Origin of the sequence: Acinetobacter vivianii (assembly GCF_014635885.1) — a bacterium.
Classification (GTDB): Bacteria; Pseudomonadota; Gammaproteobacteria; order Pseudomonadales; family Moraxellaceae; genus Acinetobacter; species Acinetobacter vivianii.
On record NZ_BMDR01000004.1, the window covers coordinates 1 to 57671 of the forward strand.

A 57671-nucleotide genomic window follows, 5' to 3' on the forward strand; every position below is an offset into this window, starting at 1 on the left:
GAAAGATGCGAAGTTCGACAGCATTACCACTGGCGACAGCGTATTAAACAACAACGGCTTAACCATTAAAGATGGCCCAAGCATCACTAAAGATGGCATCAATGCGGGTAATAAAACAATTACCAACGTTGCTGATGGCGTAAATGGTAAAGATGCAGTCAATGTTGACCAGTTAACCAATGTTAAAGATGGTTTAGACGGCAAGATCACAGATACCAACAACAAGTTAGACGACGCGAAGAAAGACTTGGGTAACCAGATCACCAATACTAAAGATCAGTTAACCAATCAGATTACTGATACCAAGACTGAGTTAAACAACACGATCAACAACACCAAGACCGAGTTGGAAAACAAAGGCTTAAACTTTGCTGGTAATACAGGTGCAGATGTTCATCGTAAGTTGGGTGACAAGTTAAACATCGTCGGTGGAGCTGATGCTGCAACAGCGGAAGACAAGACCAGCGGTGAGAACGTGATCACACGTACCACAGAAGATGGTATCAAGATTGAATTGTTGAAAGATGCGAAGTTCGACAGCATCACGACTGGCGACAGCGTATTAAACAACAATGGCTTAACCATCAAAGATGGCCCAAGCATCACTAAAGATGGCATCAATGCGGGTAATAAAGTCATTACTAACGTTGCTGATGGTTCAATTGCCAATGGATCTAAAGATGCAGTGAATGGCGGTCAGGTGAAGAATATCTCTGACAGCATCAAGAACAGCATCGGTGGTAATACAACGGTTAATCCAGACGGTAGCATTACAACCAACAACATTGGTGGTACAGGCAAAAACAATATCAATGATGCGATCAAGTCAGTTGATGACAAAGTGACTAATGGTGTGAATGACCTGACTAATAAAGGTCTAAATTTTGCTGGTAATGCAGGTAAAGATGTACACCGTAAGTTAGGTGACAAGTTAAACATCATCGGTGGAGCGGATGCTGCAACAGCAGAAGACAAGACCAGCGGTGAGAACGTGATCACACGTACCACAGAAGATGGCATCAAGATTGAATTGTTGAAAGATGCGAAGTTCGACAGCATCACCACTGGTGACAGTGTATTAAATAACAATGGCTTGGTCATTAAAGATGGCCCAAGCATCATTAAAGATGGCATCAATGCAGGTAATAAAACGATTACCAACGTTGCTGATGCTGTAAATGGTAAAGATGCAGTCAATCTTGACCAACTTCATAAAGTTATCACAGGTGACAATTCGATCAATAATGGTGGAGCAATCACTAATATTGGTGGTACTGGTAAAGATAATGTTAATGATGCGATTAGCCATGTAAAAGACGCTGCAACTAAAGCGAAGACGACAGTTACTGAAGGCGATAACATTGTAGTTAAAGAAACCACCAATAAAGATGGTAGTACAAACTACAAAGTTTCGACTAAGAAAGACTTAACTTTAGACAGCGTTACGACTGGCGATAGCGTATTAAACAACAATGGCTTAACCATTAAAGATGGCCCAAGCATCACTAAAGATGGCATCAATGCGGGTAATAAAGTCATTACTAACGTTGCTGATGGTTCAATTGCCAATGGATCTAAAGATGCAGTGAATGGCGGTCAGGTGAAGAATATCTCTGACAGCATCAAGAACAGCATCGGTGGTAATACGACTGTTAATCCAGACGGTAGCATTACAACCAACAACATTGGTGGTACAGGCAAGAACAACATCAATGATGCGATCAAGTCAGTTGATGACAAAGTCACTAATGGTGTAAATGACCTGACCAATAAAGGTCTGAACTTTGCTGGTAACGCAGGTAAAGATGTACACCGTAAGTTGGGTGACAAGTTAAACATCATCGGTGGTGCGGATGCAGAAACAGCAGAAGACAAGACCAGCGGTGAGAACGTGATCACACGTACCACAGAAGATGGCATCAAGATTGAATTGTTGAAAGATGCGAAGTTCGACAGCATTACCACTGGCGATACTGTATTGAACAACAACGGCTTGGTCATTAAAAACGGCCCAAGCATTACTAAAGATGGCATCAACGCGGGTAATAAAACAATTACTAACGTTGCTGATGGCGTGAATGGTAAAGATGCAGTCAATGTTGACCAGTTGAATAAATTGAAAGATCAGATCGGTAAAGACATCGGTAATCTTTCAGATAACGCGGTTCAATATGACAAAGACAAAGATGGCAATGTTGATAAGAACTCAGTGACTTTAGGTGGTGGTGATAAGGGCACTAACTTGAAGAATGTTGCTGATGGTAAGGTTGAGAAAGATTCTAAAGATGCGGTGAATGGTGGTCAGTTGTGGGATGTCAAACAGAATGTTGACAAGAACACAAATGATATTCAGAACATCCAGAACAATATCAACAACATTAACAATGGTAAGTCTGGTCTTGTTCAGCAACAGGAGTCAAATGGCGAAATTACTGTTGGTAAAGATACTGGTGGTAAGAGCGTCAATATGGCTGGTAAAGATGGTGACCGCGTTGTTAAAGGTGTCGCAGATGGAACGATTGCAAAAGGTTCTAAAGATGCAGTGAATGGTGGTCAGATCCATAATATTTCTGACAGCATCAAGAACAGCATTGGCGGTAACACGACAGTCAATCCAGACGGTACGATCAAAACCAATAATATTGGTGGTACAGGCAAAGACACGATTCATGATGCGATTGGTACATTGAACCAGTCAAATCAGGAATTGGGTAACCGTATTACTAATCTTGGTGATCAGTTACAACAAGCGTTCTACGATACCAACCAACGTATTGATAGCGTAGAGAAAAAAGCCAATGCTGGTGTTGCAGCTGCGATGGCATTAGAAGCGGCTCCATTTGTTGCAGGTAAATATACCTATGCTGCGGGTGCTGCTTACCATGGTGGTGAAAACGCGGTCGGCGTAACTTTGCGTAAAACTTCTGATAATGGTCGCTGGTCAATTACCGGTGGTGTTGCAGCAGCATCTCAAGGTGATCCAAGCGTACGTATCGGTATCAGCGGTGTAATCAACTAAGAAACTGGCGGGGAGAGCGCATGCTCTCCTTACTCAACAAATGAAGAGAGTAATGAAATGAAAAAAACGATTCAATGCTTAGCAGTAGCAGCTCTTGCTGGTTTCTCAGTAGCGACTTATGCAGATGAAGATACAACTCCAGTTCAGCAAGAAGAAATCAAGTTTCCTGCGGTTGAAAAGAGTTATTTAAAACAGGTAAAACGTTATGAATATGACGATGTTGCCCGTTTAGATACAGGTTTAACCAAAGACCAGATTCGTCATTTATTGGGAAATCCTCAATTTAGCGAAGGCGTATTCTTTGTTAAGACCTGGAACTACGTTTTAGATATTCGCCAGCCGAATAGCCAAGACTATTTACGTTGCCAACTTCGCATCGATTTTGACAAAAAATATTTGTCAGAACGATTGTCATGGAAGGGCGAAGCATGTGAAGGCTTAATGGCTTGGGGTGCAAATAATCAGGTGCCTAACGATGCAAACGTAAATACTGCACGTTCTGGCAGCGTATTCTTTGCCTTTGACCGTTTCAATGCCAATGCAATTGAACAAGGTTCGGCTTCAGTATCAGCAATTGCACAACGTATTAAACAAAGCAATGCAACAGGCCCAATCCTTGTCGCTGGCTTTGCGGATCCATTAGGTAAATTTGCTTATAACCATCAATTATCAGCACAACGTGCCAATACAGTCGCGAAGTTGCTGGTAAATGAAGGTGTTGATGCAAACCGTATTCAGATTCAGGCAAATAGCCAGACTGATTTATATCAGCAATGTGCGGGTAATAAAGCCAACTCTAAACTTGTTGGTTGTTTGGCACCAAACCGACGCGTTAACGTAAGCTGGTAAACCAGTTCATCTTAAAAAATGGCTGCTTTAAAGTGGCCATTTTTTATGTCTTTATGAAATGAGAAATCTAAAATGCAGTTAAACCGATGCATGAAGTAAAAAAATATTTCGTATGAATTTTTACGAAAATCTAATTTTTTGTGAACTGTTAGACAAAATGTGTAATTTTGCTTAATAAATGATCTAGAATGCAGCGCGTGAGATAACAGCTTTAGATGTCAATTATATGTATCTCAACCATTAAATAAGTATTTTTTAGCAGAAATGGTCTGCTTAAATTGACCATTTGCGGGGATAGAAGTTTAGCGACTTTAGAAAATACTTCACATTGCGATGACTTTTTAGAGAGAAAACGATGTTTGAATCAAAAAATCTAATTGTTCTGGATCAAATGCTTGTCTTAAAAAAAGAAGGTAAACGTGATTTAGTCTATGAGAATGATACGCTTCTCAAGGTCAAAATGATTTCTAACCAGCATATCGTGGTAGAAGATGATGCTCAGACCAGCTTTTTATTGAAACCTCAGGATGAAAATGTGGTTTGGTCATTTATTTAATCTGAAATACCTTGGATAAGCTGCTCGTTTCCATGTCATAGAAAGCAGCTTATTCGGCATATTTCAGTTAATTCGGCCTTCCAATAAAAATATCCGATAAACGTATTACGCCTTTTCTAACACCACATCCTTTAGCAGCTCAGCATCTTTTATGGCTAAAATGGGGTGGCTTGTTTATTTTGACTCAATTGACACGCACCGACCAAATACAGTCAATTCTATTTTTATCTTTTCTCCTTAACTTGAATAAAACTGTTGGGAAATAGCTAAAAATGGATCGGTCTATGCACAATAATAAATTTATCAAATTCACAAAATCCTTTTTGACTCACTGCGTTCTGGCAAGCTCGATATTGCTGATGAATACCACTTATGCAGCGCCAGAAGGAAAGCTGGATTTAAGACTGTCGACACATTCGCAGAATAAGATTAAACAACTGTTGAATGATCCAAAAACATGGCAGCAGATTCCCAAGCAAGTCACTTTATGTGTGTTTTCACCCAATGGTGAACATAGCGAGGCTTTTGAACAGGCCACTAGTTATATCACTGAAATCCCTCGTATGGTTCGTGTCGCGAAGCAGTTTGGTGTCAATATGAATGTGACCCGACCTTCGCATTTGCAATTCAAGCTGGATTTTGATTATCCCAAATTAAAAAAAGAAGCCTCGACTCTGGTTAATCTGAAGGTCTATACCAACGAAGCGGTGCTTACGGAAGATTTCCGTAGCAAGCGCTGTGATGGGGCAGGAATCAGTAACCTCCGTGCCAAACAGTTTAATAAATTTGTAGGTAGTATCGATGCGATTGGTGCATTACAAACCTATAAGCAGCTCAGTTCTGTGATTCAGGTTTTGGCTAATCCAAAATTCGATGAAAAGATGGTGAATAAAGATTATGAGGTTGTTGGTATCGTGCCGTTGGGTGCGGCTTATATCATGGTGACTGATCGTAATATTAATACTTTGGCAAAAGCTGCTGGTAAGAAAGTAGCGGTATTCCAGTTCGATGAAACGCAAAAGAAACTGGTGCAGAATGTCGGAGCACAACCTGTATCGGTGGATCTGGTGACGGTAGGTGGAAAGTTTAATAATAAAGAAGTCGATATTATGGCTGGGCCAGCGATTTTATTTGAGCCATTGGAACTACAAAAAGGCATGACTGATAAATCAGGTAAAGCCGTTGGGGGCATCATTAAATTCCCTGTGATACAGGTCACAGGCACCCTGATTATGCATCGTAATAAATTTCCAGCAGGGATGGGCTCTATTGCACGTGAAGTGATTTCCAAACAGCTGAATCCAGCCTTTGAATTTGTCGATAAAATTGAGGCTAATATCCCTGACAAGTTTTGGTTAAAACTGAATGAAAGTGATAAGCCTGGCTATGTACGCTTGATGCGTGAAGCGCGGATTCAAATGACCAAAGAAGGCTTTTACGACAAGGATATGATGAAGTTGTTGAAGCAAGTGCGTTGTTCACAAGAGCCGAGCAATTATGAATGTGCTTTGAAAGATGAGTGATTAAGCTTAATTAAAGTGATGCGCGTATAGAATAGTGTCGAAAATATCGGCATTATTTTATCAGCTCATCGATTAAGCAACTTTTTAAATGAAAAATAATTATTCTGATCGACCAATTGTCTTTGTTGCTGGGGCAACAGGTGCAATCGGCTATAAACTTTGTCTTATTCTCAAGCAAAAGGGCTTTAATGTTTATGGTTTGACTCGCTCAGCTGACAAGGCAAAGTTTCTTCAAGCAATCGGTGTTCATCCGAGGATTGCAGATATTTTTGATGCGGAAAGGATTAAAGAAATAATAAGTGAAGTTGCGCCAGATGTGGTGATTCATCAACTCACAGATTTACCTTATGGTTTACAGCTAGATTTAATGGAACAAGCGCGCATTAGAAATGCAAAAATTAGAAAAGTGGGAACTTACAATCTTATTCAGGCTTTAACAAACAAGTCCTGTAAGTTAATTGCCCAAAGCATCGCTTTTGCTTATGTGCCAGATCAGCCTTACTATGATGAACAAACAGAATTAGACCTAGATTCAGTCAATCCTGTATTGAAGTTGAATGCTGAGAGTATTTACGCATTGGAGGAACAGGTTCTTGGCTATGGATTGAACAGTGTGATTCTGAGATATGCAAAACTGTATGGGAGTGCGACAGGATGTAGTGCTGCTCAGCTATGTAAAGTCCACGTCGATGCCGCTGCATATGCTGCTTATTTAGCGATTGAAAAGGGCGAGGGGATTTATCAAATTGTTGAAGATGAACAATTATATTTGAATGAAAAAGCCAAAAGAGAGTTGGGGTTTAATCCAGATTATCGTTTTTATATGAACATAAGTCATTGAATACTTAAAATAATGCTCCAGAGGTGCCGCTGCATGGTCGTTACCCTGAACCCGATGAGTTCAAGGTGGAGGTGACGCGTACTTAACGGGTTTCCTACTCGAGGCAGGCATACACTCAAAATACACAGAACACATCCATAAATTTAAGTATCGGCAGGGGAATAGACGTACTGGCGAACACCCTAGAGACAGTTTTAGTATAACTGATCTTTACACGATGACAATCCTTGCAAGGCAGTTATCTGTAAAGATACTTACTAATTGATGGGGCTTTGTGCAATTTTACTCAACAATTTGTTCGACATCTTCCAAAATGGTTTGGAGTAGATGTTCGCAGTGTGCATATTCCTGTAAAGACTTATTCAGGCTAAACACTTCCTGTGCCATTTGTAGCGCTACCATAATCACAAGTTTGTTGTGTTCTACACGCGGTGCATTACGACGCATATCATGAAACTTCTGATTTAATAATTCAGCGGCGCGTTCTAGCTCTTCACGTTTATCTTCAGTCGTGTTTAAACGAAAAGTCTGTTCAATTAAGCGAAGTTCGACAACGATTGATTCACTCATGATCAGGTCTCCTCGTGTGTTTCAGCATTTGGATGGGCGAGTTGCTGAATTTCTTGTGCATGTTGATCTTGGGCCGTACCTAAAATAGAAAGACGCTGGATAATGGCTTCCACTTTAGATTTTGCAAGTTCATTTTTTTGCAACAAACGATCACGATCCTGTTGTAAATCCTGAATTTCTTGTTGGCTATGACGCTGCTGTGCTTGTAATTTTTCTTTGTTCACACGCAAGTCATTACGCTCAGCCAAGATTTCCTGAAAGCGGTTTTTTAAATCAGTGGTGCTTTTCTCTAGACGGCTATAACGTTCCGCTAAAGTTGTTGCATCTTGATTCAGTTGTTTAAATTGATCTTGTAACTGAGTCAGTTGTTCAGTTAAGTTATCAACTTCTTCCTGCTTTTGCGTGATGATGCTATTTTTCTGCACAACTTGTGCATGATGGTCAGTTTCAGCTAATTGTTTAGCTTCAGTGAGCGATGTATTTTCTCGCTCAAAGTGATGTAGGCGTGTTTTTAAAACACCAATATGCGCTTGTAGACGCTGTAATTGTTCTAACATAACGAAGGTCGCACAGAGTTGCAATCAAAGGTAATATATACAGCAGTATAGAGATTGGATAAACGAATGCAAGACGATATTTCAGGTTGGACGGAATGGAATGCCCATTTTGATGGTATTGAAGAAATTTCAAGTCCAAGTGAGTTACATGGTTTACTCACTGGTATAGTTTGTGTGACACAAGCGCCAACCGCAGATGAATGGTCACAAATCTTAAACACCCTTAATGTACCTGCTTTACAGCCAGAAGCACTGGAAAGTTTGACAGATGAAGCAGAAGATGTGGCGCATGCTTTATCTGATGATGAATTAGACTATTTACCAATGCTCCCAGATGACAATCATTTGCTGGTTGATCGTGTTCAGGCATTGGCTGACTGGTGTGCAGGGGTTGTACTTGGTTTTGGTTTGGCTTCAGGTCATATTCGTGGCGAGGAGCAAGAGCTGATTGAACATTTACAAGATGTTGCAGCGGTTGAGTTTGAAGACTCGGACAATGATGAAGAAGGCGAAGAAAGTTATCAGGAATTGTATGAATTTGTACGCTTGATTCCGTTGAGCCTGTCGATTGGCCGTACCAAAATCCCTGTTGCTGAAAGTTCTTTGTTACAAAATTTTCATGCTAAAAGCAGAAATTCAGACAACCCTTCCGATCCGCAAACCGTGGTAGAAATGTTTACCCCACATCGTCCGAGTTAACTCGGGCGGTGCCTTAAACTTTTATAAATAAAGATACTTACAATTATTCATCTTCATTAGAAGGACAATATGAAATTAAGTCAGGCCGATTTTAAACTACGTCGTGATCTTCTCGCTCAACAGATAGGCAGCAATAGCATTGCAATTATTGCAACGCGGGCAGAAATGTATCGTAACCGCGATGCGGATTATAAATATCGTGCAGACAGTAGTTTTTATTATCTGACTGGATTTGCAGAGCCAGAAGCGGTTGCCGTGATCGAAACCTTTGAAGAAGGTGAGGAATATAGCTATAGCTTATTCTGCCGCGAACGTAATCGTGAAATGGAAATCTGGAATGGCTATCGTGCCGGTATTGATGGTGCGATTGAAATTTATGATGCAGATGAAGCTTATGCAATTGATCTACTTGATGAAGAAATCATCGACAAATTATTGAATAAACAACGTCTTTACTATCGTATTGGGCAGAATGCTGAGTTTGATGCGCGTGTCAGCCAGTGGATTCAGAAGACGGATGCACATCGTGGGGGTACTGCGCCAGCAGAAGTTGTTCAGCTTGATCGTATTGTTGATGAAATGCGTTTGAAAAAATCGGCACAAGAAATTGAGCTGATGCAGATTGCATCGAATATCAGTGCTGAAGCGCATACCCGTGCCATGCAAATGGTTAAACCTGAGATGATGGAATACGCGCTTGAAGCGGAACTTAATTATATCTTTGGTAAAAATGGCTGCGTGCCAGCGTATAACAGTATTGTTGGCGGCGGTGAAAATGCCTGTATCTTGCACTATGTTGAAAATAACCAGCCGTTAAAAGATGGTGATTTAGTGCTGATTGATGCGGCATGTGAATATGAGTTCTATGCATCGGACATTACCCGTACATTCCCTGTAAATGGTAAATTCAGCCCTGAACAAAAAGCGTTATATAACGTGGTTCTTGATGCTCAGTTGGCTGCGATTGATGCAACTCGTATCGGCAATCCTTATAAATATCCGCATGAAGTGGCTGTGAAGATTTTAACTCAAGGTCTGGTTGATCTTGGTTTAATGAGTGGTAATGTGGATGAGCTGGTTGAAAGCGAAGCATTCCGTCAATTCTTTATGCATGGTACAGGGCATTGGCTTGGTATGGATGTGCATGATGTCGGTACCTATAAAAATGGCGAAGACTGGCGTGTTTATGAAGCTGGTATGGTGGTCACCGTTGAGCCAGGTTTATATGTGGCACCTGATGATGAAACGGTCGATGCAAAATGGCGTGGTATCGGGATTCGTATCGAGGACGATATTGTTGTGACTGAAAATGGCCCATTGGTTCTCACCAAGAATGTCGTGAAAACTGTTGAAGAGATTGAAAGCTTGATGGCTAGTCTTTAAATCTTCATCTAGCTATTTCTTGTAACTTATTTAAATCTTTTAATGCCTCATCATAATAAAGATGGGGCGAGATTAATGTCCGTGATTAAAGTCTACATAATTCCTTTTCATGTTAAAAGAATGGATATTTCGATTATGTCTTTAGATATTGGAGGGGCATATGTAAGCTGTTATGTTGCTTCTGATAATTATATAAATGCAATAAAACTAGCTCTAAAAAAACTTAATAGTGATGGGCTTTATCCTGAAGAAATACTTCAACCCATTAATGAAATAGAAGTTTCCTCTTGGGGTGAGTATATCCATACTACTTGGCCAGATCATCTCGACTGGTTTCCAAATTGTATTGAATTTGAATTAGCGATGAAATCTAGTTGTGTTTTATATAGCCCATTTGCTTACTATGATTGAGTAATAAAATAGTGATGATAAAAGATTTAGCTACCTTTAAAGCTAGTGGATTCTATAATTTTAAACATATAAACGTGAGGTAGTCTCTCATCTTAATTTCAATCTTTGATGTCTAAAATCTATTTTAAAAACATAGACCAAACAAAGTACAAATTCCCTTCCTGATTTGAGTTAGAGTAAGATAGGTCCCGAAACATCAAGTCATGAAAAACTGATAAGGAATAATATTATGCAGCAACAAGTCATCATTGTCGGTGGAGGTATGGTTGGACTCAGCCTTGCTTTAATGTTGGCAAAATCTAATATCGCAGTAAAGCTATTAGAAGCTGTGAAATATCCGAATTACGATGACGAAAATGTTGCCCCTTATCATTCCAGTTTTGATGCGCGTAATACCGCATTGTCACGTCGTAGTGTACAGATTTATCAAAAGTTAGGTCTGTGGGATGCATTACAGCAATATGCGACTCCAATTCTGCAAGTGCATATTACTGAGCAGGGGAGTTTCGGTAAGGCTCGCCTCGTCGCTGAACAAGAAAAAGTAGAAAGCTTTGGGCAGGTCATTGAGAACGCATGGTTAGGCCGTGTATTGCTGACACAGGTTCGTCAGCAGCCGTTGATTGAGTTGATTGATGGCGTACAAGTGACTTCACTCACGCAAAATGAGGGTGAGGTACACATCGAAGCGATGCGTAATGGTGAATATATCCATTCTTTAAAATCCAAGTTGGTGATTGCTGCCGATGGTCGTAATTCTTTCTGCCGACAAGCGATTGGCGTAGGTGTGGATGAGCATGATTATGACCAAGTGGCGATTGTGACTACCGTACAAACATCTAAACCGCACCAGCACGTTGGTTTTGAGCGTTTTAGCGCATTAGGGCCATTGGCACTTTTACCTTTACCAGGTGAATATCGTCGCTCGGTGGTATGGCCTGTGAAGAAGGGCACTGAAGCAGAATGGTTAGGTGAAGAAAACGACCAGCACTTCCTTGATGCTTTACAGGAAACTTATGGTGATCGTGCTGGAAAATTTGAAAAAACGGGTAAGCGTTTTAGCTATCCATTGGCACAAGTGTTGGCGCATAAGCAGGCCGTTGGGCGTGTGGTGCTCATGGGTAATGCAGCACATACGATTCATCCTGTTGCAGGACAAGGTTTTAACCTGTGCTTGCGTGATGCGGATGTGCTGGTTCGTTTCCTGATGGAACAATTGGCGAAGTCAGATGATATTGGTGCGCCTGAAAATTTATTGGCCTATGAGCAATCCCGTTTAAAGGATCAGCAACGTGTGATCAAGTTCTGTGATTCGGTGGTGCGTGGTTTTAGTAATCAGAATCCAATTCTTAAATTATTACGCAATACGGGACTGATTGCATTTGATGTGATTCCGGGCGTTAAGCCTCTGGTTGCCAATTATGCGATGGGACTAAAAGCATGAGTGAAATGTTAGATGTTGTCATTGTTGGTGGTGGTCTGGTTGGTGGTTTAACCGCTTTATTGTTGGCCCAAGGTGGGGTACAAGCTACAGTGCTGGATGCTGCGCCTGTACTTGATCAAGACAAAACACTGGCAGTCATGAATCCTCGTGTATTGGCACTCAGTCAGGCGACGATTCACTTACTCAAAACGGTTGATGTCTGGAATGATTTAGCGCGCCAAATGCCTTATTCAGGCATGCAGGTCTGGAATAAAAATGGCTATGGCGAAATCAATTTTGGACATGCTTCTGAGCAGCCACCCCAGTCAGATCAAGCCTTAGGTTCAATGGTCGAACCGAGTGTCTTGAATGTTGCCATTCAACAGAAAATGTTGCAGCAACTTAAAGATTACCGTACTCAAGTCAAGGTGATTCGGATTGAACAGATTCCACAAGGCTGGTCGATTCAACTGGCGGATGGTACAACATTAAAAACGAAGTTGCTCATTGGTGCAGATGGTGCGAATTCTTTTGTCCGTGATCAAGCCTATATCGATTTAGATGTCTTGGATTACAAACAGGCTGCCATCAGTTGTGCGATTAAAACCACACAATCGAATCAATATGTTGCTCGCCAGATTTTCTTGCCGACAGGCCCATTGGCTTATTTACCGATGGCCAGTCTGGATGCGCAGGAAAATGGTTACTGGCAGTCGATTGTCTGGACATTGCCCGATGATTATGCCGATGAATATTCAGCGCTTACTGATCAGGAATTTATGCAATTGCTGACGCAGGAAAGTTTACAGATGCTGGGTGAGGTGGTTGAAGTGCGTTCCAGAGCACAATTCCCACTGAAAGCACGCGCAGCGCAACGTTATATTAAATCGGGGCTGGCGTTGATTGGTGATGCAGCACATGTGATCCATCCTCTAGCAGGACAAGGCGTGAATATCGGTTGTCTGGATGCCGCCGTACTTTGTGATGTCTTACTACATGATTTAAAACGTGGTGCATGGGCCAATGAGCAAACCTTGCTGCGTTACGAGCACCAGCGTAAAGGCCAGAATGATGCGATGATGCATAGCATGTCTGCGATTGGCTGGCTGGAAAGTTCAGAGCTATTCCCGTTTGTTTGGGCGCGAAATTTTGGTCTTAAACAGGTGGAACAGTTCGACTGGTTCAAAGATCGTTTTATGCAGCAGGCGAACGGATTAGGTGCGTTGAAACACACACAATATGCGTGCTAAAAAATAGTAGATATTTTTTAAACAATCATTTATAAATCAGAGTGAATTTGGTCGTAAAAAATACGATTTAATCAAGATTGTACTTTGCGAATTGACGAGAGCTTGCTAAATTTCACCAAGTTCTGATGACCAAATAGCGATGATGAGAAATTTAGTCATTGTGGGGAGATTAATATGACGGAAATGAATGATTACGACGAAAACACAGAAGATTCTGCTGTAGACGACGAAGAGGCGAAAGCCGCAGAAACTGGTGCAGATAGCGAAGAGTCGAGTGCCAATGATGCCGATCTTGCCGAAGCAGAAACGTTAACGGTGACTGCAAAGCAGAAACAACGTCAGGCTTTAGAAGATGAAGTGGCTGCGTTTCTTGCACGTGGTGGACGCATTACCGAAGTTCCGCCAGATGAACATCAAGATTAAGTCGAATAAAGACATCAAAAAAGCATCACGATTGTGGTGCTTTTTTGTGTTGATGTGATTCATGTTCACATTCGAGTGGTTGATGTAGTTCTTTTAAAATTCCACATTGTTCAATGGTACGGTGTTGAGAACATTGTTGTTTTAAATGCGTTAGATCCTGCTTGAGATGTTCTAGGTTTCGAATCTTCTGGGAAACCTCGGCAAGATATTGATCAATCAGATGGTCGACCTCCATGCAGGTTTGGTTCGGGTTCTCTGACATATCTTTGAGCTTTTGAATATCCTGTAAGGTAATGCCCAGTTCACGGCAATGTTTTAGAAACAGGAGTTCTGACAGCATCTGTTCAGAATAATGTCGATAATTGCCCGCCGTGCGTTTAGCTTTCTCAAGCAGCCCAATTTTTTCATAATAACGAATCGTATCCACAGATACGCCAGACTTTTTTGCCAATTGCCCAATTGTAAAATTTATCATGCTTGACTCTGGAGTTACTCTAGGGTTTTAAATCACTATAAAAGATTAAGTGAGAAAAGTCATGGCAGGATGTGGATGCAACACAACATGTTCACCAACACAAAAGATTAGTCCGAAGTTTCGTAGAGCTTTGTGGATCGCGCTCGTTCTAAATGCGCTGATGTTCTTTGTGGAAATTATTGGTGGTTCACATGCACGCTCTGTATCGTTATGGGCCGATGCGTTAGATTTTGCAGGTGATGCGGCTAACTATGCCATCTCATTGGCAGTGCTATCTATGAGCTTGTATTGGCGCGCGACCGCAGCTTTAGTCAAAGGTATTACCATGGCGGCATTTGGTATTTTTGTGATCGTTAAAGTGTTTTGGTCATGGTGGCTGGGTGTTACACCTGAACCAATGCTCATGGGGGCGATTGGTGTACTTGCACTGGCGGTGAATGTGGTTTCTGCACTCCTGCTTTATGCATTCCGTGATGGTGATGCCAATATGCGTTCAGTGTGGTTGTGCAGCCGTAATGATGCGATTGCCAATATCGCGATTATTATTGCAGCTGTCGGCGTTTTTGGAACAGGAACCATGTTTCCCGATTTACTGGTCGCTTTTGTGATTGCTTATCTTGGTGTGTCTTCGGGGCTGAGCGTGATTAAACAGGCGAGAGCGGAAAGAAAAATGGATCAAGCGAATATCATGACTAAGGCTTAAAATATATTGTTCTTGTTGCATATTTAAAACATAAGGGGAGATTTTTATAATCTCCCCTTATGTTTTATTCATTATTTTGGGTGAGTTCCAAAGCACGCTGATAAGCCACTTTCTTTTTAATGCCAGTCAAATCCGCAGCCAGTTGCGACGCCGCTTTGACTGATAAATCCTGTAATAAGCGTTTTAACAACTCATCCAGTTTATCCTGTTCCATGTCTTTTTCTGCGGATGCACCGCCGACCACCACCACGATTTCACCTTTTTCCTGGTTGTGGTCATTTTCAATAAAAGTGACCAGTTCTTTTAAGGTCATTTTCTTGATGGTTTCAAATGTTTTGGTAATTTCACGTGCAAAACCAACAGGACGATCTTCACCAAAGACCTGAACCATATCTTGAATACACGCCAGAATACGGTGGGGTGCTTCATAGAAAATCAGGGTCTGGGTTTCATCTTTGAGCTTTTCAAGCTGGCCAATTCGTTGAGACGCCTTGGATGGCAAGAAGCCTTCAAAGCTAAAACGGTCACTTGGTAAACCCACCGCACTTAATGCAGCAATTGCAGCACAGGCACCAGGCACAGGAATCACACGAATGCCGTGTTCTTGTGCAGCACGAACCAGTTTAAAACCGGGATCGCTAATCAGAGGCGTTCCAGCATCACTAATTAAGGCAACACTCTCACCATTTAGCATTTTTTGGAGAAGTTGATCAATTTTGTTACTTTCGTTGTGATCATGACACGCTGTTAGCGGAGTTGAGATATTATAGTGTTTGAATAATTGAGCAGATTGACGAGTGTCTTCTGCGGCAACCACCGAAACGGATTTTAATATATCAATTGCACGAAAGGTCATGTCATCTAAGTGCCCAATCGGGGTTGCTACAACAAATAATTGAGCACTCATAAAAGGTAACTCCCTAATGTATTACAAAAAATATTGGCTGCTACTCAGTTTGGCAGCAATTGTGAGTCCAGTTTATGCGGACGTACTGGTGATTCTACCTGAATCTGGTGCGATGGCGCGAGCTGGTCAGAGCATCAAACGCGGTTTCTTGAGTGCTTATACAGCATCTGGTAGCAAAGAAAAAATCATTTTTGTAGATTCTGCAAAAAATAACATCGATACGATTTTCAAAAAGCGGGTCAATAACAAAACTCGTTTGATTGTTGGTCCATTGGCTCGACCTGATATTGAAAATGTGATGCAGCGTAATCCAGCGATTCCTGTATTGGCATTGAATGATATGAACTCCCAAACCACCAATGTCTGGCAGTTCAGTCTGGCCAAGCAGCATGATGCAGTGGCACTGAATCAATTGTTGAAAAAAGACAAAATTAAAAAGCTGCTGGTGGTGCGTCAGGCGGGCACAGAGTCGGCAACAGAGCTATTTATGATGGCATTGATGTCTGAGTTTGGTTCAGATATTCATGTGGTCAATGAAGTCCCTAAAAAACTGTCACGTCGAGAAGGGCTGTTATTGCTCGGTGATCATCAATGGCTAGAACAATTAGGAACACTGCCAGAAAAGAATATTTATGCGACAGCGCTGAGTATTGAGCAGGATAAACCGATTCCTACAGGATTAAGCTTCTGTGATACGCCTGCTTTATATAATGGGCACTGGGCTGATGTTGTCAAAGCTTATAAAGAGCAACCTGAAAATATGGCTTTCCAGCGTTTATTGGCTTTCGGTGGAGATGCCTGGACCATCAGTCAGCAATTTCTCAGCAGTCCTGACCGCAAGTTTAATTTTGAAGGTCGTACTGGGGCAATTGAGGTGAAGGACGGTAAAATTTACCGACAACCATATTGTTATCAACAGCAGAAAAATGGCATTCAGGTGTTGAAATAAGTTGACCGATCTATGCAACAGACATTTCAGGATTTAGGGCAATGGGCTGAACAGACAGCGCTTGCCTTTTTACAATCACATGATTATGAATGCGTAACGCAAAATTATCATTCACGTTATGGCGAAATTGATCTTATTGTCCAGCGTCAGCAGGAGCTGGTCTTTGTTGAAGTTAAAGCCAGATCGGCTGGAAGTTATGCCGAAGCATGTGAGGTCATTTCCCCAACTCAACAGCGAAAAATTATTAAAACTGCACAGCTATTTTTACAGAAATATCCTAAATATTATGACTTTGATTGCCGTTTTGATGTGATTTGTTTTGATTTTCCACAGAAAATTGCAAAAACAGTACAACCAGATTTTTCAAAATTGCAGTATGATCAGCAATGGATTGAACATGCATTTACTTTAGATGGGTGAATGTACGGTCTAAAGCTAAATATTGAAATTGAACAAATTTGTTTGTAGTTAGGGAGTCTTGCCAAGTGTTAAAACGTTTAACGATTACGTTGCTTTGCGCTGCAAGTTTATCGGGATGTGCGAGTTTTATTTCTGGTGGTACGGGAACGTCGCCAGTTGGAACAAATAGTGGTGAACGTAGTCTAGGGCAGATTTTTATTGATTCTTCAATCAAGCGTACTGCAAATATCAATTTGTATAAATTAGACCACCGTTTTAAACAGTCACGTATCAACATTGAAAGTTTTCACAGCAATGTTTTATTGACGGGACAAGTGCCTGATCCATATTTGAAACAGCTGGCTGAAGACAACTTACGCTCAATGACGGATGTTAAAGCAGTACACAACTATATTACAGTAGGCGACAAAGTTGGCTACAACACCATCATGCAAGATGCGACGGTGACTGCAAATACTCGCGGCTTGTTAATGAAAGCACCAGTGGTATCGGACAGTAAAGTACTAGTACATACAGAAAATGGTGTGCTGTATGTGATGGGACGTTTAAATACAGCTGAATCACGAGATTTGGATGACGTCTTACAAAAAGTTGGAAATGTGACTAAAATTGTGACGCTCATTGACAATGTGGACCAGCCTTCAGGTACTGTAGCGAGTTCAACAGCAGCAGCCCCAATGGTGGGTACTGCGACGACACAGCCTTTAGTTGAGACACCTGTTGCAATTGACCCAGATCAGGCGGACCCTGCGACCATTACTCCAACTAATCCTTAATTTATGAAGCAACTCATCCAACAAGTACAAGAAAATGTCATCAAGGCGAAAACTTTATATCAGGAGTTTCGCCTTTATGATTTTGCCAGTTATTCAATTAACTATTTAACGCCTAAAGATACTTTTGAAAAAGAAGAGCATCTGGCCTATGGGCTCAAAGCAAGACAGCGTCTGGATCTGTATCGGACTAAAAATCCGAAAAAGCAAAGACCGCTGATTGTATTTGTGCATGGCGGTTCTTGGCAGCATGGCAATAAGCGTGATTATTTATTTGTTGGAGAAAGCTTTGCCAGAGAAGGCTATGATGTTGCGGTGATTAACTATCATCTTGCACCAGCGCATATCTTTCCCACCTTTATTGATGATATTGCGCAAGCGATTCATTACCTGAGTCAGAATCAGGACAAACTCAATATTTCGACAGATAACATCATATTGATGGGCCACTCAGCGGGTGCTTTTAATGTAATGTCTGTGGTGTATTCAGCTTATTCACAAAGTTTTAAATATAAAGACAAGATCCGTGCAATTGTTGGCATGGCTGGCCCTTATCATTTCGATTATAAGGGTGACCCGCTGGCAGAGCATGCCTTTGATCAGAAAGTGTCGTATCAGCAAGTCATGCCTTATTACTTTATTGAGCCGAACCAGATTAAGCACTATTTGTTGATGGCTGAACAGGATCAGCTGGTTGGTAAAGAAAATAGCTTTGATCTAGATAAAGCATTAAGAGAAAAGGGCAATCATAGTCATATCGCCGTGATTCCAAAAACAGGGCACATTACGATTGTGGCGACACTGGCAAGTTTAATGAGCCATTATTTCAAAACTAAACGGACCATCTTACATTTCTTGGATGAAGCCTTAGATCCTTAAACAATAAAAAAGCATCGTTTAAGATGCTTTTTTATTGTCGATGATTTGCATGATCATGCTATGGGCAATACTGCCTTTAAATGGAATCTCTGGAAGTTGGTTCAGCTTAAAAGTTAGACATGTTTTTTATATTTGACTTCTTTTTATATATTGCTTATTTTAATGGAATGATTATTCCGTAATTGATTTTAATGCGCCCAAAAGAATTTGATTTAGATGTCGTGACCGATGCTGCTATGCAGGTTTTCTGGCTAAAAGGATATTCAGGAACGTCCATTCAGGATTTGGTAGATGGCACAGGTCTTTCAAGAAGTAGTTTGTACGGAACTTTTGAAAATAAACATACCTTATATCAAAAGACACTGGATCGATATGATGCTGTGACAACGGCCAATATACATTGTTTAGAACAAGAACAGAGTGCCAAAGCAGCCATTAAACGCCTGTTGATGAAGATCGCTGAAGATGAGTTGGCTGATCCTTTACAGCGTGGATGTCTGATTGCCAATGCCAGTCTGGAACTTGCAGGACAAGATGCGTTGATTGCAGAAAAAGTCACCCAGAATTTACAACGTCTTCAAAAAGCAATTGTGAATGTATTGCTGAAAGCACAGCATCAAGGGGAAATCTCAAAAGAAATTGATGCTGAAGCACTCTCCTTTTTTATTGTGAATACGATACAAGGGATGAGGGTTTTAGCAAAAGGAACACCTGCTCATGAGCGTCGACAGTGTTTATTGAATATTATTGATATTGCACTTCGCGTTTTCTAATTAACCAGAAACCCACGACTTTTATTCGGCAGTGGGTTTTTATTTATTCTATTTTGGAATGATTATTCCATTATTCGAGAGCTATATGAATAGTCCGCCTAGTATCAATGTAAATAAACCCTTACAAACTTTAGTCACTCAGAAATCAGCAGAGCAATTTCCTATTTGGAAATTATTGGCTTTCTCATGGATCGGGTTTATTACGATCATGACGGAGACCATGCCTGTTGGTCTATTACTTCAGATTAGTCATGACTTGCAGATATCTAAGCTGTGGGCTGGGCAATTGGTTAGCTTTTATGCCTTAGGTTCTGTCTGTGCTGCGATACCTATTATCGCACTCACAAAACATTGGGACAGACGTCGCTTATTGTTAATCACTTTAGGCAGCTTATGTATTTTCAATGGGCTAGCAGCGATCTCATCACATTATATTTTTACTTTGTTTGTTCGCTTTTGCGCAGGGATGGCAGCAGGTGTCATTTGGGGGCTATTTGTGAGCTATGTCCGTTATTTGGTTGCTCCGCATTTACAAGGACGTGCTTTAGCTGTTGCAGGAATTGGACAGCCATTAGCATTGTGTTTTGGTGTGCCACTGGGAACTTTTCTCGGAACGTTGTTTGATTGGCGTAGTGTCTTCTGGATGATGTCGATTTTGGCATTGATCTTGTTGAGTTGGGTTCGATTGTTTATTCCCCGTTTTATGGTTGATCCTACACAGCAAAAAATAGCATTTGGGCAAACGCTTAAAATGAAAGGTGTTGGGCTAATTTTATTAATACTGTTTGTCTGGGTCTTGGCACATAATATTTTATATACTTATATTTCTTTATATTTAATCGCAGTGGGTTTGGGAGAACATATTGATGTCATGCTGTTGATTTTTGGTCTGGCAGCAATTGTCGGTATTTTCATCACTGGGCATTTTATTGATCAATATCTACGGCACTTAACCTTGGTGAGTCTTATTATATTTGCTTTTTCAGCCTTATGTTTGGGCATCTTTATGCATTCCATCTGGATGGTTTGTGCCGCAGTGATTGTATGGGGGATTTCATTTGGCGGTGCTCCCATACTGTTACAAACGGCACTGGCCGATATTGCGAAAGAACAGACGGATGCCGCTCAATCTATGTTGGTGACCATATTCAACATTGCTGTTGCGGGAGGTGGGATAGTGGGTGGTCTTCTCTTTGATCAATGGGGGATTCATTCTTTTGCGTGGAGTGCGTTGATTTTGTCATTCATTGCACTGATTTTAGTATATCGGGCTAAAGATCATGGATTTGGGGTAGGTCATCGTGTGTAGAATAGATTACTAAAAATACATGGGAATAAAAAAGCATCGTTTAAGATGCTTTTTTATTGTCGATCATTTGCATAATCATGTTATGCGCAATACTGCCTTTAAAAGGAATTTCTGGCAGCTGATCGAATTTAAAAAATTGAGCGTCACTGATTTCTTCAAGCTGAAGCTGGATCTCACCAGAGTCATATTCAGCATGAAAGGCAATCATCAGGTTACTTGGAAATGGCCAAGGCTGGCTCGACATATAGCGGATATTTTTCAGTTTCAGTCCGACTTCTTCAAATGCTTCACGTTGTACGGCTTCTTCCAAGGTTTCGCCGACTTCAACAAAACCTGCGATCAGTCCATACATATTGGTTTTATTGTGCGCTGACTTGGCCAGCAGGACTTCATCATTACCTTTGGTGATAATGGTAATGATGCACGGTTGAACACGTGGATATTGATGATAAGCACAAGCAGGGCAAATCATTGCATATTCTTTAGGATGTACTTCGGTTGCATGACCGCAGTGACTACAGAATTTGTGATTGCGTCGCCATTCCAGCAATTGAACTGCACGGCTGGCTTGCAAGAAATCACTGCTTGACCAGCTTTGAATCAGCTCCCGAATCGGAATGAGTTGGTAGCCTTCTGGGATGGCTTCATCTTCAAGAAGATCACGTGCGATGACGTGATCATTCTGATGGATGGGGAGGTCACTTGCTAACTTTTCAACCTTTGGCAGTTGAAAGTTTTCGTCTACTAAAAGTTTTTGGTGTTGAAAAATATAAGCAAGTGATAGTTGAGTCATTATGCGGCTTTAGATTGTAATTGCTGACTGTTTGATAATGCCACATCAAACATAGATTGCAAGACTGGTTGCTTGTTCTTCAAGTTATCAACCAGTAAATCCAAGCCAGCCACAACATTTAAAACACAATTAATTTCTTCCGCAGAGAATGCCTGATTTTGTGCCAGACGATGCTGAGCGAATTGTGCTGCACCGACCAACGCATTTTGTTGTGCTGAGCTACCGAGGAACAGGGCAGCGCCAGCAAGCTCTTTCAAATAGCCTGGCAAAGCCTCTAGACTATGTACATTAGGATCTTGCACGTAAAGACTTAAAGTCTGGGTTAAGGTTTCCACCAGCGTTTTTGTTTCAGTCAATAATGCCTGATGCGCTTCATCTAAACGATCCAGCGAGATCTGCATATTATTGACGCGTAACTGTAAACGGCTCGAAGTGTAATTACGTTCTAGAATGCCAATAGAGTTCATTGACGCCAGAATACTGTTCATGAGCTGCTGTACCGAAGTGGCATCAGTTAAGGTATTTGGTAAACTCAGTTTTTCAGCTTGCTGGGTTAATTCTCGTGCAGCTTCATTGAGATTCAATACCTTGAAAACATTGCAAAGTTGAGTCAGCTTTTGCTGAATTTCCTGTGTCTTTTCAGGTGACATATTTTGATGGTTATATTCAATTTCATTACGAATCTGAACCATCTCATTGGTCATTAACTGGCTAATGGTGTGCACTGTTTCATAGTCAGGGCCATATAAATGACGGCTCAGAACTTGAAGTTGGGTGTCGCTGAGTAATTCATCACCAATATTCAACTGTTCACGAATATGTTCAGAAACTTCATCTTCTTGACTGATACAGATGCATAAAATGTCTGCCAGATCAGCAATGCTATTCTTGAAAATAGTTGGCTGTGCCAGAAATTTACCGATATTGGTTTCAATTTGAATCAAAGTACGTAAACGTGCTTCGGTAATTGAAAGCTCGTCAATGTGACCTAAGCCAACGTTGACCAGTTGCCAGTACTGCTGACTTGGTTGGCCTGCCGCTAAACCAGCAAGATAAACACCCACTAATTTAATGCCTTGCAGGTCAAGCGCTGTTTCTGATTGTTTAATCAGTTTGTTTAGGCAAAGCTTATATAACTGATGAATATATTGCGATTGTTCCAGATTCGGTGCCTGAGGCAAATTAAAACTTGGCGTAATAAACTCAAGTAAGGGTTGAACTGTCTGGCCTTCTTTGGTTAGTGGACGACCTAATGCTTTTTCTAAACGGTTCAGTGTATCTAGCAAGAATTGCGGCACTTTTACTTCGCGTAAGCAGATAAACTCAATATAACGTTTCAGCATGGTCGTGCCTTCGCTTAGAGCAACCACATCACTGGTCTGAACCTGTTGAGGTTGAGCCATGATTTTGCGCATCAACTCAGCAGAGTATTGAGTAATTTGTGATAAGTGAGGCATATCAATCAGAGCAAGTACTTGCGTACATTGTTCAAACTGGTTGAGCGCATCATCAATCCCGAATGGTAAGGCTTGTTCTTCGGCAAGGGTATTGACTGCTGTTTCTACCAATTTAATCGAGTTATCGATCTCATTTTTTATTATTAATAATGCCGTTGGGTCGAAGTGAATCGAGGTTTGGTAAGACATATGACCTACACCTTTCCTGAGTTGTTATATCCATGGGCCTTCTGTTGAGAAGGCCTAAATCTTTAATAGTTAATATAACGTAAGTTTTAAAACTTGAAATACAAAAAATTACATTGAGCAGTAAATTTATTTTGCGAAAAGGCAAGGCTCTCCATGTTTTTGCTCGTATTGTTTGACCCAAGTCTCATGTTCATTTAATTCATGTTCCGAAGGTTCGATGATGGGTAAATCAACCTGCACACGTTGACGTGTTGTTTTATTCTGATTTTTTTCGCTCTGAGAGAGAGCATCCATATCAAAAGAGACTTGCCCACCTGTCATGGCAAGATAAACATCAGCCAGAATCTCGGCATCGAGTAATGCACCGTGGAAGGTACGATCTCGTGCCGGAATTTCATAACGGCGAACCAGCGCATCCAATGAGTTCTTCTGTCCCGGGTGCTTGTTCTTGGCAAGTGCTAGCGTATCGGTCACTTCACACACATCTGAGAGTGGCGGTAGGCCAACCCGTTTGAACTCGGTATCAAGGAAGTTCATATCGAAGGTTGCGTTATGTGCGATAATTTCAGCGCCTTTTAAATAGGCAAATAAAGTATCGGCAATCTCGGCGTATTTCGGTTTGTCCTTTAAAAAGTCATCGCTAATACCGTGGACATTTTCAGAGTCACCCACTGGTTTTTCTGGATTGATATAAATATGAATCGAGCTGCCCGTAAGTTTACGGTTGATCATCTCAATCGCACCGACCTCAATAATACGATCGCCATCCTGAAAGTAAAAACCTGTAGTCTCTGTATCTAGAATGAGCTGACGTGGGCCTTGCAGTTTTAATTTTGCTTCAGTCACAACAATGTGCGGATGTTGACTAGAAACAACGGGTGCTGGAGACGTTTCTTCTGTAGTCTCGATTTCATCAGCAACATTATTTTCAGTTTCTTCGATCATCTCAACATCATCCATGTCTTCATCCATATCTAAGCCAAAAGGATCATTTAAGAGCCAATCAGCTTCAGGCTTTTTTGTATCAGCGTTAGCCTGTGTTGTATTTTTTAATTGTTGAGCCGTTTGTTCTGCACCTAAATTTGCCAGGTGGTCAGCCATTTCATTACCTTCATGACCAGCATGACCTTTGATCCAGTTCCACTCAATGTTTCGGTTGGCACAGACGGCATCCAGTTTTTGCCATAAATCTGGATTTTTAACATCTTTCCAGTTTTTCTTTTTCCAGCCATGAATCCATTCGGTGATGCCTTGTTTTACATAGTTGGAATCTGTCCAGATAATGAGATGGGCATCTACAGGACAAAAGGAAACCCCTTCGATTGCTGCTTGCAGTTCCATGCGGTTATTGGTTGTTTGAGGTTCGCCGCCACAAAGTTTGTGCTCACCTTGTTCGGTAATGACGTACGCACCCCAACCACCGAGACCTGGGTTTCCTTTGCATGCGCCATCAACGTAAAGCGTGATTGTTTGTGACATATCTGAACCTGAACAATAAAATAAACAGCGTGAAAAATTTGAGTATTTAGAATCCGAAAAAGAAGGCCAATCTTCAATTACGAATTAAGCAAATCAACCAGAACCCAGATTTTTGCTTGAGTTCAGGTCATTTGAGAATTTTAGCATCCCCGTGCGCCAAGGGGTATTGTAAAGCCAAATTCTGTTTTTGAACGTTACAAAACTCATCTTTTTTAATTTCTTGTAACATTTCCATGCAAATCACGTTAAATTATTACCTTGTCTAAGTGACATGCTTTAATACAATGGCAAATCTAAAGTAAAACTAGCGTGAGTTGACTGGAAGTTTTTATGTATAAATCTGGCAAATTGGTGTGGCAAACATCTGCAACATCATTATTCAAAATCACTGTACTCACTTCTGCTCTAGCCGCGTTGGGAATTACCACGGGTTGTTCTTCAACACCTCAATCAGGAAAAACATCATCTTCTAAACAGGCGGGTTCGGGTTATCTGGATGCACGCAGTTTAGACTCACTGGAAGACTTACTTTCTGCTACCGATATGCGTGCGGTGGAAGGGGACCGTTTACTGGTGCTCAAACATGGTGATGTGTGGAAACGCATGACAGTCGGTTTCAAGATGGACTTGAATCATTGGGATTCCCGTATTGAAGCGCAACGTAGCTGGTTTATTTCACGTCAACCTTATTTAGACCGTTTGAGCGCCCGTGCCAGTCGTTATTTATATCACACAGTAAAAGAAGCAGAACGTCGCGGTATGCCGACCGAGCTGGCTTTACTTCCGATTATTGAAAGTTCTTACGATCCAGCTGCGACCAGTAGTGCTGCGGCTGCAGGTTTATGGCAGTTTATTCCAAGTACGGGACGTATTTATGGTTTGCAACAAACCAGCCTGTATGATGGTCGCCGTGATGTCGTAGAGTCAACCCGTGCCGCTTATGAGTTTTTTGGAAGCTTGTATAACCAGTTTGGTTCATGGGAACTTGCGCTTGCTGCCTATAATGCAGGCCCAGGTCGTATTCAGCAGGCGATTAACCGTAACCGTGCTGCGGGTCTACCAACTGATTACTGGTCATTAAAACTTCCACAAGAAACCATGAACTATGTGCCGCGTTTCTTGGCGGTTGCCCAAATTATTAAAAATCCAGGTGCTTATGGCGTGAGTTTACCGCCGATTGCCAACCGTCCTCACTTCCGTGAAGTAAGTTTATCGACACCACTTGAGTTAAACCAGATTGCTTCGATTACTGGTTTGAGCCGTGCTGAGCTGTATGCATTGAACCCGGGCTATCGTGGTGAAATGGTTGATCCACTCAGCCCGATGCGAATTTTAATTCCAGCGGATTTAAGTCCATCAATTGATGCCAAATTACGTTCTGGAAAATCAAGTTCAGGTGGTTTCTGGGCAAGCAACAAAACGCCACCACCAATGGCAAACAATTCGTCGAGTACATCAACCACCATTCGTACCACAACAAATACAGCGCAAACGGTGAGTCCATCGACCAAGACACCGCCGAATTTAACAGCAAGTAATACAACGCGTACCACGACACCAACGATCCCAAAGACTAAAGTGAATACGCCTAGAGGATCTGATGCGCTGGCTTCATTTGCAGCAGCGGCAGATGTTCCAAGTGCACCACGTATTCCAGTGGCAATTACACCTGCTACCAATATTAAACCTGTGAAAACAGAGCCACCTATTTCTGCGCAAGAGCGTGAGAAAATCACGGCTGCAATCAAGGAAGAAGGCAAAAAGGAAACTGTTGCTCAAGCTTTAGAGCCACAAGCAACCCAAGCTGAGCGTGATCAGGTCGTTGCAGAAATTAAGGCAATTGCACCGAAAGGTACCGAGATTGTCGATCCATTTGATGGCAAGATTAAACTGACTGCGATTCAAACCAGCCAGTCCGTGGCCGATGAGAAAGGTCAGGAAGTTAGCAAGGGCTTTGCTTATCCAAAAAATCTGGTTGAAGATAGTGCCACAGCAAATAGTGATGACGCTAAACGTAACCAAGGCAAGCCTTATATCAAGACAGATACCGATGTTGTCGTGACCGCGCCGAAGGGTAAACGCAGTACCTATGTGGTACAACCTGGAGATACCTTAGCGGTTATTGCTCAGAAAAATGGCGTGAACTGGCGCGATATCGCCCAGTGGAACCAGATTGATCCAAACGGAACTTTATTTGTTGGCGCAAGTTTGTATCTATACAATGCTAAACCACAAGCAGAAGCACCAAAAGCAGCTGAGAAACCTGAGAGCTATGTAGTGCAATCAGGTGATAGCTTAACCAATCTGGCTTCACGTTTTGATTTAAGCCTGAAGCAGCTCGCTGATTATAATAATCTGTCTGTGACCGATGGTTTATTCGTTGGGCAACGACTTACGCTGATTGAGCCTAAAAATAATTCACGTACGGCACAGCAAAGTACCCGTAATAATGAGACAAAAGCGGCCACAACATCTAAGGTTGCAACAAAATCTTATACGGTTAAACGTGGCGAATACTTGAAATTGATTGCTGATCGCTATGCATTGTCAAATCAGGAATTGGCTTCTTTAACTTCGGGCTTAACTGCGGGCAGTAGTCTATTTGTGGGACAAAAAATCAATGTTCCATTACATGAAGTTTCTCAAACAGAAGAAGCTGCTGAGCCTGCTAAAAATACCGTTAAATACGAAAATGTAACTGCATCGACCAGTTATAAAACTGAAAATTATACTGTGCAACGTGGTGATACTTTATCCAGTATTGCAACCAAGTCAAAGATCAGCTTGAGCGAGTTGGCTGAACTCAATAATTTGAAGTCAAATAGCGGTGTTCGTTTAGGTCAAAGCTTAAAAATTCCGGCAGGTTCAACAGTCCCTGATCAGTATGTGGTTCAGTCGGGTGATAGCCTGAATGCGATTGCTGCCAAGTACAATCTGCAATTGAGCTATGTTGCTGACCTGAATGGTCTGGAACGAACTGCGGGTGTACGGGTAGGTCAACGTTTGAAATTAATAGGCGATGTTCCTACAAAAACGGCGACCAGCAGCAATACAAAATCGAGAGAAGACAGCACGCCAGAAGTCTATACTGTGAAGTCAGGTGATACTTTAGGCAACATTGCAAACCGCTATAATTTACAGCTGGATTATGTGGCAGGCTTAAATGGCTTAACCCGTACCAGTAACGTGCGTATCGGTCAGCGTTTGAAATTGACAGGCGATGCACCTAAAGCTGAAACAGCAAGTGTCGATACAGCGCCTAAGGCCGCAGCACCAAGCCGTAATACCGAGCGCTATAGCGTAAAAGCAGGCGAGTCTCTGAATAGTATTGCCAATCGTTTTGGTATGTCGGGTCGTGAGTTGGCAGATTTAAATAATCTGAAAGCCAATGCCAGTTTGCAACGTGGACAAAATATCTTGGTTCCGAAAACCATTGCCGAGTATAAAGTTAAACGTGGCGATACGCTGATTGGTTTAGCAAGTCGTTATGGCATGGAAACCAATGCATTGGCAGAAATGAATGATTTAACCCCAAGCACTCAATTACGCATTGGTGATGTGATTAAAGTTCCTAGCTTGTAATTCAGCATGAATTCATTGCTTTGCACAAAAAGGCTTAGTCTATTGTATGGACTAAGCCTTTTTGCTCCGCTTTCATTTGCAGCCATGCAAACCACACCCTATTTAGCCATGCATGTGCAGCCTAAATATGCCCAGCTTAAAGCAATGCCTTATGCCAATCCCAGTGCACCCAAAGGTGGGATGTTGAGTCAATCTAGTCTGGGGACCTTCGATAATTTAAATAGCATGAATGGCAAGGGCAGTTCGACTGAAGGGGTGAATTATCTGTTTGATAGCCTGATGGATCGTTCGTTGGATGAACCGCGGGTGATGTACCCTTTACTGGCTGAACAGGTCAGTTATGATCCAGACCATTTGCAAACAGTGACCTTTCATTTAAATCCCAAAGCCCGTTTTAATAATGGTCAGCCTTTAACAGCAGAAGACGTCAAATTTACCTTTGATACCTATCAAACCAAAGCCAATCTCGGCTTTCAGATGTATTTGTCTGATCTGGCAAGAACGGAAGTGCTGTCTAGACATCAGGTTAAATTCATTTTTAAATCCAAAAATAATGTCGAGATGCCCCTGATCGTGGCGAGCTTACCGATCTATTCAAAACTGGACTGGAAAAATAAAGATTTTAGCCGTGTCACGTTGCAACCGATTGTGGGTTCTGGGCCTTATAGGGTAGAGCGTATTGATGCCGGACGCAGTATCACCTATAAACGCAGTCCGAACTATTGGGCCAAAGATTTACCTGTTAATAAGGGCCGTTATAATTTTGATCGGCTGAAATATGTATATTACCGAAATTTAGACGTTAGTTTTGAAGGCTTTAAATCACGGCAATTTAATTTATATGAAGAAAAAAATATCCGGAATTGGGTCACCTCCTATCATTTTCCAGCTGCGAAATCAGGCTTGGTCAAAAAATACAAAGCACGGTTAGCCACACCGCTTGATATTCAAAGTCTGGTATTTAATATCCGTCGCGCTCCATTAAATGACATTCGCTTACGTCAGGCATTGACCTATGCCTATGATTTTGAATGGCAGAATAAAGCTTTATTTTTTAATCAAAATCAGCGCTTACAAAGTTATTTTGATAATACCGATCTGGCTGCTAAAGGTCGCCCGAGTGCTGCTGAGTTAAACATACTCAAACCTTATTTGGCACAATTGAATCCGCTGATGCGACAAGGCGTATTGACTGATTGGCGCTATCCTGTTTCAGACGGTAGTGGCTTTAATCGAAACAATTTATTGATTGCGCAAAAGATTTTAAAAGATGCGGGTTATGTGATTCGTGATGGCAAATTATATGATCGCACAGGTAAAGCTATTCAAATCGAATTATTAATGCAGCAGGAAAATCCACAACGTGAGCTGATGCCTTTTGTGCGGAACCTGAAAAGATTGGGCATTCAGGTTAATCTTAGACAGGTCGATGTTCCTCAGTACATGGAACGGATTCGCCGTCAGGATTTTGATATGATGGTACTGAAATTGCCACAGACCTTAACACCTGGTAAAGAACAGGTCCAGTTTTGGGGAAGTGCAGCAGCAGATGAATCGGGTAACTATAACTATTCAGGTATTAAAAATCCTGTAATTGATCAAATGATCGAAAACATTGTTATGGCTAAAACACGTGAAGAAGTTGTGCTCTATACCCGTGTGCTTGATCGTCTGTTACGTGCGGGTTATTACCAGATTCTGACCTATGGAAAACCTGAACGCTGGTTTGCCTATTGGGATATTTATCAGCAGCCAGCAGTGAAGCCAAAGCTTTCTGTAGGATGGGAATATTGGTGGGTGGATGCAGATAAGGCGAAGAAACAGGAGCAGGCTATACAAAAGTATTAATTAGCATGGTTTTGACTAGCGTTTGGTGAAGTTGTTAGATTAATATTACGGAGTCTTCGAGTTCTCATCTTAATTTCAGGATAAGCTTTCAGCTGGAGTGACTTTGGTTTCGCCTAATAAGAAGCTACGCTTTGGAGGAAAGGCTTCTTGCGCTGCTATAATCGCAGCTCACCTCAAAACCTGTTTACTTATTGGACCTTTTTTATTATTTCGCAAAAACATGATCTTGTTTAAAACACGCAGGTTGTGGATGAGGTTTCCGCGTATTTTCTCTCAAGTTAGATTTTATAAAAACTTAGTAAATAAATTAATAAGGGTTCGATTTCAATGGTTCACTATATTCTAAAAAGAATGTTGTTGATGATCCCGACATTATTTTTCATTTTATTGATTAATTTCTTGATTGTGCAAATTGCTCCTGGCGGGCCAGTTGAACAGGCGATTCAGCAAATTCAAAATGCACAAGGTTTAGGCGCAGGAGCAAGCGGGCAGTCTAATCTCGCACAATATCAGGGTGCACGTGGTTTAAGCCCCGAAATGATTGAAAAAATCAAAGCCCAGTATGGTTTTGATCGGCCTGCAACAGAACGTTTCTGGCTGATGCTGAAAGGGTATATGCATCTGGATTTTGGTACCAGTTTTTTTAAAGATAAACCCGTCACGCAACTCTTATATGAAAAGCTACCTGTGACCTTGTCTTTGGGGGTGTGGAGTACTTTTCTGATCTATTTGATTGCCATTCCACTCGGCATTAAAAAAGCAAAAAATAATGGCTTGCTGTTTGATCAATCCACATCGTTATTATTGGCGGTCAGTTATGCCATTCCATCGTTTGTTTTTGCCATTTTATTGATCGTCTTTTTTGCGGGCGGCAGTTATTTGCAATGGTTTCCATTGCAAGGGCTGGTGTCTGAAAATTTCTCCCAGTTAAGCTTCTTGGCAAAAATCAAAGATTATCTGTGGCACATGTGTTTGCCGATTCTGAGTATGTTGCTTGGTAGCTTTGCCGCACGTACTTACCTGACAAAATATGCATTTGTAGAAGAGCTGAACAAGCCTTATGTATTAACAGCCCGAGCGAAAGGATTAAGTGAAAATCAGGTGCTGTATGGGCATGTATTTCGTAACGCGATTTTGATTGTGGTTGCTGCTTTGCCAGAAACGTTGGTGGGTATTTTCTTTGTCGGTAATTTATTTATCGAGATCATTTTTAATCTGGATGGGATTGGGTTATTAGGCTTTGAGGCGATTACCCAGCGTGATTATCCTGTTATTTTTGGCACCTTGTTTTTATTTACCTTGTTCGGAATGATTTTACGTTTACTGGGTGATTTGCTTTATCACCTCATTGATCCGCGGATTGATTTTGAATCAAGAGGTGAACAATGATGTCACCCTTAATGCAAGCGCGATTTGATCGTTTTCGGCAAAATAAGCTGGGTTTTCGCTGTTTAATCCTGTTCTTGATTATTTTTGTGCTGTCTTTGCTGGCGGAACTGATTGCCAATGATAAACCTTTGCTGGTGCGTTATGAGCAGTCTTTTTATTTTCCGATTCTGAAAGATTATCCAGAAACCGCATTTGGTGGGGAATTTGAAACGGCAACAGATTATCAAGACCCAGTGGTAAAGCAGTTGATACAGACGCATGGCTGGATGATTTCACCTCCTGTAGCTTTTTCTTATCAATCGCCGAATCTGTCTTTGGCTGTACCCGTTCCTTCTGCACCGAGCGCACAGAACTGGCTTGGCACGGATGATCAGGGGCGTGATGTATTTGCCCGAATCCTGTACGGTCTGCGGATTTCGCTATTATTTGGTTTTGCACTCACATTCTGTTCTGCTGTGGTCGGGATTATGGTCGGGGCGATACAAGGCTATTATGGTGGCTGGGTTGACTTGATTGGGCAGCGCATTCTGGAAGTGTGGGGTGGCTTACCGATGCTTTTCATTGTGATGATTCTGGTCAGTATGTTTAGCCCGAGTGTGTATTGGCTATTTGTGATCATGTTGCTTTTTGGCTGGACAGAACTGGTCGGCCTAGTACGTGCTGAATTTCTCCGTGCCCGTAATTTTGATTATGTTCGTGCGGCGCAAGCGTTAGGTGTAAGTCAGTATAAGATTATCTTTAAGCATATTTTACCCAATGCGATGAGTTCTAGTCTGTCGCAAATTCCTTTTATGCTGACGGCAAATATTATTGCTTTAACTGCACTTGATTTTCTGGGCTATGGCTTGCCACCTGATTCAGCTTCGCTCGGAGAGCTATTATTACAAGGGAAAAATAATCTGGATGCGCCGTGGCTGGTGTTGTCGGGCTTTTTTAGCTTGGCAATTGTTTTGTCTTTACTGATTTATATTGGGGAGGCGGCACGTGATGCATTTGATCCAAGACGATAAGTTGCCTCTAAATCAACCTTTACTCAAAGTACAGCAGCTCAGTATTTGTAATGGCGCTGAGAAGTTGCTTGAGGATGTCAGTTTTGATATTTATCCTGCCCAAACCGTTGCCATCGTGGGAGAAAGTGGTTCAGGTAAATCTATTACTGCGTTGGCATTGTTGGGGTTATTAGCTCAGACATTAAAGGTGACAGGTGCAGTTCAATTTCAAGATCAGGATGTACTGAAACTGAGTCAACTGCAGTTGCAGCAAATACGTGGCAAGAAAATTGCCATGATTTTTCAGGAACCGATGACAGCATTGAATCCTTTGCATACTGTAGAAAGAATGCTTGGGGAAAGCCTGATTTTACAAGGTTCTGCAAAAGCTGTGGTACGACAAAACACGTTGCGTTTGTTAGAAGATGTGGGCTTGCCTGAAGCAGAAAATCTTTTGAAGCGCTATCCACATGAATTGTCAGGCGGTCAACGTCAACGCGTTATGATTGCCATGACCTTGGCTTTAGAGCCAGATATTTTAATTGCTGATGAGCCGACGACTGCTTTAGATGTGGTGTTACAGGCACAGGTCTTGATGCTACTGCAAAAACTACAGCAACAACGACAGATGGCGATGATTTTAATTAGTCATGATCTCAATCTTGTTCAGCAATATGCAGATCATGTGGTGGTACTGAATCAGGGACGGCTAGAAGAGCAGGCAAGTAGCGCTGAAATTTTTAGCTGTCCTCAGAGCGTTTATACGCAAAATTTATTGAATCACGATTTTGGGCAAGCTTTGCTGCTACAACCCTCAGAACCATTGCTTGAACTTAAAAATGTCAGGGTCAAATATTCCGTCAAAAGAGGTTTATTTCCTCGGATCCAAGCCTATAAGATTGCTGCTGAATCAATTAGTTTTACTCTAATGCAAGGTGAGGCTTTGGGGATTGTTGGAGAAAGTGGTTCAGGCAAGTCCTCAATCGCCTTGGCAATTGCCCGTTTGATTGCGAGTGAAGGGGAAATCAGCTTTCAGGCACGAGATCTAAATCAGCTTAGCCAGAAACAGCTTCGACCGATTCGTAGTGAGCTTCAAATTGTATTCCAAGATCCTTTTAGCAGTTTAAATCCACGAATGACCGTTGAGCAGAGTATTGCCGAAGGACTTAAACGCCAAGCGATTTCCCAGCCACAATGCACTGCAAAAATTGACGAAGCCTTGCTCAAGGTTGAGTTATCTCCCGAGGATAAAGGCAAATATCCGCATCAGCTTTCAGGCGGGCAACGGCAACGGGTTGCATTAGCACGAGCTTTGGTGGTGCAGCCGAAACTGATTATTCTGGATGAACCCACCTCTGCGCTGGATCGATCTACCCAGCTTGCAATCATTCAATTGTTACGACGTTTGCAACAGCAAGAACAAATTAGTTATCTGTTCATTAGTCATGACTTGCAAGTCATTAAAGCCTTATGTCAAAAAGTGCTGGTGATGCATGAAGGGAAAGCCTTGGAATATCAGGCAACCGAGACTTTATTTGCCCAGCCCCAGACTGAATATACTCGTCAGTTGATTGAGGCCAGTGGATATCCTCATTGTAAATAAACTGACATGTGATATTGTCAATTTTTCGGAACAGCTATTGACACCACTAATAATCGGATTAAATTAGAGCAAACACTCTAATTGCAGCAGAGGATGGCCATGAGTCAGATTGCAGACAGTATTCAGATACGTAATACCACATTTAAAAATCGCATCATTAAAGGGGCAATGAGTGAAGCGCTTGCCAATGATGCAGGGCAACCGAATGATTTGCTGATTGGTTTATATGAAGCTTGGGCGAAAGGTGGTTTAGGTTGTGCCGTTACAGGTAATGTGATGGTGAATATTGGCGCCAAAAATGAACCGGGTGTGGTGGCAATTGAAACTGAGCGTGATCTGGAGAAGTTAAAGCAATGGGCTGCTGTGGGTAAAAAACACGGTATGGTGCAATTGATCCAGTTGTCACATCCCGGTCGCCAATGTCCCAAAGGTTTAAATAAAGAAACGGTTGCGCCTTCGGCTGTACCTTTTAGTCCTGTACTGGCAACCATGTTTGGAACGCCACGTGAGCTGACGCATGATGAAATTCTGGATATTATCCAGCGTTTTGCGATCGCTGCTGCTGTTTGTGAAAAGGCAGGTTTTGAAGGGGTACAATTTCATGGTGCACATGGTTATTTAATCAGCCAGTTTTTATCACCATTAACCAATAAACGTACTGATCAGTGGGGCGGTTCAATCGAGAACCGTATGCGTTTCTTGCTGGAAATTTATAAAGCAGTACGTGCAGCGACCTCTGAAAATTTCATCATTTCGGTTAAATTAAATTCGGCTGATTTTCAGCGTGGTGGCATTACTGAAGAAGATGTCATTACTGTATTTAAAGCGATTGATGCAGCAGGTATCGATATTATTGAAATTTCAGGCGGTACCTATGAAGCACCTGCGATGGCAGGTGCAAAAGCAGAAAAGCGTAAAGCCAGTACCATTGCCCGCGAAGCCTATTTCTTGGAATTTGCCGAAAAGATTCGTCAGCATGTGTCATGTAAATTGATGGTGACAGGTGGTTTTCGTACAGTCGAAGGAATGAATGCAGCTTTGGCCAGCGGTGCTTGTGATTTTATTGGAATTGCGCGTCCTTTAGCGGTAGAACCAGATTTGCCAGAGCGTTTAATTGCAGGGCATGATGTTCGTTATGCGGTAAATCAGATTAAAACAGGGATTCCATTTGTTGATAAAATGGCAATCATGGAAATCATCTGGTATGCAGCGCAATTTAAGGCGATTGGGCAAGGTAAAAAACCGAATCCAAAACTATCACCGTTATTGGTCTTCTTGAATTATGCGAAAGGCAATATCAAAGCGGTGGTGAAAGGCCGAGTCAATTCGCGTAAGTCAGCGTAATATTTTCTAGGACTCTTCGGAGTCCTTTTTATTTTTAATCAATAACGTCGTAGTAGAATTCTTTTAATAATTACATTTAGAATGTTCTTTTTATTGAAGGGGAGATATTTATGACGTGGATCATTATTTTAATTGTTGTGTTTACAATTTTGGCTTTAGTTTTAGGGAATGTGAAGAAAGAAAAGAAAGGTGGAGCGCGTAATCCGATTAAGGGTAAACGTATTCTAACAATGAACGAACAACCCACTTTCTTCAGATTAAGAGAAGCATTACCAGAGCATATTATTTTGGCGCAGGTTTCATTTAGTGCATTTATGACAGCTCAGGGCTACGCCACTAGGAATTTATTTAACCGTAAAGTTGCTGATTTTGTTGTATTGGATAAACAATTCAATATTGTCGCTATTGTTGAGCTTGATGACTCATCTCATAAAGGGAAAGAAGATAAAGATGCGGATAGAGATAGTTTAATCATTGAAGCAGGACATCGGATCATTCGCTATCCAAGAACACCTGATATAGATCAAGTCAAAAAAGATTTTGGAATAACTTCTATAGAAACCACAATAATTGAATCTGAAGTACCAGAGAAGACTGTTCTCGTCTCAGAGGCTTTTGTTTTTGAAACTGAATCAAATGAACAAAAAGTACTTTGATCGTTATAGGAAATATTTTAATTAAATAAAAAAGCCACTGTCTAAATAATGCAGTGGCTTTTTTGAATTTGGCGTCCCTACGGGGATTCGAACCCCGGTTACCGCCGTGAAAGGGCGATGTCCTAGGCCTCTAGACGATAGGGACTTCTTGAGGTGGGTGTATATTAGGGGTCTGTCACCAAAGTGTCAAGAAGGTGAGGAGACAGTTTGTTCAAAATATAGCAAAACAGTTCAGCAGTCTTCTGTGTATCGTACAACGCAGAGTGTGCTTCTTTGCCATCAAACTCGATTCCAGCCTGAATACAGGCACGCGCCAACACCGTTTGCCCGAACATCACCGCACTCAGCGTCACAGTATCAAAGACTGAAAAGCTATGGAACGGATTCTGGTTCTTTGTTCCAGAGCGTGCAATTGCAGCTTGAAGGAAACCTAAATCAAAGTGCGCATTGTGTCCCACCAAGACCGCATGGGTACATTGTTGGGCTTTTCGGACTTCATTTAAAGATTTGAAAATACGGCGTAAAGCAGTACGTTCATCTTCAGCCATGGCAATACGCATCGGGTTAGAAGGATCAATGCCAATAAAATCGAGCGAGCGTCGATCTAGATTGGCACCTTCGAATGGGTTGATATGCGCTTGGAATGATGGGCCTGGTACAAATTGACCGTTTTCATCATAGACAATTGGAATACACGCGATTTCAAGCAGTGCATCGGTTTGTGAGTTAAAACCTGCTGTTTCGACATCGACGACAACAGGTAAAAATCCACGAAAACGCTGGCCAATCACAGGAGCTTTGTTTTCTTCTTGTGTCACACTTTTCTCCATTGCAGTGTTTTGCCTGCATGAAGTGGAATAATTTTTTGATCTTCAAGATAATCAAAAGACTCGGCAACCGTATTTTCTTCTTTCACTAAGGTGATTGTTGAAGTATTACGTGGTAAACCATAGAAGTCAGCACCAAAGATGCTGGCAAAACCTTCCAGACGTTCTAGCTTACCGACTTGGTCAAATGCCTGTGCATAAAGCTCAATGGCATTTGGTGCGCTATAGCAGCCTGCACATCCACATGCATTCTCTTTGGCATTTTGCGCATGTGGTGCGCTGTCTGTGCCAAGGAAGAATTTTGGATTACCGCTGGTCGCCACTTCTAATAACGTCGTTTGATGGGTTTGACGTTTTAAAATCGGCAAACAGTAGAAATGCGGCTTAACACCACCAACCAACATGTCATTACGGTTAAACAGTAAATGTTGAGGGGTAATTGTTGCAGCAACATTACGATCCTGCTCAAGCACAAAATTAGCCGCGTCGCTTGTTGTAATATGTTCTAGCACGACTTTTAATTGAGGGAATTGCTTGAGGAGCGGTGACAGGACTTCATCCAGAAATCTTTTTTCACGATCAAAGATATCGACGTGATTATGAGTCACTTCGCCATGAAGCAATAAAGGAACCTGATGTTCCTCAAGTTGTTCAATAACGCCATATACCTTACGGATATCACTTACGCCATTATCCGAGTTGGTGGTTGCACCAGCAGGATAAAGCTTAATTGCATTAACGAACTCAGATTCTTTAATTTTACGAACTTCATCTGGAGAGGTATGGTCAGTAAAATAAAGCACCATGCGCGGATCAAAATTCAGACCTTCAGGAACATGCGCCAGAATACGTTCGCGATAAGCTAACGCTTCTTCGACAGTTTTAACAGGTGGAACAAGATTCGGCATACAAATTGCGCGTGCAAATTGTTTGGCTAAATCAGGGACAGTGCGTTTTAAAGCTAAACCATCACGCAGGTGTGCGTGCCAATCATCGGGTTGCAAGAGTGTAAGAGTATTCAAGGTCTACTTCAAACTTAAAAATAATACAAATAATAATGCATAAACCGTGAAAATGGTAACTACAATTACGGATAAGTGGTTAAGCAAAGCACATGACAAAATGAGAAATTGTGTTATTTTTATGCGGCACAAGAATAGTGCATTATAAAAAGAGTATTCGGGATGGATAACCAATATGATCTTGATCAATTACGGAGGTCAAAAGAAGATCTAGAGCAGCTTGTTGCCCAGCATATCCAGTCCAAAAATGCCCATCAAACCCTACCTCAAGCACTGGAAAATGAATTCTGGAAGTTTAATGTCGACCGAACGCGAATTAATGCGATTCAGTTTTTCGGACAGGGTGTCATTACCTATACTATTTTTGTGCTGTTGATATTACCTTCTAATTTTATTGTGATTCGAAACAGCGAAAATTTTGTTCTGGATTTTATTTATAGCATCCTGAGCCTGATTGTGGTGGGGGCTGCGCTTTTCCTGTTTTGGGCAGTGTCCCGTTTTAAACAAGTTAATTCCTTATTTTATCCAGCCGTCTGTGTCATTGTGTTTTTTACAATTGTATTGACCTCATTACTCATGATGAGTGTGTCGAATGTCGTCTTACAAAATCAGGCTATGGTACTGGTAGCATTTCTATATATGCTGGGTTTTATCCTGAGTGGCATTCGACCTGTACATATGTTGTGGATTGGCTCTTTCGCAGCAATATCGATTCTTGGATTTTTACTTCTATTTCATATTCCCTGTGATTTTCTCATGATCGGGCGGACATTGATTGGAAGTTTATTATTAGGTTTTTCAATTAGTGTCATGCTGACCTCCAAAGAAAGAAAAATATTCATCAAGTCAAAAATATCGGAAATTGATGAGCAGATTCTCCGTCTTCAGGCTTCCGAATTATTACATTTAAGTCAGCATGATGAATTGACCAATGTGTCAAACCGCCGTACTTTTGAAGAAATGTGTACCTATCATTATCAGCAAGCGTGTAAAGAACATAAGCCTTTGTCTGTGCTGTTTATCGATATTGATTATTTTAAAAACTATAATGATTTCTATGGTCACCAAATGGGGGATCAGGTCATTGCTGAAATTGCAAAAACCATAAAAAGCTCAATTCGACATATGGATTTTGTGGCACGTTACGGGGGCGAAGAATTTGTGGTTCTACTTCCTGAAACGTCAGCTCAAGGCGCTTATGCGGTGGCAACCAATATCTACCGCGCGATTGACCGTTTAATGATCCCACATCACAAATCGACAGTTTCTCATTATGTGACCATTAGTCTGGGCATTACCGTGTTTAATGGTAATGCCAAAATCAGTCAGGAAATGCTGATTCATACGGCCGATAAAGCTTTATATCGTGCTAAGCAACTGGGACGTAACCAGATTTACTATCAGCCATTACCAACGTTAGAAGAAAATATTTAAGCAATAAAAAACCCGAATATCAGAATCGATATTCGGGTTTTTGTTTAGAACAATTTTAAATTATTCCAAGAATTTTACAGTCACGCCTGAACGTACTTTCGCGCCCAAGTCGTTAGCATCCCAGTTAGTCAAACGGATACAACCGTGTGATGCTGTTTTAGAGATTAAAGATGGATTTGGCGTACCATGAATACCAAATGATTTTTTGCTTAAACCGATCCAGATATTACCGACTGGTGCATTTGGACCTGGTGGTAAAGAAAGTGGTTTAAGGTTTTTACCTTGTACAAAGTTTGATGGAGAGTAGCTATACCAAGGGTTTTTCGCTACACCCACTACTTTATAGGTACCTGCTGGAGAAGGCGTATCAGTACTGCCAATTGTTGCAGGAAATGAGGCAATCATCTGGTTATTGCTGTTGAATAAATACAGTTGACGTGCGCCTTTGTGTGCCACGATCAAGTGAATATCTTCAGGTAAATCATTGCGTACATTGGCTACAATAATTTTTTCACCAGGTTTTTTGAAGGTTGCCGTCGGATTCAGTTTCTTTAAGAAAGCCTCATCCATATGGAATTTTTCACCCAGCATTTCTGTAACACGGGTGTAGTACAAACCTTTCATTTTTGCTTGTAAGGCATAGTCTGATGGGATTGAATCCGCATAAGGGCCTTTAAAGTCAGCATCAGTCAGCGTGTATTCTACATAAGCTGGCTTAGTTTGCTTGGCAACGAGGGCATCCCATGTTTCTTTAGTCAACTGACCAGTTGGGGTAATACCGTTCATTTGCTGGAATGACGCAATCGCTTTTAAGGTATTTTTACCATTTGAACCATCAATAGCACCAGGTGAGGCATGTGCATTGTTTAACATCACATGTGCACGTGCATAAGCTGGTAGTTGTCCTTTCGGTAAACCTTCAGGCCATTCAGCATTATTCATGCTGTCCAGCGTCCATGAAACTTTAGCTGTAGGAGCAACAGTCTTTGAGGTCGTTGAGTCAGATGTATTTTCTAATTTTTGCGATACAACCGAAGCAGCGCCAGTATTCACTTGAGGCTCAGATGCAGCTTGAGCGGCCACACTCGAAGCGGGTTGAGCTGCAACACTTGAGGCAGGCTGGGCAGTAACACTTGAAGCTGGACGCTCGATAGCCAGAGGATCAATCGGATCTTGTACGGAGCCAGCGATTTTTTTTGGATTTAATGGTTGCTCAGTTGTTGGAGCAGCGAAAGCAACATTAGCAAGAATACAACTTAAACTCATAGCGAGTAATGAGCGAACAAACATGTAATTCAACCTTATGAATTATTCATATTGAGATATAAGATATTGCAAGTATTACAGAAAATGAGCGCGCTTGCAGTAGCAGTTTTGTGTCAAAGCGAAAATTTATTTTAAGTCATGAATTTTGTATGGAATTCGAATTATAAATTCCAGCCTAACTTTGTTATCATGCGCTTTATATGAAAAAATTTAGAGATTGGTAATGACAACGTTGAAAAATGATCGTTTTTTACGAGCTTTATTACGTGAACCTGTAGACACCACGCCAGTATGGATGATGCGTCAAGCAGGGCGTTATTTACCAGAATATCGGGAAACGCGTGCACAGGCAGGTGATTTCCTCTCTTTATGCAAAAATACCGAATTTGCTTGTGAAGTAACGTTGCAGCCTCTACGCCGTTATGAGCTAGATGCAGCAATTTTATTCTCGGATATTTTAACTGTTCCTGATGCTTTGGGTTTAGGTCTGTATTTTGAAACTGGTGAAGGCCCAAAGTTTCATAAAACAGTACGTACCGAACAAGATGTCGCAAATCTGCCGAAATTAAATGCCAAGTCAGATTTAGCTTATGTGATGAATGCAGTATCGACCATTCGTTCAGCTTTAAATGGGCAAGTGCCATTAATCGGTTTTTCTGGCAGCCCTTGGACTTTAGCGACTTATATGATTGAAGGTGGTTCAAGTAAAGAGTTTCGTTTCACCAAAAATATGATGTATGCACAGCCAGAAGTGTTGCATGCGTTATTGGATCATCTTGCAGATTCAGTGATTGACTATCTCAATGCTCAGATTGATGCGGGTGCTCAGGCGATCCAGATTTTTGATAGCTGGGGCGGTGCGCTGGCGCATAGAGAATATGTTGAGTTCTCATTGAATTATATGACCAAAATCATTGCTGGATTGCAAAGAGAAAAAGATGGTCGCCGTATTCCGATTATTGTCTTTACCAAAGGTGGCGGACAGTGGTTAGAAAATATGCTGACTACGGGTGCAGATGCATTTGGTTTAGACTGGACTACACCGCTCTATACCGCACGTGATGTTATTGCAGGACGTGCTGCCTTACAGGGTAACCTAGATCCAGCCGTACTTTATGGTTCAGCTGCTTCGATTGAGAAATCGGTCAAAGCCATGCTGGATGATGCCTATGCCAATGGTGAGAAAACAGGTTATATCGCTAACTTGGGTCATGGTATTACCCAGTGGGTCGATCCAGCACAACCGAAAATTTTTGTGGATACCGTCCATGAATACAGCGCGAAATATTTAGGCTGATATTTAACAGACACTTCAACGTTAAACACGCTAGGATCAGTTTCGTGCAGTTTATTGTATTACCACTCAGTTTTATCACTAAGGCAGCTTCGGCTGCCTTATTTGGGTTATTGTTGCTGATCGCATTTGCAGTCACTGCACCCATGGGAAGTCATGAGTACTGGGGCTTCTTCCGTTATGATTATTTGCTGTTTTATGCCCTAGTCATTCAGGTTTGTCTGGTTTATTTAAAGTTAGAATCATGGGCAGAAGCGAAGGTTATTGCCTTATTTCATATCATGGCAATGGGCATGGAGATATTCCTGACCCATCCTGCGATTGCATCTTGGCAATATCCGCAACCAGCCATTTTTAAATTATGGACTGTGCCACTCTTTGCTGGATTTATGTATTCAGCCGTGGGCAGTTTTTTCGCTCGGTCATTACGGCTTTATCAAGTCTCTTTTGAATATTTACCGCAATTTGGCAATATGCTGTGTTTGGCGGTTTTATCTTATTTAAACTTTATGACCAAGTTTTTTATCCCAGATATTCGGGTGGCTTTATTTATATGGAGTGTTGTGATTTTCTGGAAGACCAAACTTTATTTTCAGTTGCAACAATATCGTTTTAAAGTGCCGATGTTACCGATTTTACTGTTGTTGGCATTCCTGATCTGGATTGCTGAAAACATTAGTACTTTCTATCAAATCTGGCTCTATCCAAGTCAGGTAGATGCATGGCATATGGTGGGCTGGGGCAAATTAGGTTCTTGGTATCTATTATTATTACTGAGTCTGGTTTTGGTATTAAAGATTCTTGGTACACGAGATAAACATGGGATATGGCACTTAAATTAAAGTTGTCGAGAGAATGGGGCTTTTGCCCCTGATATAAATATTTCAGATATATTTAAAAATTTATTTGCTAAAACAAGTCAAGCTGGTTATTTTAATTCCTGTGTAAGAAGAATTACACAACACAATAGTGATAACAAATAGTTAAAAATAATTGATACTGGAGATCGTTCCTATGTTAAAGAAAATTGCATTAGCTGCATTGTTAGCCGCTGGTTCAACTGTAGCAATGGCTGATAATGATGTGGGTTGTGGTGTGGGTACACAAGTTTGGGCGGGTAAAAAAGGTGTTGCACCTAAAATTCTTGCTGCAACAACCAATGGTATCTTTACCAACCAGTTACTCGGTATTACCTTCGGTACTTTAGGCTGCCGTCAGGGTGGAACAGTCACAGCTCAAGTGGTGACATTTACCAATGAAAATGCTGAAGCTTTAGCGCGTGATATGGCTGTTGGTCAAGGCGAAAGCTTAAATGTTCTTGCTGAATTAATGCAAATTAAAGCCAATGATAAAGCACGTTTCTTTGCTGTATCTAAAGCCAATTTTGCAGAAATTTACTCAAGCAAAAATACAAATTCACTTCAAGTTCTAGACGCTTTACAAGGTGTGATGGCAAAAGACGCTGTGCTTAAAGCATACGTTTAATTTGTTGCATGATAAAACCCTGTCTTGATGGCAGGGTTTTCTTATAGCTATTTTCCTTATACTTAAATAAAAATATTTGCTGCTGAATGAAATTAATTACTTTTGCAATAGCGTCTTTGATGTGCCATTTTGCACATGCCTCGGTTGAATCTGATTTACAGCAATATTTAGACCTTGCTCAACAAAAACAATTAGACCAGCAAATTACATGGCAACGCTTGATGTATGCTGACCAAAAGCAAAACAGTGAAGTCAGCTATGCAGGTTACTTTTATGCCAAAGATGGCAAAACGAATTTAAAAAGCGAATTACAAGCAGATATTAAAGCCTTATTTCTGGAAGCTGCCGATAATCAATCGATACGGTGTAAATTCCCTGCACGCAGTCGCTGGTTGATGCAGCAGTTGAATATTGAGTCGACACAACTTTCTCAAGCCAATTGTACTGAGTTTGAGGACTGGATTAACCAGATCAAGCCGTATAAGGCCACCTTGATTTATGCCACTGACTTTATGGGCAATCCGAGTTCCATGTTTGGGCATACTTTATTGCGTCTAGACCCTAAAGATCAGAAACAGCTTAATCTGGTCTCGTATGCAGTCAATTACGCTGCAACGGTGAAAGGGGATGATAACTGGTCTTATGCATGGAAAGGCTTAACTGGACAGTATCCTGGTGAATATTCATTGATGCCGTACTACCGTAAGGTCAAAGAATATGGCGATTTTGAAAGCCGTGATCTGTGGGAATATGAGCTGAATTTAACCCCTGAAGAAACCCGTTTTCTGGTCGAGCATATCTGGGAAATGCAGCATGTGAGTTTTCCTTATTATTTCGTCAGTGATAACTGTGCTTACCGCTTGCTCGGCCTGATTGATCTGGTACGTCCGAATTTAAACTTAAAACAGCAGTTTAATTATGCTGCCATTCCAATTGAAACCTTGAAGGCTGTTGACCAACAGAATCTGGTTAAAGAAGTGGTCTATCGTCCTGCACTGGAAACCCAATTACTTGCTCAAGCTAAGCAGCATGGCACGCCTTTAGCTAAAGTTGCACATCAAGTTGCGTTTACTGAGATTAATCAAGCTGAACCTGTTTTAAAAAATTACAGTCCGTCTGAGCAGGCTAAAATTCTTGAAATGGCCTACGACGATTTATATCTGCAATATATTAGCCATCAGGTCGATGCAGATTTTGCTCAGCCACAATTACGCCAATTACTGGCTCAGCGTAGCCAGATAGAAGTGCCTAAACAGCGTCAGGAACCAGCCCGTCCGAGAAAGCAGCCTGTAGAAGGGCATCATGCGCGTAACGTGTCGGTAAATGTGGGTGAAGTACAAGGGCAGAAGTTTATTGAGCTGGGTCACCGTCAGGCTTATCATGATCTGATCGATCCCCAAGGTGGCTATCGTACTGGCACGCAATTACTGTTTCTGGATGGAAGCCTGCAATATCGTGATGACAAGCTTAAACTTGAGCATTTAGATCTCTTATCTGTCAATTCATATAACCCGATTCAACCTTTTAAATCACCATTAACGTGGGGCTTTAATCTCGGCTGGAAACAGGAAAGTACTGAGAAAGGCCAGTTTAGTGAAGACCAACAACATGGCGTGATGAATTTAAATATGCAGGTGGGTTATAGTCTGGCGGATTATGATCGTCGACATTTATGCTATGCCCAATTACAAAGTCATATTCAAGGTGGAAAGGATTTGGATAAAGGTTGGCGTGTTGGCGCTGGGCCTACAGTGGGGTGCATGAATGTATGGTCAGATAATATCAACAGTGTTGTACAGGTAGAATTGCCGTATTGGCAAGATTTAAACCAGTGGAATCTGAGAGTGGGCACACAACTGCAATATAGTTTAAGTGCAAATGATGCTGTGCGTTTGAATTGGGATTTCGAACAGCAAGATCATAAAGACTGGAATAAATTCGGCTTGGGATATGTACGGTTTTTTTAAAGAGGCTAAAGCTTTGATCAGTGCATTTCGCAGTGATCAGATTTCTACAATCACGTAGTATTTTTTGACGGTTTCCACCACTTCAAATGTTCCCACAAATGCAGGTGGGATAATGCCTGCTTGGCCAGCAGTCACTTCAATAAAGGAATTGGTTTTTGCATCATGGATGCGGACAATGCCTTCAATGATCTGAAAGAATTCTTGCTTGTTATCAGCAAATTGAATATTCCATGCACCGACTTCACACTGCCAGATGCCACAGTCCATCTGCGGATGTTCATACAAGCTATAAGTGAGCCGTTCAGGATTACCCTGAACCAGACGATCTGGTCGAGGGTAATCAACGCTGGCTTCATTTTTTAAATGACCGAAACCTGCTAACTGAATGGATGACATATGCAGTACTCGTATTAATAGCTTTCTGGCACAGCGCTCAAGAACTCGCGACGCGTATCTTTATCTGTTTTAAAGTCACCGATAAAAGAAACCGTACGAGTGGTTGATTCTTGCTTACCCACACCACGCATCATCATGCACATATGTGCAGAGTCAATCACAACTGCAACACCACGTGCCTGAGTTACCTGTGCAACTGCTTCAGCAATCTGCTGGGTCAGGTTCTCTTGAACTTGAAGTCGACGCGCAAACATTTCAGTAATACGAGCAAATTTTGATAGACCCAGTACCTGACCCTCAGGTAAATAGGCGATATGCACGCGGCCATAAAATGGCAATAAATGGTGTTCGCAAAGCGAATAAAATTCGATGTTTTTAACCAATACCATTTCATGGTTATCGGAAGGGAAGAGTGCGCTATTCGTAACTTCTTCAAGCGTTTTGCTATAACCAGAAGTTAAAAAAGAAAAAGCTTTCGCCGCACGCATCGGTGTATCTTGTAAGCCCGGGCGATTTAGGTCTTCGCCAACGGCAGTTAAGATATTTGCGTACGATTGCTGCATAGACATAACAATGTTCACTTAGGTGGGTTGAACAAAAACGGCAATTGTATCAGAAAACGATTAAAAATCTTAATTTTGATATAAATACCGATTACTGTTTGAATTTAGGGTTCTTTTCAGCACGTTTGAGCAGGACTAAAACAGCGCCTGTGCCGCCCTGATTTTCAGGCGCGCTCACAAAAGCAAGTACATCACGATGCTGTCTCAGCCAGCCATTGACATAGGTTTTTAAAATCGCTTCTGGGCCTTTGCCATGCACGATCTTAATGACATTCTGGTTTTCTTCTTTTGCCATTTGAATGATTTGCAGAACCGCTGCACGTGCTTGCTCAACGGTACAACCATGTAGATCCACCGCCTCGAACCAGCGAATTTTACCTGCTTTTAAGTCTTCAAATACTTTGTGCTGTAAGGTCGCGATGCGGTAGCTTAATGCCGCTTGGCTAGCCACAGGATTTAAGATCGCTTGGGTATCGGATATTTCTGTGAGCTCTTGCTCAGCTCCACCTTCTGCCGCAGCACGCTTTGCCAAGGTTTGGGCATCAACTTTTTTGCTACGCGTTACTTTAGTATCAGCAATATTTTGATTGTCGATTGGTTTGACCCCAAGTAGGGCTTTTTTAAAAAGTTCTGTATCTTCCAACTCTTCAGCAGCAGCTTGAGCCTTTTTTGATTCGGCTTGCTTTGCAATCGCGCTGGATTGAGGATTAGAGATTTGCTTTTTAAAGGCTTTCAGTAAATTAAACTGATCTTTAGAAAGCGATGAATCGTGTTTACTCATAATGTTAGAAAAATAGGCAAGATACGAGAGAGGTGTGAAATTATAGTCCGAATCTATGATAATTTGAACTGTATTACGTTCAGGAGGCTATGGAGATTAGTTTTTTAGAGCGGATTGAAAATTAAAAATGCATTATTTTTAAGATGATGACTCACTTATAATTTTTATAATTCGAGATTGATTTAAACCTTTATTTTTAAAGCGATCATATAGTTCAAAACAAATATGCTGATTTGCTTGGAGACGCGGTAAATTGCGATCAAAATCAAAATAGCGAATATAACCAGATTGGTCCATGACAATTTCTAGCCGTTCGAAGTGTCCTCCTCGTTTTTGAATGTTTTTATATTGTTCGATTACACCACATGCTTGAGACATCATTAAGGTCTGAGCAGGGGATGAATACATTGCAATGCCAATCAAAATGTAGCCAGGAATGATCGTTAAGTAGTAAAAAACTCTTGGGTCTTTAAAACTCTGAATTTTTTCGTGAAAAAACAAATGACTATAAATAGGGAAACCCACTAATAAGATTAACCCGATGAGTAATAAAAAATTATTCATATTGTTCCATCAATTTTATTCTTTATTCGGAACTTATTTTAATTCTAGTATCATTTTAAAGGTTCAAGATAAAACCTTAGCTTGAACCTTATTGGCTTAAATTTTCTCAGGCTGACCAAACAATTCATTAAATGCTTGATCTGGGCGAGGTTGTTTCATAAAGCTTTCGCCGACCAAGAAAGTATGAATATCATTGGTTTGCATCATTTCTACGTCAGCAGGTGTGGCGATACCACTTTCTGTCACTAAAACGCGGGAAGCAGGCAATAATTTCTTTAAACGCAATGAGGTATTTAAATCGACATCAAAGGTTTTAAGATTACGGTTGTTGACACCCAAAATGCATTGTTCAGAAAGTTTTAAAGCACGCTCTAATTCATATTCATCATGCACTTCAACCAACACATCCAACTGCTGTTCAAATGCCGTTTTCGACATTTCTTCCAGCTGTTGATCGGATAGGCAGGCCACGATCAATAAAATACAATCTGCATGTAAAGCACGTGCTTCAATGACATTATAAGGATCAACCAAGAAGTCTTTACGTAAAGCTGGCAGGGCACAGTGGTTACGTGCAATAGCAATATTTTCATCCGCGCCTTGGAAGAAATCCACATCCGTTAATACAGACAGGCAAGCAGCGCCCGCTTGTTCATACTGTTGAGCAATTTCTGCGGGATTGAAATCTGCACGAATAATGCCTTTAGACGGAGATGCTTTTTTAATTTCAGCAATAACGGCTGGACGTTTATGTTGTAAGGCATTGGCAAAACCACGTACAGGTGAAGCCTCTTTTGCCCATTGTTCAACATCATGCAAGCTACGTTGTTTTAAACGTGCTGCAAGCTCCTCATGTTTGCGGTCAACAATTTTACCTAAAATGGTATTTTGAATATCGATCATGAGAAGTCCTTAGTCTGCCTGATATTGTTTCAATGTCTTGGTAAATTCAGCCAAGATACTCATTTTTTCGAGCGCTTGTCCGCCGTACAGAATATCCTGAGCCAGCTCAACGGCTTGTTTATAGGTTTTGGTAATGCCCGCTACATAAATCCCAGCAGCTGCATTTAGTGCAATCATATTTGCTGCTTTTTCGCCAATGTCGGATTTATTACGGCCTAGTGCATCTTTAATCAGTTTTAGGCTTTCTTCTGAACTATTCACCACTAAACCTGACAAGGTTTGAGATGGAATACCGACATCATCTGGATTCAATGTCCATTCAGTAATTTCGCCATCTTTGAGTTCAGCGACGGCAGTTGGTGCAGCCAGACTGATTTCGTCCAGACCATCTTTAGAATGCACAACCAGTACATGCTCGGCACCCAACTGTTTTAATACTTCAGCAATCGGACGGCAAAGTTCATCTGAGAATACGCCAATTACAAAACGGTTCACGCCAGCAGGGTTGGTCAATGGCCCCAGTAAGTTGAAAATACTGCGGATTCCCAATTCACGACGTGGGCCAACAGCGTATTTCATGGCTTTATGATGATTTGGCGCAAACAGAAAACCCACACCCATTTCACGGATGCAGCGTTCAGTTTGTTGCATATCCAGGTCAAGCTGAATCCCGATTTGTTCAAGTACATCAGAAGAACCTGATTTACTGGATACGCCACGGTTACCGTGTTTGGCAATGGTTGCACCCGCAGCGGCAATTACAAAGCTAGACGCGGTTGAAACATTAAACAGGTTTTGACCGTCACCGCCTGTACCTACGATATCGACGAGATGCGGAATATCACTGACATCAATCTTGATGGCAAACTCACGCATAATGCGTGCCGCAGCGGTGATCTCATCAATACTTTCACCTTTCATGCGTAAGCCCATCATCAGTGCACCAATCTGCGCTTCCGTTGCTTCGCCCTGCATGATGCTGCGCATCACATCTTCCATTTGAGGCTGGGTAAGATGAATGTTTTTGGTAATGTGATTAAGGGCCTGTTGGATATTCATAGTCATGAGTTACAGCATCAATGATTAAAATTTTGAGTGAGGTCAGTTGTCTGAGTAGATGGTTTGGCTTTTTGTGATCCATGATTCACTAGCTGCGAGCTATGTTATCAGAAAATAAACAAAGTTTTTTGTCGTTCGGTCATAGTTTTAAAAATTTTGCTGCTTCGCTGATGCGATATTTGGGGATAGTTCAATTTATTTCTGGAAAAAGGTTTTAATTTATTCTGAGTTTTTATGATAAGGAATTAACCTTTTGGTATATCTTAATCATACATATCCCTAGAAAAAATGAGTATAAATCAACTAAATAAAAGTAGATATATTAGGTCGGTCTTCATTTTACTCATCCATAAATATGTACCTAAATTACTTGAAATATCTTGGGGCTGCTAAAAATAAAGGTTGTTTTGTTTTTGTCTTTATTGCATGCCTTCATCCATTAGAAAGTTATGCTGAGACCCATGTAGAACAGCCACAAAGCAAGGCAACATCGGATAAAGTGGTGCGTGTAGCAGTCACAGGTTCACGTATTTCCAAAGCTCAAAAAGATGGTCCAACCAGTGTAACTGTGATTACCGCAGCCGATATCGAAAAGCAGGGCTTTAGCAATGCCTTTGATGCATTAAACAATCTGACCCAAAATACAGGCTTTGTGCAAGGAGCTGACTATGGTAATACCTTTACGCCTGCCGCCAATGCAATTAGTTTGCGAGGTTTAGGACCGAATCATACTCTGACCTTAATCAATGGACATCGGGTGGCTGATTATCCTGTGCCATATGATGGCGCTGTGAATTTCGTCAATTTAGCCAATATCCCAACCGCAATTATTGATCGAATCGAAATATTAAACGGTGGTGCTTCCGCGATTTATGGTTCAGATGCAATCGCAGGTGTAGTGAATATTATTCTGAAAAAGAAAACCGATGGAACCCAATTCAATATCAAGGCAGGTGGAACCAAAGAAGGTGGGGAGAACCTACGTTTACAACTGAGTGGCAGTAAAACACTGGATAAGTTAAATCTGGTGTATGGACTTGAGCTGAGTGGGCGTGAACCGATTTGGGCAGCTGATCGTGACTTTATGACGAGCCGAACACGTTTGGGGGAAAAGCCAGACACGATCGTTGGACGTAAAAATGCCAAGACAGGACAATATCTCTCAATCGGTGGTTGTGATGCATTTGATGGCTTATTTAAAGGATCAGTCCAGAATATAGGAAAAATAGGTGCAGATAACTGTGCCAGTGGATTAGCACGACCGACCTATTGGACGGTTCAAACCAAGAATCGCAGCCAAAATGGCTATCTCGGTTTGGATTATGAGTTGGATGAAAAAACACAATTTTTCGCAGATGTTTTGATTGGTGCCAATCAAATTGAAAATAATACCCGTGGCCCGATATGGACATCCTTAGGTGCAAGTAGCGGCTATTTTCTTAATCAAGACACAGGAAATTATGAAATCTGGACACGACGTTTTGCGCCAGAAGAATTAGGGGATGTTGAGCAAGCCAATAAAAAATGGAAAGAACTGTCTTCCAATTTGAACTTTGGTATCCGTGGCGATATTGGGGACAGCAGCTGGCGCTATGAAGCAGCCTATAATGGCTCGATTTATACCAGCCAATTACGTAAACAAGGGCTGGTTCGTTCGAATGTTGATGAATATTTCCTAGGTCAGCGACTGGGTGTAGACCAAGATGGTATTCCAATTTATTCCCCGCATTTAGACCGTATCAGTCGGCCACTGACCGTGAGTGAGTTTAGAAGCATTTCAGGCACAACTGAGGAAAACGACAAGTCATGGGCACAAGGTTTAACGCTCAGTGCCAATGGTGATGTGTTTGAATTGCCTGCAGGAACGGCCAAGCTTGCTGCTGTGGCAGAAATTGGGCGTCAAGGTTTTACAATCAAACCCGATAAGGCGGTGGAAAATGGGGACTTCTATAATGCCACTTCCAGTGGCGAATATGGTGGGGCGCGTACCCGCCAAGCGTTGGGTATGGAATTATTCTTACCTTTAGCCAAGCCACTCAATTTAACTTTATCTGGACGCTATGACCGCTATGCCTTATCCGATAACAGTATTGATAAATTTACCTTTGGTTCAGGCTTAGAATTTAGACCACATCCAACCTTATTGGTGCGAGGCAATTACGCCACCAGTTTCCGCGCGCCAGATATGAATTATCTGTTTTTAAATAAACAAAAAGGTTATTTCCCAAGTACCACCGATTATTTACGTTGCAGTCAGACCGGACAAGCTTTAGATAAATGTAGCTTTAAAGATTATTCACCAGGGGCAAACTACACCTTAACGGGCAACAGGGATTTAAAGCCAGAAGAGGGTAAATCTTATGGTGCAGGTTTTGTTTGGTCACCAAGTAATAAGTTTGATATTTCCGTCGATTATTGGGATATCAAAATTGATAATCTGGTAACCAATTTAAGTGAAGATAAAATTTTACGTCTGGAAGCAGATTGCCGTTTGGGCGCACAAGATATCAACTCGGCACAATGTATTGATGCTTTAGCACGTGTAGAACGGAATCCTGCAAATGCAGTGGTTGATCCAAATGTGATCAACAATATCAATATTGTGCCGATCAATGCCGCTTCAGATCATACCCGAGGAATTGATTTCACCAGCAAATGGCGTTGGAAAACTGAAAATCTGGGTAATTTCCTGTGGACGGTGAATTATAGCCGCGTGCTTGAACGTGAATATCAACAATCTAAAGACGGCGAGAAAGATAACTACTTAAAAGATTTAACCATTCCAGATTGGAGAGATCGTTTCAATACCAGCCTCAGTTGGAGTCGAGGTGATTGGGCATCGACCGTTCTGGTGAATCGCTATGGCAAGATTCCAAACGGGAATCAAACGGCTTACTTAAGCCCGACCTATTTGGTCAATTGGAGCGGAACCTATCAAATTTCGCCAAAAGCCTCTGCATCAATCATTGTGAATAACCTGTTTGACAAAGTGAAACGCGATGACACAGGCGGATGGCCATATTATCCAGTAGGATCATATTCACCATTCGGCCGTCAGGGCTGGCTGGAGTTTAATTATAAATTCTAACAATGATGTGTGGATGCAGCGAAGTGGTACACCATTTGCTGCGTCTTTTTATTTTAAAAACTACAGAGGACAGATCTCCTATGTTGGTCAAACCTTCATTAAAAAAACGATTGCTACTTACGACATTAATTTCTTTATCCGCAACACAGATTTTTGCATCAAATAGTAAAGAACAAATTCCAATTGGAAAATTACCTGAATGGGTTGTGCCTGAATCTTATGATTTAGACTTTAAAATTGATCCTGCTCAAAAAGGGTATACGGGCAAAACCACCATTCATTTAAAACTCACCCAAGCGACCGACCATCTGTGGATTCATGGCAAATCCTTGTCGGTAAAAGAGGCGAGTATTAGCTCCGTAAATGGACAGAAAATCAAAGCCAAATATGAACAGGCTTCAGAAGTTGATGGTGTGAGCCTGATTAAATTTGCCAAGACCTTAGCTGTTGGGCAATATCGTTTAGTGCTGGATTTTAATGCAGATTATGATCAGCAACTTGATGGTATTTATAAAATTGAGTTTGAAGGTAAACCTTATGTCATGACTCAAATGGAAGCCATTAGTGCCCGTCAATCATTTCCATCTTTCGATGAACCACGTTTTAAAACGCCGTTTAATATTCGTCTGACCATTCCAGAGAAATATTCAGGTTTTGCCAATACCAATCAGACATCGGAGCAGACCGATCAGTCAGGTTGGAAGACTTTAAGTTTTGCACAGACCAAACCATTACCAACTTATTTGCTTGCGCTGGCAGTTGGACCTTGGCAATTACAGAAAGGGCCAGATATTGCTGCAACACAATGGCGCAAAGATGCCATTCAACTGCGCGGGATTGCACCAGATGGTAAGGCTGCAAAAATGCAGCATGCTTTATCGGAAACCCCTGCAATTTTAAAAACACTAGAAGATTATTTCGCTTTTGGCTATCCCTTCGACAAATTAGACTTGCTTGCTGCGCCTGACTTTGCTGCGGGAGCAATGGAAAATCCCGGGTTGATTACCTTTAGAGACTATTTGATGCTGCTAGACAAAGACTCACCTGTGTCATTTGTACATGGCTCTTTTAATGTCAATGCACATGAGTTGGCGCATCAATGGTTTGGCGATGTGGTAACGATGCCGTGGTGGGATGACTTGTGGCTGAATGAATCTTTTGCCACTTGGATGCAAAGTAAAATAACGCAACAATTACATCCAGAGTTTAATGCTGATCTTGAACGTGTAGTCGATACTGCAGGTGCAATGAAAAGCGATAGCTTGGTCAGTGTACGCCGTATCCGCCAGCCAATTTTAAGTAATGCCGATATTCAAACTGCTTTTGATGGTATTACCTATCAAAAAGGCGCGGCTGTTTTAAATATGTTTGAAAGTTATTTAGGTGAGGAAAAGTTCAAACAAGGTGTACGGAATTATATTAGCAAGCACCAATATGGTAGTGCCACCGCCAATGATTTAATCAGTTCTCTTGCAGAGCAGTCTGGTCAGGCTGAGCGTTTTAGCAAAGCGGTAAAAAGTTTTATTGATCAACCGGGCGTACCTTTGCTAAATACCTCATTGCAACAACAAGGTAATAAAGTCTTTTTAAATGTGAAACAAACTCGCTATCTACCAGTCGGTTCAAAAGGGGATGCGAATAGCCTTTGGGGCGTACCATTATGTGTACGCTACGAAGTTCCAAATGCTGCAAGCAAAGTTCAATGTGAACTGGTTGACCGAGCTGAAGCCAAAATTGAGCTCAAAGGCGCAAGTATTAACAGTTGGTATATTCCAAATGCAGATGCTGCAGGCTATTACCAATTTAGTTTGCCTGAACAAGAACTTGCTCGTTTGACAGCAGCAACAGCAAAACTCTCCAATACTGAACAATTGGCCCATGCTTATGCGATTTCGGCAGCATTTAATCATGGTGATATTAACTTGTTGGCGGTGGTGGATGTTGCGAAGAAGTTTGCTCACTCGAATAGCCGCCAAATCAGTACCGCATTATTTCAGCAGCTCAGTGTGATACAACGTCATGTATTGAAAACAGATGCTGAACGTGAGCATTTGAGAAAGGTTCTGGCGAATTTATACTTACCAAAACTGAATCAGTTGGGTTATACCAGTAAAGCGGGTGAATCTGCTGAGGATAGTTTATGGCGTAGTGAGTTGGCGCAGTTCCTTGCACTGGATATTCAGGTACCAGAAGTTCGTCAAAAACTCTTAAAGCAATCGGATGCTTTATTTGAACAGAAGCAACTGAACTTTGCCCAGCTCACGCCAGAATTATTACCCACTATTTTGGCAGTACGGGTTCAAGAAAAAGGACAGCCTGTATTTGATCGTTTAGCAGGGGAATTACAACGGATTACTCAACCGACACAACGTTTGGCAATTCTATCTGCTTTAGGCTCAGCTAATCAGACAGACACACGTCAGCAGGCACGCCAGCTCGTTCTTGATCCGCGTGTGAAGGTGGGGGAAGTGCGTACAGTGATTAATGCCATCAATAACTATAGCGGTGAACAAGGTGGATTGTGGTCATGGTTTAAAGTAAATCATGAGGCAGTATTTGATCGTTTAGGTAAGTCTTCTGCGGGACGTTTCCCTGCATTGTTTAGTGGCGCGGCGTGTACCCAACAGGAAGCGACACAGTTGAATAATTTCTTCGCACCGAGAACCAAAGAACTGGTCGGAGTCGAACGCGGCTTAAATCAAACCAAAGAACGGATCCAACTGTGTGAGTCTTTAGTTGCAAAACAGGATGGCTCTATTGTGCAACAATTGAAGTTGTAATTTACTAGCCATAAAAAAGCCAACATTGTTGTTGGCTTTTTTTATTTCAATACGATTTAAGCATCATTATCGGGTTGAGGATCCCTTACTCCCAATAATTGACTGGTTGCTGTACCAGCGGTCATTGAACCATTTACATTTAATGCGGTACGTCCCATATCAATCAAAGGTTCGATTGAAATCAGTAAAGCCACTAAAGTAATTGGTAAGCCCATCGCAGGGAGCACGATTAAGGCAGCGAATGTCGCACCACCACCTACACCAGCAACACCGATTGAACTAAGCGTTACGATGACAACCAGTTGCGCAATCCATAACGGATCCAGTGGGTTGATACCAACGGTTGGGGCAACCATGACAGCAAGCATTGCAGGATATAAACCTGCACAACCATTTTGACCAATCGTCGCACCAAATGAAGCCGAGAAGCTGGCAATCCCTTCAGGTACACCCAATTGCTTGGTTTGTGCTTCAATATTCAGTGGAATACTGGCTGCACTTGAGCGACTAATAAAAGCAAAGCTCAAGACTGGGAAGACTTTCTTGAAAAAGTCGACTGGATTGATGCGTACAAACACTAAAATCAAGGCATGGACCAGGAACATAATCGCAAGGCCGAGATATGAAGCAACAAGGAATTCGCCCAATTTTACGATATCGGCAAGATTAGCTGTTGCGACCATTTTGGCCATTAAGGCCAGCACACCATAAGGTGTAAATTGCATTACCAAACGAACCAGACTAATTACGAGCGCTTGTAATGCTTCAATACCATGCTTGATTCTTTCGCCATTTACATGATCTTTATCCATCAGCTTTAAAGCCGCAACACCTAAAAATGCAGCGAAAATCACCACACTGATAATTGCAGTAGGACGAATACCTGTTAAATCAGCAAATGGATTTTGAGGAAGTAGAGAAAGTAGAAGTTTTGGTATATCTAGATCGGTGACTTGCCCAATATATTGACTTTGAATCGCAGCTAAACGTGCAGCTTCTTGAGTACCTTGTACCAGACCTTCGGCGGTTAAACCAAATAGGTTAGTCACGGTGGCACCCACCAGCGCGGCAATCGCCGTGGTTGCTAACAGGATGCCAATCACTAAGACACTGATTTTTCCAAGCGACGTTGTCTGATGTAATTTCACTACGGCACTGACGATTGAAACGAAAATCAGCGGCATGATCACCATTTGTAATAGCTGAATATAACCATTACCTACAAGGTTGAACCATGCGACAGAGTGTTCAATGATCTGACCATCACCATATATGGTTTTAAGTGCCAGACCGTAGATGATACCCACCACCATACCGATCAGAACTTTCTTTGAAAGGCTCCAATCTTTTCGGTAGGAAAAGAACAATCCTGCCATAAGCAGGACAAAAACAATAATATTCAATAAAACCAAGATATTCACTATAGGTTGTCCTGATTGATATTTCAGGGAGTGCTAAAAATAATGGCGTAGATTCTACCATCCAGCAGCCCTGAAACTTAATCATTCCTATGACTATAGTTAATCTAAAAAAGTAAAAAGGGCGCTGTTCAATCTGAAATCCTATCGCACGTTTACTTTTTCTATTCTGTGAAAAGTGGATTAATTATTGAAAAAGAATGATTTGTTTTAAAGTAATAGATCGTCTTTTAATTTTAAAGCTTAAAAAACAATCAGTTTGTATGAGTTGTATATTGTTTTTATATGTTCAAAATAAAAACAGCCTATTGGATGGCAACAGGCTGTTTTAATACTGAAATTAAAAAGTCAGTTTTGGTTTAAGCATAAAGCTCTAGGAAGTTTTTAAAAATTTGATGCCCATGCTCACTCAAAATTGATTCAGGGTGAAACTGAACACCTTCAACTGGAAGGGTTTTATGTTTAACACCCATAATTTCCTCAATCGTGCCATCAGCCTGATTGGTCCAGCAGGTCAGTTCCAGACATTCTGGTAATGTTTCTTGCTCAATCACTAGTGAGTGATAACGTGTCGCTGCAAATGGAGAAGGGAGATTGCTAAAAATCCCTTTATCTGTGTGATGCATGTCGGATAGGCGACCATGCATTACGGTTTTCGCGCGAATAATGTTTCCACCGAATGCCTGTCCAATTGCTTGATGGCCTAAGCACACGCCCAATAAAGGAATTTTTCCTGCAAAGTGATTGATCGCTGGAATAGAAATTCCTGCTTCACTTGGAGAACATGGCCCAGGTCCAATCACTAA

Annotated in this window: 49 protein-coding genes, 1 tRNA gene, 1 other RNA gene and 2 pseudogenes (1 of these 53 running past the window's edge); 32 read left to right on the top strand and 21 right to left on the bottom strand. The window is 41.5% G+C overall.

Annotated elements, in window-relative coordinates:
• The 5 genes from IEV36_RS08965 to IEV36_RS08985 all read left to right on the top strand — a co-directional run.
• On the top strand, positions 1–3019 hold a 3019-nt coding region (locus tag IEV36_RS08965), incomplete at its 5' end, for a YadA-like family protein (protein WP_227591683.1).
• A 57-nt stretch (positions 3020–3076) separates the two neighbouring features.
• Positions 3077–3868 carry a trimeric autotransporter adhesin/peptidogylcan-associated protein TpgA gene (gene tpgA / locus IEV36_RS08970; protein WP_005258906.1) on the top strand — a complete coding sequence of 264 codons (792 nt, stop codon included), beginning with the start codon at positions 3077–3079 and terminating at the stop codon, positions 3866–3868.
• A gap of 355 nt (positions 3869–4223) precedes the next feature.
• Positions 4224–4424 carry a hypothetical protein gene (locus IEV36_RS08975; RefSeq protein WP_004773777.1) on the top strand — a complete coding sequence of 67 codons (201 nt, stop codon included), beginning with the start codon at positions 4224–4226 and terminating at the stop codon, positions 4422–4424.
• Positions 4425–4708: 284 nt separating this feature from the next.
• Positions 4709–5947 carry a putative solute-binding protein gene (locus tag IEV36_RS08980; RefSeq protein WP_005258905.1) on the top strand — a complete coding sequence of 413 codons (1239 nt, stop codon included), beginning with the start codon at positions 4709–4711 and terminating at the stop codon, positions 5945–5947.
• 88 nt (positions 5948–6035) lie between these two features.
• Positions 6036–6788 (top strand): NAD-dependent epimerase/dehydratase family protein, encoded by a 753-nt coding sequence (locus tag IEV36_RS08985; RefSeq protein WP_005258903.1) that lies wholly within the window; start codon positions 6036–6038, stop codon positions 6786–6788.
• A 10-nt stretch (positions 6789–6798) separates the two neighbouring features.
• On the opposite strand, the gene ssrS is transcribed toward IEV36_RS08985, so the two are convergent.
• From ssrS to IEV36_RS09000, 3 genes are all read right to left on the bottom strand, one after another.
• A non-coding RNA gene (gene ssrS / locus IEV36_RS08990) (6S RNA) lies at positions 6799–6980 on the bottom strand.
• Positions 6981–7070: 90 nt separating this feature from the next.
• Positions 7071–7358 carry a cell division protein ZapA gene (locus IEV36_RS08995; protein ID WP_005258901.1) on the bottom strand — a complete coding sequence of 96 codons (288 nt, stop codon included), beginning with the start codon at positions 7356–7358 and terminating at the stop codon, positions 7071–7073.
• A 2-nt stretch (positions 7359–7360) separates the two neighbouring features.
• On the bottom strand, positions 7361–7915 hold the full coding sequence (locus tag IEV36_RS09000) for a hypothetical protein (protein ID WP_004773773.1): 555 nt from the start codon (positions 7913–7915) through the stop codon (positions 7361–7363).
• Between the two features lie 66 nt (positions 7916–7981).
• Here IEV36_RS09000 and IEV36_RS09005 point away from each other — a divergent pair, with 66 nt between their 5' ends.
• The 6 genes from IEV36_RS09005 (at position 7982) to IEV36_RS09030 (ending at position 13501) form a co-directional block, all read left to right on the top strand.
• Complete coding sequence (locus IEV36_RS09005) at positions 7982–8614, top strand: UPF0149 family protein (protein ID WP_005258899.1); 633 nt, start codon at positions 7982–7984, stop codon at positions 8612–8614.
• 69 nt (positions 8615–8683) lie between these two features.
• Positions 8684–9997 (top strand): aminopeptidase P N-terminal domain-containing protein, encoded by a 1314-nt coding sequence (locus tag IEV36_RS09010; protein ID WP_005258898.1) that lies wholly within the window; start codon positions 8684–8686, stop codon positions 9995–9997.
• Positions 9998–10132: 135 nt separating this feature from the next.
• On the top strand, positions 10133–10408 hold the full coding sequence (locus IEV36_RS09015) for a hypothetical protein (RefSeq protein ID WP_005258897.1): 276 nt from the start codon (positions 10133–10135) through the stop codon (positions 10406–10408).
• Positions 10409–10637: 229 nt separating this feature from the next.
• A complete protein-coding gene (gene ubiH / locus IEV36_RS09020; RefSeq protein WP_005258895.1) occupies positions 10638–11849 on the top strand; it encodes a 2-octaprenyl-6-methoxyphenyl hydroxylase in 1212 nt (403 codons plus the stop codon).
• Positions 11846–13078 carry an FAD-dependent monooxygenase gene (locus IEV36_RS09025; RefSeq protein ID WP_005258893.1) on the top strand — a complete coding sequence of 411 codons (1233 nt, stop codon included), beginning with the start codon at positions 11846–11848 and terminating at the stop codon, positions 13076–13078. Before ubiH ends, IEV36_RS09025 begins: the two co-directional genes overlap by 4 nt.
• A 174-nt stretch (positions 13079–13252) precedes the next feature.
• Entirely contained in the window at positions 13253–13501 is a 249-nt protein-coding gene (locus IEV36_RS09030) for a hypothetical protein (RefSeq protein WP_005258891.1), read from the top strand.
• A 25-nt stretch (positions 13502–13526) separates the two neighbouring features.
• On the opposite strand, the gene IEV36_RS09035 is transcribed toward IEV36_RS09030, so the two are convergent.
• Positions 13527–13976 carry a MerR family transcriptional regulator gene (locus IEV36_RS09035; protein WP_005258889.1) on the bottom strand — a complete coding sequence of 150 codons (450 nt, stop codon included), beginning with the start codon at positions 13974–13976 and terminating at the stop codon, positions 13527–13529.
• Positions 13977–14037: 61 nt separating this feature from the next.
• Between IEV36_RS09035 and IEV36_RS09040 the strand changes: the two genes are divergently transcribed.
• Positions 14038–14679, top strand: coding sequence for a cation efflux transmembrane domain-containing protein (locus IEV36_RS09040; protein ID WP_005258887.1), 642 nt, complete (start codon positions 14038–14040; stop codon positions 14677–14679).
• A 64-nt stretch (positions 14680–14743) separates the two neighbouring features.
• On the opposite strand, the gene rsmI is transcribed toward IEV36_RS09040, so the two are convergent.
• Positions 14744–15586: a 16S rRNA (cytidine(1402)-2'-O)-methyltransferase gene (rsmI, locus tag IEV36_RS09045; protein ID WP_005258885.1), complete on the bottom strand. Its 843-nt coding sequence runs from the start codon at positions 15584–15586 to the stop codon at positions 14744–14746.
• A gap of 16 nt (positions 15587–15602) precedes the next feature.
• Here rsmI and IEV36_RS09050 point away from each other — a divergent pair, with 16 nt between their 5' ends.
• The 4 genes from IEV36_RS09050 to IEV36_RS09065 all read left to right on the top strand — a co-directional run bounded on the left by IEV36_RS09050 (position 15603) and on the right by IEV36_RS09065 (position 18607).
• Positions 15603–16535, top strand: a complete 933-nt coding sequence (locus tag IEV36_RS09050) for a penicillin-binding protein activator (protein ID WP_005258883.1) — start codon at positions 15603–15605, stop codon at positions 16533–16535.
• A gap of 12 nt (positions 16536–16547) precedes the next feature.
• The gene (locus IEV36_RS09055) at positions 16548–16955 is read left to right on the top strand and encodes a YraN family protein (RefSeq protein WP_005258881.1); all 408 of its coding nucleotides are present in this window, start codon (positions 16548–16550) and stop codon (positions 16953–16955) included.
• Between the two features lie 65 nt (positions 16956–17020).
• Positions 17021–17731 carry a BON domain-containing protein gene (locus IEV36_RS09060; RefSeq protein ID WP_004773756.1) on the top strand — a complete coding sequence of 237 codons (711 nt, stop codon included), beginning with the start codon at positions 17021–17023 and terminating at the stop codon, positions 17729–17731.
• A gap of 3 nt (positions 17732–17734) precedes the next feature.
• A complete protein-coding gene (locus tag IEV36_RS09065) occupies positions 17735–18607 on the top strand; it encodes an alpha/beta hydrolase (RefSeq protein WP_005258879.1) in 873 nt (290 codons plus the stop codon).
• Positions 18608–18625: 18 nt separating this feature from the next.
• Here the strand turns inward: IEV36_RS09065 and IEV36_RS09070 are convergent.
• A pseudogene (locus tag IEV36_RS09070) lies at positions 18626–18718 on the bottom strand (NAD(+) diphosphatase); the annotation flags it as partial.
• Positions 18719–18798: 80 nt separating this feature from the next.
• Here IEV36_RS09070 and IEV36_RS09075 point away from each other — a divergent pair.
• Together IEV36_RS09075 and IEV36_RS09080 are read left to right on the top strand one after the other, a co-directional pair.
• Complete coding sequence (locus tag IEV36_RS09075) at positions 18799–19380, top strand: TetR/AcrR family transcriptional regulator (protein ID WP_005258877.1); 582 nt, start codon at positions 18799–18801, stop codon at positions 19378–19380.
• A gap of 85 nt (positions 19381–19465) precedes the next feature.
• Positions 19466–20689, top strand: a complete 1224-nt coding sequence (locus tag IEV36_RS09080) for an MFS transporter (protein WP_005258871.1) — start codon at positions 19466–19468, stop codon at positions 20687–20689.
• A 40-nt stretch (positions 20690–20729) separates the two neighbouring features.
• Here the strand turns inward: IEV36_RS09080 and nudC are convergent, their stop codons facing one another.
• The 3 genes from nudC to dnaQ all read right to left on the bottom strand — a co-directional run bounded on the left by nudC (position 20730) and on the right by dnaQ (position 24607).
• Positions 20730–21482 carry an NAD(+) diphosphatase gene (nudC, locus tag IEV36_RS09085; protein ID WP_005258870.1) on the bottom strand — a complete coding sequence of 251 codons (753 nt, stop codon included), beginning with the start codon at positions 21480–21482 and terminating at the stop codon, positions 20730–20732.
• A complete protein-coding gene (locus IEV36_RS09090; RefSeq protein ID WP_005258869.1) occupies positions 21482–23128 on the bottom strand; it encodes a hypothetical protein in 1647 nt (548 codons plus the stop codon). The genes nudC and IEV36_RS09090 overlap by 1 nt, the downstream gene beginning before the upstream one ends.
• A 126-nt stretch (positions 23129–23254) precedes the next feature.
• Complete coding sequence (gene dnaQ, locus IEV36_RS09095; protein WP_005258868.1) at positions 23255–24607, bottom strand: DNA polymerase III subunit epsilon; 1353 nt, start codon at positions 24605–24607, stop codon at positions 23255–23257.
• Positions 24608–24937: 330 nt separating this feature from the next.
• Between dnaQ and IEV36_RS09100 the strand changes: the two genes are divergently transcribed.
• From IEV36_RS09100 to IEV36_RS09130, 7 genes are all read left to right on the top strand, one after another.
• Positions 24938–28189 carry a lytic transglycosylase gene (locus IEV36_RS09100; RefSeq protein WP_005258867.1) on the top strand — a complete coding sequence of 1084 codons (3252 nt, stop codon included), beginning with the start codon at positions 24938–24940 and terminating at the stop codon, positions 28187–28189.
• A gap of 6 nt (positions 28190–28195) precedes the next feature.
• Positions 28196–30037, top strand: coding sequence for an extracellular solute-binding protein (locus IEV36_RS09105; protein ID WP_032863951.1), 1842 nt, complete (start codon positions 28196–28198; stop codon positions 30035–30037).
• A 327-nt stretch (positions 30038–30364) separates the two neighbouring features.
• On the top strand, positions 30365–31426 hold the full coding sequence (gene yejB / locus IEV36_RS09110) for a microcin C ABC transporter permease YejB (RefSeq protein WP_005258863.1): 1062 nt from the start codon (positions 30365–30367) through the stop codon (positions 31424–31426).
• Positions 31426–32436, top strand: coding sequence for an ABC transporter permease (locus IEV36_RS09115; RefSeq protein WP_032864090.1), 1011 nt, complete (start codon positions 31426–31428; stop codon positions 32434–32436). Before yejB ends, IEV36_RS09115 begins: the two co-directional genes overlap by 1 nt.
• Positions 32414–34018 (top strand): dipeptide ABC transporter ATP-binding protein, encoded by a 1605-nt coding sequence (locus IEV36_RS09120; protein WP_005258849.1) that lies wholly within the window; start codon positions 32414–32416, stop codon positions 34016–34018. Before IEV36_RS09115 ends, IEV36_RS09120 begins: the two co-directional genes overlap by 23 nt.
• A gap of 99 nt (positions 34019–34117) precedes the next feature.
• Positions 34118–35362, top strand: coding sequence for an NADH:flavin oxidoreductase/NADH oxidase family protein (locus IEV36_RS09125; protein WP_005258846.1), 1245 nt, complete (start codon positions 34118–34120; stop codon positions 35360–35362).
• 110 nt (positions 35363–35472) lie between these two features.
• On the top strand, positions 35473–36018 hold the full coding sequence (locus IEV36_RS09130; protein WP_005258844.1) for a DUF2726 domain-containing protein: 546 nt from the start codon (positions 35473–35475) through the stop codon (positions 36016–36018).
• Between the two features lie 69 nt (positions 36019–36087).
• On the opposite strand, the gene IEV36_RS09135 is transcribed toward IEV36_RS09130, so the two are convergent.
• The 3 genes from IEV36_RS09135 to pyrC form a co-directional block, all read right to left on the bottom strand.
• Positions 36088–36163, bottom strand: a tRNA-Glu gene (locus IEV36_RS09135).
• Between the two features lie 19 nt (positions 36164–36182).
• Positions 36183–36848: a ribonuclease T gene (gene rnt / locus IEV36_RS09140; RefSeq protein WP_004773731.1), complete on the bottom strand. Its 666-nt coding sequence runs from the start codon at positions 36846–36848 to the stop codon at positions 36183–36185.
• Positions 36833–37867: a dihydroorotase gene (gene pyrC, locus IEV36_RS09145; RefSeq protein ID WP_005258842.1), complete on the bottom strand. Its 1035-nt coding sequence runs from the start codon at positions 37865–37867 to the stop codon at positions 36833–36835. The genes rnt and pyrC overlap by 16 nt, the downstream gene beginning before the upstream one ends.
• A gap of 162 nt (positions 37868–38029) precedes the next feature.
• Between pyrC and IEV36_RS09150 the strand changes: the two genes are divergently transcribed.
• Positions 38030–39301: a GGDEF domain-containing protein gene (locus IEV36_RS09150; RefSeq protein ID WP_005258840.1), complete on the top strand. Its 1272-nt coding sequence runs from the start codon at positions 38030–38032 to the stop codon at positions 39299–39301.
• 60 nt (positions 39302–39361) lie between these two features.
• On the opposite strand, the gene IEV36_RS09155 is transcribed toward IEV36_RS09150, so the two are convergent.
• Positions 39362–40591, bottom strand: coding sequence for a L,D-transpeptidase family protein (locus IEV36_RS09155; RefSeq protein ID WP_005258838.1), 1230 nt, complete (start codon positions 40589–40591; stop codon positions 39362–39364).
• 199 nt (positions 40592–40790) lie between these two features.
• Here IEV36_RS09155 and hemE point away from each other — a divergent pair, with 199 nt between their 5' ends.
• The 4 genes from hemE (at position 40791) to IEV36_RS09175 (ending at position 45313) form a co-directional block, all read left to right on the top strand.
• Positions 40791–41864, top strand: a complete 1074-nt coding sequence (hemE, locus tag IEV36_RS09160; RefSeq protein WP_004773727.1) for a uroporphyrinogen decarboxylase — start codon at positions 40791–40793, stop codon at positions 41862–41864.
• Between the two features lie 44 nt (positions 41865–41908).
• Entirely contained in the window at positions 41909–42703 is a 795-nt protein-coding gene (locus IEV36_RS09165; protein WP_005258836.1) for a DUF817 family protein, read from the top strand.
• A 172-nt stretch (positions 42704–42875) separates the two neighbouring features.
• On the top strand, positions 42876–43346 hold the full coding sequence (locus tag IEV36_RS09170; RefSeq protein WP_004773725.1) for a DUF3015 family protein: 471 nt from the start codon (positions 42876–42878) through the stop codon (positions 43344–43346).
• An 86-nt stretch (positions 43347–43432) separates the two neighbouring features.
• Positions 43433–45313, top strand: a complete 1881-nt coding sequence (locus IEV36_RS09175; protein ID WP_005258834.1) for an Lnb N-terminal periplasmic domain-containing protein — start codon at positions 43433–43435, stop codon at positions 45311–45313.
• 36 nt (positions 45314–45349) lie between these two features.
• Here IEV36_RS09175 and IEV36_RS09180 read toward each other — a convergent pair whose 3' ends face one another.
• The 6 genes from IEV36_RS09180 to trpD all read right to left on the bottom strand — a co-directional run bounded on the left by IEV36_RS09180 (position 45350) and on the right by trpD (position 49579).
• Positions 45350–45709, bottom strand: a complete 360-nt coding sequence (locus IEV36_RS09180) for a cupin domain-containing protein (protein WP_005258832.1) — start codon at positions 45707–45709, stop codon at positions 45350–45352.
• A gap of 14 nt (positions 45710–45723) precedes the next feature.
• Complete coding sequence (gene folE / locus IEV36_RS09185; protein ID WP_171062185.1) at positions 45724–46272, bottom strand: GTP cyclohydrolase I FolE; 549 nt, start codon at positions 46270–46272, stop codon at positions 45724–45726.
• Positions 46273–46363: 91 nt separating this feature from the next.
• Positions 46364–47053, bottom strand: a complete 690-nt coding sequence (locus IEV36_RS09190) for a Smr/MutS family protein (protein ID WP_005258830.1) — start codon at positions 47051–47053, stop codon at positions 46364–46366.
• Between the two features lie 138 nt (positions 47054–47191).
• Positions 47192–47617 (bottom strand): hypothetical protein, encoded by a 426-nt coding sequence (locus tag IEV36_RS09195; protein WP_005258826.1) that lies wholly within the window; start codon positions 47615–47617, stop codon positions 47192–47194.
• A 96-nt stretch (positions 47618–47713) separates the two neighbouring features.
• On the bottom strand, positions 47714–48520 hold the full coding sequence (gene trpC / locus IEV36_RS09200; RefSeq protein WP_005258825.1) for an indole-3-glycerol phosphate synthase TrpC: 807 nt from the start codon (positions 48518–48520) through the stop codon (positions 47714–47716).
• A 9-nt stretch (positions 48521–48529) separates the two neighbouring features.
• Entirely contained in the window at positions 48530–49579 is a 1050-nt protein-coding gene (gene trpD, locus IEV36_RS09205) for an anthranilate phosphoribosyltransferase (RefSeq protein ID WP_032863949.1), read from the bottom strand.
• Positions 49580–49934: 355 nt separating this feature from the next.
• Here trpD and IEV36_RS09210 point away from each other — a divergent pair, with 355 nt between their 5' ends.
• Together IEV36_RS09210 and IEV36_RS09215 are read left to right on the top strand one after the other, a co-directional pair.
• On the top strand, positions 49935–52667 hold the full coding sequence (locus IEV36_RS09210) for a TonB-dependent receptor plug domain-containing protein (RefSeq protein ID WP_005258821.1): 2733 nt from the start codon (positions 49935–49937) through the stop codon (positions 52665–52667).
• Positions 52668–52674: 7 nt separating this feature from the next.
• Positions 52675–55447, top strand: a pseudogene (locus IEV36_RS09215) (M1 family metallopeptidase).
• A 56-nt stretch (positions 55448–55503) separates the two neighbouring features.
• Here IEV36_RS09215 and IEV36_RS09220 read toward each other — a convergent pair.
• Both IEV36_RS09220 and IEV36_RS09225 read right to left on the bottom strand, forming a co-directional pair.
• Positions 55504–56868: an L-cystine transporter gene (locus IEV36_RS09220; RefSeq protein ID WP_005258815.1), complete on the bottom strand. Its 1365-nt coding sequence runs from the start codon at positions 56866–56868 to the stop codon at positions 55504–55506.
• 356 nt (positions 56869–57224) lie between these two features.
• A protein-coding gene (locus tag IEV36_RS09225; RefSeq protein ID WP_004773708.1) for an anthranilate synthase component II crosses the window boundary here: on the bottom strand, positions 57225–57671 show its 3' portion. The gene runs 138 nt beyond the window's last position; the window shows 447 of its 585 coding nt (coding positions 139–585); its start codon lies beyond the right edge, outside the window — the gene reads right to left on this strand; the stop codon is at positions 57225–57227.

What these genes read in the sequence shown, in the direction of transcription:
- tpgA (WP_005258906.1), top strand. Translation starts at nt 3,077, where the DNA reads ATGAAAAAAACGATTCAATGCTTAGCAGTAGCAGCTCTTGCTGGTTTC.
- IEV36_RS08975 (WP_004773777.1), top strand. Translation starts at nt 4,224, where the DNA reads ATGTTTGAATCAAAAAATCTAATTGTTCTGGATCAAATGCTTGTCTTA.
- IEV36_RS08980 (WP_005258905.1), top strand. Translation starts at nt 4,709, where the DNA reads ATGCACAATAATAAATTTATCAAATTCACAAAATCCTTTTTGACTCAC.
- IEV36_RS08985 (WP_005258903.1), top strand. Translation starts at nt 6,036, where the DNA reads ATGAAAAATAATTATTCTGATCGACCAATTGTCTTTGTTGCTGGGGCA.
- IEV36_RS08995 (WP_005258901.1), bottom strand. Translation starts at nt 7,358, where the DNA reads ATGAGTGAATCAATCGTTGTCGAACTTCGCTTAATTGAACAGACTTTT.
- IEV36_RS09000 (WP_004773773.1), bottom strand. Translation starts at nt 7,915, where the DNA reads ATGTTAGAACAATTACAGCGTCTACAAGCGCATATTGGTGTTTTAAAA.
- IEV36_RS09005 (WP_005258899.1), top strand. Translation starts at nt 7,982, where the DNA reads ATGCAAGACGATATTTCAGGTTGGACGGAATGGAATGCCCATTTTGAT.
- IEV36_RS09010 (WP_005258898.1), top strand. Translation starts at nt 8,684, where the DNA reads ATGAAATTAAGTCAGGCCGATTTTAAACTACGTCGTGATCTTCTCGCT.
- IEV36_RS09015 (WP_005258897.1), top strand. Translation starts at nt 10,133, where the DNA reads ATGTCTTTAGATATTGGAGGGGCATATGTAAGCTGTTATGTTGCTTCT.
- ubiH (WP_005258895.1), top strand. Translation starts at nt 10,638, where the DNA reads ATGCAGCAACAAGTCATCATTGTCGGTGGAGGTATGGTTGGACTCAGC.
- IEV36_RS09025 (WP_005258893.1), top strand. Translation starts at nt 11,846, where the DNA reads ATGAGTGAAATGTTAGATGTTGTCATTGTTGGTGGTGGTCTGGTTGGT.
- IEV36_RS09030 (WP_005258891.1), top strand. Translation starts at nt 13,253, where the DNA reads ATGACGGAAATGAATGATTACGACGAAAACACAGAAGATTCTGCTGTA.
- IEV36_RS09035 (WP_005258889.1), bottom strand. Translation starts at nt 13,976, where the DNA reads ATGATAAATTTTACAATTGGGCAATTGGCAAAAAAGTCTGGCGTATCT.
- IEV36_RS09040 (WP_005258887.1), top strand. Translation starts at nt 14,038, where the DNA reads ATGGCAGGATGTGGATGCAACACAACATGTTCACCAACACAAAAGATT.
- rsmI (WP_005258885.1), bottom strand. Translation starts at nt 15,586, where the DNA reads ATGAGTGCTCAATTATTTGTTGTAGCAACCCCGATTGGGCACTTAGAT.
- IEV36_RS09050 (WP_005258883.1), top strand. Translation starts at nt 15,603, where the DNA reads ATGTATTACAAAAAATATTGGCTGCTACTCAGTTTGGCAGCAATTGTG.
- IEV36_RS09055 (WP_005258881.1), top strand. Translation starts at nt 16,548, where the DNA reads ATGCAACAGACATTTCAGGATTTAGGGCAATGGGCTGAACAGACAGCG.
- IEV36_RS09065 (WP_005258879.1), top strand. Translation starts at nt 17,735, where the DNA reads ATGAAGCAACTCATCCAACAAGTACAAGAAAATGTCATCAAGGCGAAA.
- IEV36_RS09075 (WP_005258877.1), top strand. Translation starts at nt 18,799, where the DNA reads ATGCGCCCAAAAGAATTTGATTTAGATGTCGTGACCGATGCTGCTATG.
- IEV36_RS09080 (WP_005258871.1), top strand. Translation starts at nt 19,466, where the DNA reads ATGAATAGTCCGCCTAGTATCAATGTAAATAAACCCTTACAAACTTTA.
- nudC (WP_005258870.1), bottom strand. Translation starts at nt 21,482, where the DNA reads ATGACTCAACTATCACTTGCTTATATTTTTCAACACCAAAAACTTTTA.
- IEV36_RS09090 (WP_005258869.1), bottom strand. Translation starts at nt 23,128, where the DNA reads ATGTCTTACCAAACCTCGATTCACTTCGACCCAACGGCATTATTAATA.
- dnaQ (WP_005258868.1), bottom strand. Translation starts at nt 24,607, where the DNA reads ATGTCACAAACAATCACGCTTTACGTTGATGGCGCATGCAAAGGAAAC.
- IEV36_RS09100 (WP_005258867.1), top strand. Translation starts at nt 24,938, where the DNA reads ATGTATAAATCTGGCAAATTGGTGTGGCAAACATCTGCAACATCATTA.
- IEV36_RS09105 (WP_032863951.1), top strand. Translation starts at nt 28,196, where the DNA reads ATGAATTCATTGCTTTGCACAAAAAGGCTTAGTCTATTGTATGGACTA.
- yejB (WP_005258863.1), top strand. Translation starts at nt 30,365, where the DNA reads ATGGTTCACTATATTCTAAAAAGAATGTTGTTGATGATCCCGACATTA.
- IEV36_RS09115 (WP_032864090.1), top strand. Translation starts at nt 31,426, where the DNA reads ATGTCACCCTTAATGCAAGCGCGATTTGATCGTTTTCGGCAAAATAAG.
- IEV36_RS09120 (WP_005258849.1), top strand. Translation starts at nt 32,414, where the DNA reads ATGCATTTGATCCAAGACGATAAGTTGCCTCTAAATCAACCTTTACTC.
- IEV36_RS09125 (WP_005258846.1), top strand. Translation starts at nt 34,118, where the DNA reads ATGAGTCAGATTGCAGACAGTATTCAGATACGTAATACCACATTTAAA.
- IEV36_RS09130 (WP_005258844.1), top strand. Translation starts at nt 35,473, where the DNA reads ATGACGTGGATCATTATTTTAATTGTTGTGTTTACAATTTTGGCTTTA.
- rnt (WP_004773731.1), bottom strand. Translation starts at nt 36,848, where the DNA reads ATGGAGAAAAGTGTGACACAAGAAGAAAACAAAGCTCCTGTGATTGGC.
- IEV36_RS09150 (WP_005258840.1), top strand. Translation starts at nt 38,030, where the DNA reads ATGGATAACCAATATGATCTTGATCAATTACGGAGGTCAAAAGAAGAT.
- IEV36_RS09155 (WP_005258838.1), bottom strand. Translation starts at nt 40,591, where the DNA reads ATGTTTGTTCGCTCATTACTCGCTATGAGTTTAAGTTGTATTCTTGCT.
- hemE (WP_004773727.1), top strand. Translation starts at nt 40,791, where the DNA reads ATGACAACGTTGAAAAATGATCGTTTTTTACGAGCTTTATTACGTGAA.
- IEV36_RS09170 (WP_004773725.1), top strand. Translation starts at nt 42,876, where the DNA reads ATGTTAAAGAAAATTGCATTAGCTGCATTGTTAGCCGCTGGTTCAACT.
- IEV36_RS09175 (WP_005258834.1), top strand. Translation starts at nt 43,433, where the DNA reads ATGAAATTAATTACTTTTGCAATAGCGTCTTTGATGTGCCATTTTGCA.
- IEV36_RS09180 (WP_005258832.1), bottom strand. Translation starts at nt 45,709, where the DNA reads ATGTCATCCATTCAGTTAGCAGGTTTCGGTCATTTAAAAAATGAAGCC.
- folE (WP_171062185.1), bottom strand. Translation starts at nt 46,272, where the DNA reads ATGCAGCAATCGTACGCAAATATCTTAACTGCCGTTGGCGAAGACCTA.
- IEV36_RS09190 (WP_005258830.1), bottom strand. Translation starts at nt 47,053, where the DNA reads ATGAGTAAACACGATTCATCGCTTTCTAAAGATCAGTTTAATTTACTG.
- IEV36_RS09195 (WP_005258826.1), bottom strand. Translation starts at nt 47,617, where the DNA reads ATGAATAATTTTTTATTACTCATCGGGTTAATCTTATTAGTGGGTTTC.
- trpC (WP_005258825.1), bottom strand. Translation starts at nt 48,520, where the DNA reads ATGATCGATATTCAAAATACCATTTTAGGTAAAATTGTTGACCGCAAA.
- trpD (WP_032863949.1), bottom strand. Translation starts at nt 49,579, where the DNA reads ATGAATATCCAACAGGCCCTTAATCACATTACCAAAAACATTCATCTT.
- IEV36_RS09210 (WP_005258821.1), top strand. Translation starts at nt 49,935, where the DNA reads ATGTACCTAAATTACTTGAAATATCTTGGGGCTGCTAAAAATAAAGGT.